Source organism: Streptomyces sp. NPDC046870 (assembly GCF_040704595.1).
Taxonomy (GTDB): Bacteria; Actinomycetota; Actinomycetes; order Streptomycetales; family Streptomycetaceae; genus Streptomyces; species Streptomyces argyrophylli.
In genome coordinates this window covers 451675-500745 of the sequence record NZ_JBEYXM010000004.1, presented here as the reverse complement: position 1 = coordinate 500745, position 49071 = coordinate 451675, and the positions used below count along the sequence as shown (strand labels likewise).

Sequence of the window (49071 nt, the reverse complement as noted above, 5' to 3'; positions counted from 1 at the left end):
TGGTACTGCAGGGGGGACCCTGTGGGAGAGTAGGACACCGCCGAACAATTCTTGGGAAAACCCCCGCACCTCCGGTGCGGGGGTTTTCTGCGTTTAGGGTGGTCGCATGAATCTTCTCGCCGGGAACAAGTACGCCGTCCGCGCCATACGCCCCGACGACTGGGAGCGCGTGAAGGAACTGCGCCTGGACGCGCTGCGGGACCCCGTCGCACACCTCGCCTTTCTCGAGACCTACGAGAACGCCGCGGCCAAGCCGGACTCCTTCTGGCAGGACCGGGCCGTCACCTCCGGGGAGGGCTCCACCACCGCCCGGCAGTTCATCGCCGAGACGGCCGACGGGAGGTGGGCCGGCTCGGTCACCGTACTCGTCGAAGAGGCCGGGACGACGGACTGGGCCGGGTTTCCGGTCGAGCGGCGGCAGGGACACGTCGTGGGAGTCTTCCTACGTCCCGAGCACCGGGGGAACGGGCTGATCGAGGCCTTGTTCAACGCCGGTGTCGCCTGGGCGTGGGAACAACAGGCCGAGCGGGTGCGGCTGTTCGTCCACGAGGACAACGCGCGAGCGCAGGCGGCGTACCGGAAGATCGGCTTCGCACCGAGCGGCCTGGTGGTGTCCTTCTCGAAGGACGAGGCGGAGAAGGAGCTGGAGTTCGTGCTGGAGCGGTCCGTCTAGACCGGAAGTTCCTCGTGGGGCCAGCGGGAGCGGGCTTGTTCCCGGGAGCGGAGCAGGGCGAGCGTCGGCAGGCCCCGGTCCGCTCCGCTGGCGAGCAGCGCCGGCAGTTCCGGGATCGGGGCCACGGCCGCGATGTCGTCCAGGACCAGGGTGAGTGGTGGGTCGAGCCGACCGGAGGATGACCGTTCGGCCATGCGCCGGCCGCGCTCGACCACGCTGGAGACGAGGGCCGTCAGGAGCGGCATCGCACCCGGATCGCTCCTCGGGTCCTCGATGGATTCACCGACCACATAAAGCGTGCCCCCTTCTTCGATGAAGGAATCCAGGGCGAGGGCATCATTTCGGTTGGGTGTGCAGGCTTCGCGGATGTTGACCGTGGAGAGGGCCGCGAGGGCCCTGCCGGTCAGTTCCTGAGCGATGTCGCGGCGATCGGGGTGAGCGGTCAGGGCCGCCTCCAGCTCGCCCGCGGCGCCCGGGGCGGCCTTCGGGTGGGTGCGGAGAGTACGGACCGCCTCTTGGACCTGTGTGCCCTGGGACCAGCGGTGGACGTGGCGGACGGTGCGGTTCTCCAGGGCGGCGGCGTGCAGGTAGCTGCGCAGGAGGGTGGTCGCCGTGTCCGCCACCGCCTGGTCGATCCTGGCGGTGGGTCGTACGGGGGCGAGCAGGGCCGTCGCCCTGTGCAGCGCCGTCTGTCTGTCTTCGCACCCGGTGGTGGGGGACCAGTGGAGGCGGGCCGGGGTGTCGCACAGGTGGGCGGGGTCGTAGAGGAGGGTGGGGCCCAGTTTGGCCTTCGCGTCCTTCGTGTCCGACCAGAGGCTGGGGTTGGAGGTGACGACGAGGGTGGGACCGAGGGCGGTTTGGACGGCCTCGGTCGCGGTGGTGTGGCGGTGTTCCCTCGGGGCGATGAGGATCTTTTCCCACCCGCTCACCCGTTCGGCGCCGGCCGAGAAGTTGCCCGGTCCCGGTAGTTCAGCCTCCCCGCGAGGTGCCGGTACCTCGTGCCCAGGGGTGACTGCGGGCGCGGGCCCGGGCGAATCGGTGTGGGCCGGGCCGGGGCCCTCCGGAACGGCGGCGGCCGGGCTGACGGCGGCTGGGCCGGGGGTCGCCGGGGCTGTGGGGACCGGGGCTGCGGCTGGGGCCGGCGGAGCCGCGGCACCTGCCACCGAGGGCGTCGGCATCGTCCCCCCGCGCTCGGCGGCGGCCCTGCGGGCCCTTCCGGCTCTCCACCGGGCCACCGTTCCCAGGGCGAACATCGTGAGGACGAAGAGGATCATCAGCTGGGCTATGAACAGGCCCCAGAACAGGCCCCAGCCGGAGAGCTGGGACGGTGGGGTGTCCGGCCAGGCGCCGGTGATGTCGTGGGGGCGGCCGATGAGGTGGCGCATGGCCAGGGGCGTGCGGGTGAACGTGACGCCGGCGGGCCAGGCGCCCTGCGCGAACCAGGCCGCCAGTCCGGTGGCCGTCCACACCAGCACCGTCATGCCGAGGAGGAACGCGAGCAGGCCGATCAGCAGGCCGTCGGGGATGCCGCCCTGGCCCTCACGGCGGCTGTCCCGGCGGTCCTCGCGGCGGTCGTCCGGTCTCACCCTGTGCTCCCCTTACATCCTTCCGAGCCCGGCCGCGTCCCCTTATGCCACCGTCGACTCGGAGTCGCCCACGTGCTGTTCCACGAAGGCCGCGGCCCGTTGCTCGGCCTCCAGTTCGGCCGCGCGCAGGGCGTCGTCGGCCGCGAGGTCGCTGGAGGACTCGGTCATCGCGCGGTCGGTGAAGACCAGCGGCCGTTCCGTCTCCGTGATCAGGTGCTTGACCACCTGGACGTTGCCGTTGACGTCCCAGACCGCGATGCCGGGCGTGAGCGTGGGGATGATCTCGACCGCCCAGCGCGGGAGGCCGAGGACCCGTCCCGTGGCCCTTGCCTCGTCGGCCTTCTGGGCGTAGATCGTCCTGGTCGACGCCATCTTCAGGATGGCCGCCGCCTCCTTCGCCGCCGCTCCGTCGACGACGTCGGACAGGTGGTGGACCACCGCCACGAAGGACAGGCCGAGCCGCCGGCCGAACTTCAGCAGTCGCTGGAACAGCTGGGCCACGAACGGGCTGTTGATGATGTGCCAGGCCTCCTCGACCAGGAAGATGCGCTTCTTCCGGTCGGGGCGGATCCAGGTGTGCTCCAGCCACACGCCGACGATCGCCATGAGGATGGGCATGGCGATGGAGTTGCGGTCGATGTGGGAGAGGTCGAAGACGATCAGCGGGGCGTCCAGGTCGATGCCGACCGTCGTCGGCCCGTCGAACATGCCCCGCAGGTCACCGTCGACCAGCCGGTCCAGGACCAGGGCGACGTCGAGGCCCCACGCCCGTACGTCGTCTATGGCGACGTTCATCGCCTCCGCCGACTCCGGCTCGGGGTGCCGTAGCTGCTCCACGATGTCGGACAGGACCGGCTGGCGGTCCACGATGGTCTCGTTGACGTACGAGTGGGCGACCTTCAGGGCGAAGCCGGAGCGCTCGTCCAGGCCGTGGCCCATCGCGACTTCGATGATCGTGCGCAGCAGCGCCAGCTGGCCGGTGGTGGTGATCGCCGGGTCCAGCGGGTTCAGGCGGATGCCGTGGTCCAGGGCGGCCGTCGGGTCCAGCCGGATCGGCGTTATCCCCAGCTCCTGGGCGATGAGGTTCCATTCGCCGACCCCGTCCTCGCCCTGGGCGTCCAGGACGACGACCTGGCGGTCCCTGAAGCGGAGCTGGCGCAGGACGTAGGTCTTCTCCAGGGCCGACTTGCCGTTGCCGGACTCGCCGAGGACGAGCCAGTGCGGGGCCGGCAGCTGCTGGCCGTAGAGCTGGAAGGGGTCGTAGATGTAGCCCTTGCCGGAGTACACCTCGCGGCCGATGATCACGCCGGAGTCACCGAGGCCGGGCGCGGCCGTGGGCAGGTAGACGGCCTGGGCCTGGCCCGTGGAGGTGCGCACCGGCAGCCGGGTCGTCTCGACCTTCCCGAAGAGGAAGGAGGTGAAGGCCTCGGTGAGGACGGACAGCGGGTCCCGCATCGGCGAATCAGCCCCTACCTTCGGATGCCGGTGGCGAACGGAAGTGTGTTCACGAAGGCGCGGTGGTGCTCTCGGTCGCACCACTCCAGCTTGAGGTACGACTTGCCGGCGGAGGCCCTTATCGTCCGCTTGTCGCGGGCGAGGGCCTCCGGGGAACGGGAGGAGACGGTGATGTAGCCGACCAGGTTGACGCCGGCGGCGCCGCTGGCGAGGTCCTCGCCGCGCTGGTCGAGGCGGTTGTGCGCGGCGATGTCGCGCGGGTCGACGGTCCGGTTCATCTTGGCGGCGCGGGACGCCTCGGCCTCGTCGTTGGTCTTCTCGGTGAGCATGCGCTCGATGGCGACCTCGGTGGGTTCGAGGTCCATGGTGACGGCGACCGTGCGGATGACGTCCGGGGTGTGGACGAGGAGCGGCGCGAGGAAGTTCACGCCGACGGGGGTCATCGGCCATTCCTTGACCCAGGCGGTGGCGTGGCACCAGGGCGCGCGGGTGCTGGACTCGCGGGTCTTGGCCTGGAGGTAGGTGGGCTCCGTGGCGTCCAGCTCGGCCGGCCAGGCGTTGCGCTGGGTCATCGCCTGGATGTGGTCGATGGGGTGGTCGGGGTCGTACATGGAGTGGACGAGGGAGGCCAGCCGCCCCTGACCGAGCGGCTGCCGTACCCGGATGTCGGCCTCCTGGAGCCGCGAGCAGATGTCGGTGAGCTCGCGGGCCATGACGACGGCGAGCCCGGCGTCGCGGTCGACCTTGCCGCCGCGGGCGCGGACGGCGCGGGCCATGGCGTGTGCCTCGGCGGCCAGTTCGCGGCTGTAGTGCATACAGGCGACGAGGTAGGCGCGGTGCTGCTCGCTGCTGGTGGAGACCATGGACTGGAGCTGGTCGTAGGACTGCTGGAGCCAGCCGGGGGCGCGCGGGTCGCCGCGTTGGGCGACGTCCTTGGCGTGCGCGTCCGGGTCGGCGGGCAGGGTCCGGGCGAGCATCTGCAGGCGCGTGACGAAGCCGTCCCCGTTGGCGACGTGCTTGAGCAGGGTGCCGAAACGGTCGACCAGGGCCTCCTGGTCCTCGGAGTCGCGCAGGCCGACGCCGGGGCCCTCGATCTCGATGGCGGCGGTGACGGTTTTGCGGTCGGCGTGCAGCAGTACGGCGATCTCGTCCGGCCCGAAGGGGGCCGCGAGCCAGGTGATGCGGCCGATGCCCGGGGGCGGGCCGATCTCGATCTCGCGCCCGTCGAGCCGGGTCCCGGCCTCCATGGCGGTGGAACGGTAGACGGCGCCCCGCTTGACGGTGCGCTTGTAGCTGCGGTTGATCTCGAACCACTTGTAGAACGTGCGGCGCTTGTACGGCACGTAGACCGCGGCGAGCGCGAGCAGCGGGAAGCCGGTCAGCAGCACGATCCGCAGGGGCAGGACCGGGACGAGGAGGCCGCACATCATGCCGAGGAACGCGCCGGCGATGATCAGGGCGATCTCGCCGGACTCGCGGTTCCGGCCGACGATCGCGTTCGGCCGGGCGCGGCCGATGAGATACGTACGGCGGGGCGTGACCGGATGGGACAGGTGGGACTCGGTCGTCAACGCCCTTCACCTCCCGAGCGGTTGTTGCGGGTGTTGCTGGCGTGCGGAGTGTTGACCGGGCTGGACGCGCGGGGCGCGGGCGTGGCGGAGGGGACGGCTCCGCTCCCGGTGGGGGTACGGCTGCTGTGGGCGGCGACGCCTCCGGTGGCGGGGTTGGCCGGGCGGGGGGTGCTGCCGGACTGGCCGCCGGAGGTGTCGGCGCGGGTGCTGTGGGTCTTGATGCCCTGGGCGACGAGGGTGGCCGGGGAGCTGATGACGGCGGCGGCCTTGCTCTCGGCGCCCTGCATGATGCGGTTGCTGCGGGAGCCGGCGAGCTCGTCGCCGAAGCCGGGGACGAAGCGGTAGATCATCGCGCTGGCGAAGATGGCCAGCAGGATGATGGCGAGGCCGGAGACGACGGCGGAGAACGCGTCGGGGCCGCTGTCGCCGGAGAGGGCGCCGGCCAGGCCGAGGACGATCACGATGACCGGCTTGACGAGGATGACGGCGATCATGATGCCGGCCCAGCGGCGGACGTGGCCCCACAGGTTCTTGTCGACCAGGCCGGCGTAGACGACGGTGCCGAGGAGGGCGCCGACGTAGAGCAGGGCGGCGCGGATGACGAGCTCCAGCCAGAGGACGCCGGCGGCGAGGATGCTGACCAGGGACACGACGATCAGCATGATGGGGCCGCCGCCGATGTCGTTGCCCTTCTTCAGGGCGCCGGAGAAGGTGCCGAAGAAGGTGTCGGCCTGGTCGCCGGTGGCTTTGGCGAGGACGTCCGTGACGCCGTCCGTCGCCGATACGACGGTGTACAGGATCAGGGGGGTGAAGGCGGAGGCCAGCACGGTGAGCCAGAGGAAGCCGACGGCTTCCGAGATGGCGGTGGTGAGGGGGACGCCGCGGACGGCCCGCTTGGCGACGGCCAGGAGCCAGAGGAGGAGCGTGAGGATCGTGGAGGCGGCGAAGACGACGGCGTACTGCTTGAGGAACGCCTGGTTGGTGAAGTCGACGGTGGCGGTCTCCTTCACGGCCTTGCTGAGCTTGTCGACCGTCCACGCGGCCGCCTCGGCGCAGCCCTTCGCCAACGACGACAGCGGGTCCAGGGTGGCGGTGTCCGGGGTGGTGACACTGTTGGAACCGCTGGAGGCGTTACCGCGCTCGCAGTACTTCTTCGCCTCGCCCGAGATGGCGTCGCAGTTGAACCTGTCCTTCGACGGCGAGGGTGACGGGCTGCCGGAGGGGGTGGGCGAGGGATCGGCGAAGGCGCGCGTGGCCAGCAGGACGACCGTGGTCTGTACGGCTGCCACTACTCCGGCGAGCTTGAGCGCAGGCTTGGGGCTACCGGGCATACGTGAACCCTCCGTACTCTTCGATGGCCTTGCTGATCTCGTCGGAGGTGGCGGCCTTGTCGTCACCGGGCACCGGAGCGGGACCGTCCTGCTGGGCCTCGGATTCGATCTTCCAGTCGCCGTCGGTCCACCGCAGGTCGAACGTCCACGTCTTCCAGGATGAGGTGACAGGGTCGGTCGAGGCGCTGCCGGCCATACCGATGAGTCCCACGTACCAGACGGCGACCTTCGCGCTGTCACCCGAGTACTCCCGCACGGTCGTGCCGACCGGGATCACTCGTGAGACGAAGGTGTTGCCCTTCGGTGGGTTGCCCGCCGCGTCAAGGCCCATCTTGGCGAGGAACTCGGCGGAGTAGGCCCGGTCCATGGGGCCCTGGAGGCGGGCTGCCGCCTCGGCGGTGTACAGCAGGTTCAGCAGTGTGTGGCGGCTGTCCTTGGTGAACATGCCCGTCGAACCCAGTGCTACGGCATAGTTCGAGGCCGCCGACTGCGCCCCCTGCTCGCTGTGTGCGAACCCCGTCGGAACGCCGGAGGACTTGCTCTCCACCGGACGCGACCCGCTCGCCGACGTGGCGGAGGTGGTCGGTTTGTCCGCCTTCCCCGACGCCCCGTCACCCGGCGAGTCCTCCCCCCGGTTTGCGAAGGCGATGGCGGCGATGAGGAGGACCACTACGCCTACCACCGTGATCAGGCTGCGGGAGGAGGAGCGGTGGGGGCGGCGGGGGGCGCCGCCGTAGGGGTCGGGGTCGGGGAGGCGGGTGCGGGTGTGGCCCGTCTCGGGGTAGTCGTAGCCCTGTTCGTCTCCGGGACTCATGCCGTGTGCGCTCCCTCACCCTCGTAGGCGTACGACGGTAGCCGTGCTGGTTCCCGCGGGGGCGCGGTGTGGTGACTCGACATCAGGGAGACGCAACCTCAGCCGGTGGGCACGACGGGTGGGTGGGGTGGAGGGGGCGGGGTCAGACCGCCATGCCGTACACGATCGTGAACAGCGTGCCGAGGGATCCGATGATGAACACCCCGGTGAGACCGGCGATGATGAGGCCCTTGCCCTGTTCGGCGCTGAAGGTGTCCCGCAGGGCCGTGGCGCCGATGCGCTGCTTCGCCGCGCCCCACACCGCGATGCCGAGGCAGAGGAGGATGGCCACGGCCATGACCACCTCGATCATCACCTTGGCCTCGTTGCCCAGGCTGCCGAAGGGGCCCCAGTCCGGAGCGATCCCGCCGATGATGGTGTTGATGTCTCCCTTGTCGGCCGCAAAGAGCATGTAAGTCACCGCCCCTGGTGGGTAGTTCCGTGAGTGCCCCTGCGGTGTGCAGAGGTCAGCCCTCATTGTCGCCGACAACGTCGCCAACGTATGTCGACTTGACGTCATTGACTGGCGGGTTTCGTACGAACAGCCCGTTCGGTCACTCTGTGTATCATGGCAGGTCACGCTGGGCAACGAGGTCGGAGTGGTCCCGGTCGGGCGACGCGTCGCGACGATGTTCTCACGGGGTGCCGGGAAACGCGCCGAGGCCGGGTGCGGCGGCCGGCCACGTTCGGGTCGCCCGCGACGGGGAATCGGGGGTTTCACAGGAAAATCTCAGCTAAGCCGGAACGGGATTCTCACCTTCGTGGAACAGAGTGGGGCCTGATGAAGCGCACCTCACGCATCTCGGTCACCTCACGGCCCGCGTTGCTCGGCGCTGTGGTGCTGCTGACCTTGACGACGTCCTCCGTGGCCGCGGCGGACGACGGGCGGGGCCCCCTCGGGGTCACCGCCGACACCGTCGCGACCCGGTACAGCGCGCGAGTGGGCGCGCTGTTCGACGCGGACCGGGCGGGCAGGCTCGCCGGCGGCCACTTCTGCACCGCCTCCGTGGTGCACAGCGCCCAGGGCGACCTGGTCGTCACCGCGGCGCACTGCGTGACCGGCGTCGACGGCGACCTGGTGTTCGTGCCGGGCTACCGGGACGGACGGGCCCCGCACGGGGTGTGGAGGGTGACGCGGCGGTTCCTGCCGGACGGGTGGGCCAAGGGGCGGGACGAGGACAGTGACGTCGCCTTCGCCGCCGTCGCCGCGCGGGACGGCGAGCGACTGGAGGACGTGGTCGGCGCCAACCGGTTCACGACCGGGGCGGCCACCGGTGCCACCGCGGTCACCGTCACCGGCTACCCCGACTCCCGCGAGGTGCCCATTAGCTGCACCAACAGGCCGGTCCCGCACAGCCGCACCCAACAGCGCATCGACTGCCCGGACTTCACGAGCGGCACCAGCGGCAGCCCCTGGGTGAACGGTGACGGCCAGGTCGTCGGCGTGCTCGGCGGCCACGAACAGGGCGGCTCCACGGCGGACACGTCGTACAGCGTGGTCCTGGGCGGCGAGGCGGCGGAGCTGTACCGGGACGCCGCGGCCGGGCGCTGAGCGGGGCCGCCGAGCCGGCTGAGAGGGCGTCATGCGGGTCCGGTCACCTGTGAAATGACGCCACTTCGCGCACAAATGGCCTTGAACCGCGCCCGCATGGGGGAAAGTTGAACCGTGCGGAAGGTATGGGTGTTGGGTGGGGCGGCCGTCGGGCTCGGCATGGGCTTCGTCATGCTGCTCGTCGTCGGGGTGTATCTCGTGGCCGGGAACCTGGTGGGCGGGGTGACGTCGGGGAGCCGGGGGCTGGCCAAGGGGGCTGTTCCGGCCGCCTACAAGACACTGGTGCAGAAGTGGGGCAACCTGTGCCCGGCGCTCAGCCCCGCGCTGCTCGCCGCGCAGCTCTACCAGGAGAGCGGCTGGAACCCGACCGTCGTCAGCCCGGCCGACGCCCGCGGGATCGCCCAGTTCATCCCGAGCACCTGGGCGACCCACGGGATCGACGGCGACGGTGACGGCAAGCGGGACATCTGGGATCCGGACGACGCGATCCCGTCGGCCGCCTCGTACGACTGCGAGCTGGCGAAGTACGTGAAGGACGTGCCGGGGAACGTCTCCGACAACATGCTCGCCGCCTACAACGCGGGCGCCTACCGCGTCATCCGGGCGGGCGGGGTTCCGGCCATCAGCGAGACGCGGAACTACGTCCAGCGGATCCGCAGCCTGGAGAAGAGCTTCGCCGCGCCGGTGACCCGCATCGACCCCACCCGGCAGGCCGCCGGCGCCATCGCCTTCGCGCAGAGCAGGCTCGGCACGCCGTACCTGTGGGGCGGCAACGGCACCCCCGACCAGGGCGGGCGCTTCGACTGCTCGGGGCTGACCAAGGCCGCGTACGAGAAGGTCGGGATCACCCTGCCGCGCGTGGCCAACGACCAGTACAACGCCGGGCCGCACCCCTCGCGGGACCAGCTGCTCCCGGGCGACCTGGTGTTCTTCTCCGACGACCTCACCGACTCCCGGGCCATCCGGCACGTCGGCATCTACGTCGGCGGCGGATACATGATCGACGCCCCGCGCACGGGTGCCGTGATCCGGTTCGACCCCATCGACACACCCGACTACTTCGGTGCCACCCGGGTCACCGAAGATGGCGCGAAAGCACTCCCCACGACAGTGTGAACCGAGCGTGAACCCATCCCCTGAGCTGGGGCGACGAGTCTCTCTTCGATAACGTCTGCGTGATCATTCAGTGGAGAGTGGAACGTATAGACGGTGGGCATGCGTTCCTGTTGACGTAGCCGAGCGGACGTCAGTGCGGCAGTGCAGCGGAAGCGGATCTACGAACCACGGGGGGCTGGTGCGACGCACACGAGGTGCGTCCGGGAAGACGACGAAGGGGCCGCAGCACGATGGCTGTACTCGCCGAATCCGGATCGAACCCCGACGTCGAGCTGCTCTACGACATCAACGGCCTGGCCAAGGACGCACCGCACTGGTTCGACCGGGTCATGGAGTTCGTCGGTGAGTACGGTCTGCTGCTCGCCATGGTGCTGCTGGTCCTGTGGTGCTGGTGGTCCGTGCGGCGCCGGGGCGGCGAGGAGGCCGCGCCCTCGGTGGCCGCGCTGGTGTGGGCACCGCTCGCGGCCGGTCTCGCGGTGCTGGTGAACGTGCCGATACGGGGTTTCGTGGAGCGCCCCCGCCCCTTCGTCGACCACCAGGGCCTGGACGTCCTCGTCTCCGGCAAGACCGACTTCTCCTTCGTCAGCGACCACGCGACGATCACGATGGCGCTCGGCGTGGGGCTCTTCGTCGCCCACCGCCGCTTCGGCCTCGCCGGCATCGGCCTCGCCCTGCTGGAGGGCTTCTGCCGGGTCTACATGGGCGTGCACTACCCGACCGACGTCGTCGGCGGCTTCGCCCTCGGTACGGCGGTCGTCCTGCTGCTGTCCCCGCTCGCCACGGCCCTGCTCACCCCGCTGATGCGGGCCGTGGAGCGCTCGCCGCGCGCCGGCTGGCTCGTGCGGCGGCGCTCCGCGGGGACGGGTGGCCGCGGCAACACCCTCCTGCCCGGCGCCCGCAAGTCCCTGGACACGGAGGAACGAGACCTCGCGGCCTAGCCGCGGGCGCGGCTCAGCGGTGCGGGCGGGGTGGTCCGGGGGTGCCTGACGTCCGGTCTGGGGGCCGGGGGCGGTAACGCGAGAGGTGCGCGACGCCTCAGCGGCGTGAGCGGGGCGGCACGGGGGTGGCTGACGCCTGGCCGTGGGGGCGGTGACCGGGGATGTGGGCGGTGCCCACCGATGCGAGCGGGCGGTACGGGGGTGGCTCACGCCTGGCCGTGGGGGCGGGTGGCCCGGGGATGTGAGTGACGGCCCAGCGGCGCGAGCGGGCGGTACGGGGGTGCCCGGCGCCCAGCCGTGGGGCGGTGACCGGGGATGTGGGCGGTGCCCACCGGTGCGAGCGGGGTGCTACAGGGTGCCCCCCTTGCCAGCCGCGGACGCCTCACCGGTGTGAGCGGGGCGCCTTCGGGGGGCCTGGCGCCCAGCCGCGGGGGCGGGCGGCCCGGGGATGTGGGCGGTGCCCCACCGGTGCGAGCGGGGCGCTACAGGGTGCCCCCCTCGCCAGCCGCGGACGGCTCACCGGTGCGAGCGGGGCGTCTTCGGGGGGCCCGGCGCCCAGCCGTGGGCGTGGGGCCGGTGGCCGGGGAGGGGCGGCGCGTCGTGTGTCCGCCGGGTCGCCGGTCGTCGCGTTCGTCACATCGCCCTCGCCGATACGCCCGTCCCGCCCCCTGCCGGCGGCGGCGGGACGCCGGTACCGGCCGTTACAGGCCCTGCGTGTAGGAGAAGAAGCGCTGGGGGTCGTACTGCTGCTTCACCTTGGCCAGCCGGGCCGCCGCGTCGCCGTAGTACGCCTTCCGCCAGTCCTTCAGCGTCGGGTCGCTGTAGTTCTGGTAGGCGGCGCCCGAGGCGTACGGCTGCATCGCCTGGTGCGCCGAGGTCAGCCAGGACTGGGCGGTGGAGCCGGAGGCCCCCGCGCCCCAGGAGGCGATGTACTGCGCCAGCATCCGCGAGCGGCGGTGGACGAAGGCCGTCGCGGTCGGGGAGACCCGGTTGACCGCGCCGCCGAGCGCGGTGAACGCGATGCTGCCCGCGCCGCCCCGCACCGCGGCGATCTGCTTCAGCACGGTCTGGATGCCGGCCGCGGACAGCGAGCGGTCGAAGAAGTCGGAGCGGGCCGCGTACGTCTCCCGGCCCAGCTTGCCCTGCGGGGAGCGGCCCGGGGTGGAGCCGGGCAGGTGGCACTGGGCGTCGGTGGAGAAGGAGGAGCAGCCGGCGTAGATCTCCATGGCCTCCTCGTAGCCCCGGCGGCGCAGGGAGACGGAGGAGGCGTCGGCGCCCGCGAGGTGGGCCAGGCGGTCCACGGCGTTCTGCAGCTCGCCGTAGGTGCCCAGGGAGAAGCAGGCCACCGAGATGGCCGGGGTGCGGCCCGGGGAGCACGCCAGGTGCAGGGAGGACCAGATCTCGTCGGGCTGGCTCGGGCCCCACTCCTGCCACGCCCGCAGCACCTTGGCGGCCTTGGCCCACGGCCAGGTCAGGTAGGCGGTCACGGCCTGCGGTGCGGCATGGGTCCGGAACTGCAGCTCGGTGACGACGCCGAAGTTGCCGTTGCCGGCGCCGCGCAGCGCCCAGAACAGGTCCTTGTTGGTGCTCGCGTTCGCCGTGAGCTGTTTGCCGTCCGCGGTGATCAGGGTGGCCTGGGTGAGGCTGTCGCAGGTCAGGCCGTAGGCGCGGGAGGCGACGCCGTGGCCGCCGCCGAGCACCAGGCCGGAGACGCCGACGGTGGGGCAGGAGCCCGCGGGTATGGTCACGCCCTTCGCGGCCAGCGCGCGGTAGACGTCGATCAGCTTGGCGCCGGCGCCGACGACGGCTTGGTCGCCGCTCGCCCGCACCCGGTTCAGCCGGGACACGTCGACGATCAGCCGGTTGTCGCCGGAGGAGTAGCCGGCGTAGGAGTGGCCGCCGTTGCGTATGGACACCTTCACGCCGTGCGCGTGGGCGTAGGCGAGGGTGGTGCGGATGTCGGCGGTGTGCGCGACGTAGGCCACCGCGGCGGGCTTCAGCCCGTCGAAGCGGGTGTTGTACAGCTGGTGGGCGGTCTTCCAGCTCGCGTCGCCGGGCCGCACCAGGGTGCCGTCCAGGTCACGGGCGAGGGCCGCCCAGTTCGCGGCGGCGGTCGCGCTGGTGGTCTTCAGGGCCGTCAGCGAGGTGGAGGGCGACGCCGTGCCGGCGCGGTCCGTCGCAGGGGCGGCCGAGCCTCCGCCCGCACCGCACGCGGTGAGTGCGGTCGTCGCCAGGGCGGCCGCGCCGCCCGAGATGAACGTACGCCGTTCCATGTCTGTCGCCTTTCCTCGGCTGTTGTGGAACGAGACGACGCGCCGCACTCGAGAGTTCCCCCGGCCGGGTGTGACGGTCGACGTCACATGCGCGCGACCCGGTCGCCGGAACCTTCGCGTGCTCTCCCCGTGAGCATTCCGTGACCTCACCAGGCCGACGGCAGGGGTTCACCCCTCGTTCACTTCCGGCCATCGGCGGCTTCACCTGATCTGCCTAATTTCGGCCTTACCGGGTGCCGAGTGCGGCCATGAACGCGCTCACGCACCTCTACTACCTCGCGCGCCGCCGACAGCGGCGGCTCCTGGAAGGAACTCCCGAAAGTGAAGCTTCAGCGCAAGAACCGGCTGCGCGCCCTTTCTCTCGGTGCTGTCGCCGTCACCGGCGCCCTGGCCCTGACGGCGTGCGGCTCCGACGACAACGGCGACGGCGGCAGTGCGTCGGGCAACCCGTCCACGTCCGCCCAGGCCAGCTCGATCAAGTGCGACGACGCCAAGGGTCAGCTCCTCGCAGACGGCTCCTCCGCGCAGAAGAACGCGATCGACGCCTGGGTGAAGAGCTTCTCCCAGGCTTGCGGTGTGCAGATCAACTACAAGGGCGGCGGCTCCGGCGCCGGCGTCACCGCGTTCACGCAGGGCCAGGTCGCCTTCGCCGGTTCCGACTCGGCGCTGAAGCCCGAAGAGGTCACCGCCTCCAAGCAGATCTGCAAGGGCGGCCAGGGCATCGACCTGCCGATGGTCGGCGGCCCCATCGCCATCGGTTACAACGTCCCGGGTGTCGACAACCTGGTCCTGGACGCCCCGACCCTCGCCAAGATCTTCGACAGCAAGATCACCAAGTGGAACGACCCGGCGATCGCCGCCCTGAACAAGGGCGTGAAGCTCCCCGACCTGAAGATCCAGGCGTTCCACCGCTCGGACGAGTCCGGCACCACGGACAACTTCACCAAGTACCTGATCGCCACCACCCCGGACAACTGGAAGTACTCCGGCGGCAAGGCCTGGCAGGCCAAGGGCGGCCAGTCCGCTCCGCAGTCCGCGGGCGTGGCCCAGCAGGTCAAGCAGACCTCCGGCGCCATCGGCTACTTCGAGCTGTCCTACGTCAAGGACGGCCTCAAGGCCGTGTCCATCAACACCGGTGCCAGCAAGCCGGTCGCGCCGAGCTCCGAGAGCGCCACCGCCGACATCGCCGCCGCGAAGGTCATCGGCACCGGCAAGGACCTCTCGCTGAAGCTGGACTACAAGACCAAGGCCGAGGGCGCCTACCCGATCACCCTGGTCACCTACGAGATCGTGTGCGACAAGGGCAACAAGGCGGACACCCTGCCCGCCACCAAGGCCTTCCTGCGCTACATCGCCAGCGAGGACGGTCAGAAGATCCTCCCGAGCATCGGCTACGCGCCCGTGCCCGCCGACATCATCTCCAAGGTCCGCACGACCATCGAGGGCCTGAGCTGACCTGATCCGAGAGTGCGGTCCGGTACCCGACGGGGCCGGGCCGCACCGTCCGGTGCACCGCCGCCATGAGCCGCGGCCCCCTCGGGGGCACGGCTCCGCAGACCGGAGAACCCGATGGACATATCGACGACAACCGACGTACCCCCTCCCGCCTCCCAGTCCACGATCGCCGAGCGGAAGCGCGCGGCCCGTGGCGCCACCCGCCCCGGTGACCGCATCTTCCTCGGGCTGTCCCGAGGCTCCGGCGTCCTGCTGCTGGTGATCATGGCCGCCATCGCGGTCTTCCTCACCTACCGCGCCGCCCTCGCGATCAGCAAGGACCACGCGAACTTCCTGACCACGTTCGAGTGGAACACCAACGTCCTCGAACCGAAGTTCGGCATCGCGGTCCTGGTCTTCGGCACGCTCGTCTCCTCGGTCATCGCCATGGTCATCGCGGTCCCGGTCGCGGTCGCCATCGCGCTGTTCATCACGCACTACGCCCCGCGCCGCATGTCCGGCCCGGTCGCCTACGTGATCGACCTGCTCGCCGCCGTGCCGTCCATCGTGTACGGCCTGTGGGGCGCCCTCGTGCTCGTCCCGCACATGAACGGCCTGTTCGGCTGGCTCGACGAGTTCTTCGGCTGGACCGGCGTCTTCTCCTGGGACGAGGGCGCGCCGCGCTCGATGCTCACCGTCGGCATCCTGCTCGCGATCATGATCCTGCCGATCATCACCAACGTGAGCCGTGAGGTCTTCCGCCAGGTCCCCCAGATGCACGAGGAGGCGGCCCTGGCCCTCGGCGCCACGCGCTGGGAGGTCGTCCGCATGTCCGTGCTGCCCTTCGGCCGCTCCGGTGTGATCTCCGCCTCCATGCTCGGCCTCGGCCGCGCGCTCGGCGAGACGATGGCCGTCGCCACCGTGCTCTCGCCGTCCTTCGACATCCAGGCCAGCCTGCTCAACCCGGGCGGCGGCACCTTCGCCCAGAACATCGCCAGCAAGTTCAGCGAGGCCAACGAGTTCGGCCGGGACGCGCTCATCGCCTCCGGTCTGGTCCTGTTCGTCATCACCCTGCTGGTCAACGGCGCCGCCCGGCTGATCATCGCCCGTCGCGCGGAGTACTCGGGGGCCAACGCATGAGCACCGCAGCCGTCACCGACAAGCGGCACAGCACGCTGCGCGCCGCGAGCCTGCCCCGGTGGACGCCGTGGGCCATCGCCGCCGGCTCCCTCGTCCTGGGCATCGGCATCAGCATGGCCGCCGGCCTGGACAGCCAGGTCCAGTGGGGTCTGATCGCCGCCGTCCTCTTCGTCCTCGGCACGTACGGCATCGCCGCGCGCGTCGAAGGCCGCCGCCAGGCCAAGGACCGCGTCGCCACCAGCCTCGTCTGGGTGGCCTTCCTGCTCGCCGTGGTGCCGCTGGTCTCCCTGATCTGGGTGACCGCCGCGCGCGGTGTGAAGGTCCTCGACCTCTACTTCCTGACCCACTCGATGGGGGTCGTCGCCGACACCGAGCCCGGCGGCGGCATCTACCACGCCATCATCGGCAGCCTGGAGCAGGTCGGCCTCGCCACCGTCATCGGCGCCCCGATCGGCGTGCTCACCGCGATCTACCTGGTCGAGTACGGCCGGGGCCGGCTCGCCAAGGCCGTCACGTTCTTCGTCGACGTCATGACGGGCATCCCGTCGATCGTCGCGGGCCTGTTCATCCTCAGCCTGATGCTCATCTTCGAGCTGCAGCCGTTCGGCTTCGCCGGTTCGCTGGCCCTCGCCATCCTGATGATGCCGGTCGTCGTCCGCTCGACGGAGGAGATGCTCAAGCTCGTCCCGAACGAGCTGCGCGAGGCGTCCCTGGCGCTCGGCGTGCCCAAGTGGCGGACCATCCTGAAGGTGGTCCTGCCGACCTCCGTCGGAGGCATCACCACCGGCATCATGCTGGCGGTCGCCCGTATCGCCGGCGAGACCGCGCCCGTGCTGCTGCTGGTGTTCGGCAACCCGTTCATCAACAACAACCCCTTCGAGGGCGCCCAGGCGTCGCTGCCGCTGTACATCTACCAGCAGTTCGCCAACAGCGCGGGCTCCGGTGCGGCGTTCGACCGCGCGTGGGCGGCGTCCCTCACGCTGATCGCCTTCGTGATGATCCTCAACCTGGTGGCCCGCGGCATCGCCCGCTGGAAGGCCCCCAAGACCGGTCGCTGAGGCGACTATCTCCGGCTCCGTCGGGCGGGGCCACACAGCGACCGAGCTTGAACTCTGGAAGTGAAGCAGACATGGCCAAGCGAATCGACGTAAGCGGCCTCACCGCCTTCTACGGCTCCCACAAGGCGATCGAGGACATCTCGATGACCGTGGAGCCGCGGTCGGTGACGGCGTTCATCGGCCCCTCCGGCTGCGGCAAGTCGACGTTCCTGCGCACGCTGAACCGCATGCACGAGGTCACCCCCGGCGGGCGCGTCGAGGGCAAGGTGCTCCTGGACGACGAGGACCTGTACGGCGCCGGGGTCGACCCGGTGTCCGTCCGCCGTGAGGTGGGCATGGTCTTCCAGCGTCCGAACCCGTTCCCCACGATGTCGATCTTCGACAACGTGGCGGCGGGGCTGCGGCTGAACGGCAACTACAAGAAGTCGGAACTGAACGACATCGTCGAGAAGTCCCTCAAGGGCGCGAACCTCTGGAACGAGGTGAAGGACCGCCTGAACAAGCCGGGCTCCGGTCTGTCCGGCGGTCAGCAGCAGCGGCTGTGCATCGCCCGGGCGATCGCCGTCGAGCCGGACGTGCTGCTGATGGACGAGCCCTGCTCCGCCCTGGACCCGATCTCCACCCTCGCCATCGAGGACCTGATCGGAGAGCTGAAGGAGCGGTTCACGATCGTCATCGTGACGCACAACATGCAGCAGGCGGCGCGTGTCTCGGACCGTACGGCGTTCTTCAACCTCGCGGCGGTCGGACAGCCCGGCCGGCTGATCGAGATCGACGACACGGAGCGGATCTTCTCCAACCCGTCGGTGCAGGCCACGGAGGACTACATCTCCGGCCGCTTCGGTTAGATCCTCCACGATCCCCTCGCGGTGCTGCATGGCGGTGCCACCGCGAGGACGCAAAGGGCCCGCCCCTGGCTCCCGGGGGCGGGCCCACTGCGTTGTCACTGCGTTCGGCTTCGGCGCCGGGGGTCTTCGGGGCTTCGCCCCTCGCCCCGGTGTTTCCCGCCCGTCCGACTCGGTCGGCCGGAGGGCCGGGGTCCGGGTCGGCCTACAGCGCCACCAGCTTGACCAGGCCGAAGGCCAGGGCGGCTACCAGGGCCGCTGCCGGCATCGTGATGAACCAGCCCAGGATGATGTTCTTGGCCACGCCCCAGCGGACGGCGTTGACGCGCTTGGTCGCGCCCACGCCCATGATGGCCGAGGTGATGACGTGGGTGGTGGAGATCGGCGCCTTGAAGAGGAACGCCGTGGTGAACATGATCGACGCGCCGGTCGTCTCGGCGGCGAAGCCCTGCGGCGGGTCCAGCTCGATGATCTTGCGGCCCAGCGTGCGCATGATCCGCCAGCCGCCCGCGTAGGTGCCGAGGGACAGCATGATCGCGCAGACGATCTTCACCCAGACCGGGATCGGGTCGCCGTACGTCTCGTGGCCGGAAATCACCAGTGCCATGACGACGACGCCCATCGTCTTCTGGGCGTCCTGGAGACCGTGACCCAGCGCCATGCCGGCCGCCGAGACGGTCTGGGCTATGCGGAAGCCGCGCTTGGCCTTGTGCGGGTTGGCCCGGCGGAAGATCCACAGGATCGCCGTCATGACCAGGTAGCCGATGATCAGGCCGACGACCGGGGACACGAACATCGGGATGATGACCTTGTCGACCACCCCGTGCCAGATCACCGTCGTACCGCCCGCCAGCGCCGCGCCCACCAGGCCGCCGAACAGGGCGTGCGAGGAGGAGGACGGCAGGCCGAAGTACCAGGTGACCAGGTTCCAGACGATCGCGCCGAGCAGGGCCGCGAAGAGGATCCCCATGCCGGTGGAGCCCTGGGGGGTCTCGATCAGGCCCTCGCTGACCGTCTTGGCGACGCCGGAGCCCAGGAAGGCACCGGCGAGGTTCATCACGGCCGCCATGGCGAGGGCCGCCCGCGGGGTCAGCGCCCGCGTCGACACCGACGTCGCGATGGCGTTCGCCGAGTCGTGGAAACCGTTGGTGTACGTGAAGAAGAGCGCGACCGCGATGGTCACGATCAGGGCGAAGGTGTCCATCGACGCCTCAGGACTCCTTGACGGCGATGGTCTCCACCGTGTTCGCCACGTGCTCGAACGCGTCCGCCGCCTCTTCCAGGACGTCCACGATCTGCTTGAGCTTCAGCACCTCGATCGCGTCGTACTTGCCGTTGAAGAGGTGGGCGAGCAGCTTGCGGTGGATCTGGTCGGCCTGGTTCTCCAGCCGGTTGACCTCGATCCAGTACTCGGTGAGGTTGTCCATGGTGCGCAGGTTCGGCATGGCCTCCGCGGTCAGCTCGGCCGCCCGGGCCAGGACCTCGATCTGCTGCTCGACGCCCTTCGGCAGTTCCTCGACGTTGTAGAGGACGACCAGGTCGACGGCCTCCTCCATGAAGTCCATGATGTCGTCCAGGGAGCCGGCGAGGGCGTAGATGTCCTCCCGGTCGAACGGCGTGATGAAGGAGGAGTTCAGCTGGTGGAAGATCGCGTGCGTGGCGTCGTCACCTGCGTGTTCCGCGGCCCGCATACGCTCTGCGATCTCGGCCCGGGCGGAGGAGTCCGCCCCGAGCAGTTCCATCAGGAGTTTCGAGCCGGTGACGATGTTGTCCGCTGACGCGGCGAACATGTCGTAGAAGCTCGTCTCCCTGGGGGTCAGACGAAAGCGCACGTGGGGTCCTCGGGGTGCTTCGGTTTCGGTCAGGCTGATGCTAGGCGCATCATCCGGCCACGGCTATCGGGCCGCATCCCAGTGTCGCCCATCGGGCACAGTGGTCGGCACGGGGGCGGACGAAGGGCCCTCTACCCCGGAAAGTTCGTTACCATATACCCACCAGGGGTATGTGTCCCTTTTGTCCCCAGCTCGTCCCGAGACGGAGGCCCGCGATGACGACGACGACCGAGGCCGGCGCCACGCACGGCTACCACAAGCAGAAGGACGAGCACCTCAAGCGACTGCGCCGGATCGAGGGCCAGATCCGCGGGTTGCAGCGGATGGTGGAGGAGGACACGTACTGCATCGACATACTCACGCAGGTCTCCGCCTCCACCAAGGCCCTGCAGTCCTTCGCGCTCCAGCTGCTGGAGGAGCACCTGCGGCACTGCGTCGCGGACGCGGCCGTCAAGGGCGGTGACGAGATCGACGCCAAGGTGGACGAGGCGACGAAGGCGATCGGCCGGCTGCTGCGCAGCTGAGCCGCTCAGGCCGCGTCGCGCTCCTCGGCCACCCGCAGCACCTCGTCGATGCTCTCCAGGCTGAGCCGGTCCTCGGCGGCCGAGGCCGCGATGATCAGCTCTCCGCACAGCTCGATCTCGGCGAGGGCCACGTGGTCCTGAACCGCCGTGCCGCCGACCGCAGCCACCCGCCTCACCTCTTCTCAGACGTCACCGCTCCCTAGAGTAGGCAGCGTCCCACTGGCCGCGCATGGCACGGACGGGCTACTTACGGGGTGGCGTCCCGGACTAGTGACTGGCCGGTTTCAGGCCCCGCCGCCGGTCCCGCCCTCCTCGGCGATCCGGCCGGCGTAGATGTCCTCCGGGGCCGGCAGCCGTACGTCGGCGGGGGTGCCGAAGCCGTACAGCAGCAGGGTGGAGGCGACCGCCACGGTGGCCTTCTGGCGGCCGTTGACGAAGCTGAAGCGCTGCCGCAGCTTACGGATGCGGCCCTGGTCGTCCAGGTACGCGTCGAACGGCACCTCGGCCGTGGCGAAGCCCTTCGCCGCCGCTGCCAGGGCCGCCCTGTTCGCGGCGGAGGCGTACCGGGCCGCGCGGCGCAGGTCGGCGGTGCCCCGGTAGTGCCGCACCGGCGTCCCGGCGACCTCGGTTTGACCCACGAGGACCGCTTCGCGTGTCCCGCGCAGCACCTCGGCCGCCGCGTACGGGTCGGTCGCGCCGCCGGTGACCAGGTTGCCGTCGGACAGCGTCGCGGTCTCCACCCGCACCCACTTGTCGGCGGGCACGCCCGCGCCCCGGTTCTTCATGAACAGCGCGCCCGGGGCGAGGAGTTCGGTGATGGGCCGGTGTTCGGAGGTGCCCGTGGGGTCCTCGGGCAGCACCACCGTGAGCCGGCCGAGGCGGTGCCGGTAGTCGTAGACCCCCTTGCCGCGGATGGTGACCCGGGTACCGCCCGTGGCCATCTCCATCGAGGTGCCGGCCTTGGAACTGCCCGCGGTCCGCAGCGCGTCGGCGGCCCGGTGCAGGGCGGTGACGGGGTCACCGGCGCCCTTGACGTCCTCGGCGGCGGCCCCGCTGCCGGAACAGCCCGTGGCGCCCGTCCCGAGGGCGAGGAGGACGCCCACCGCGACGACCGTCCCGCCCGCGCGCCTGTGCTGCCGCCGATCCATCGCCTGCCTACCCCCAGCCGGTGTGTCCGTCACGGGCCCCCTGTCGTCCGGATAACGACGGCTGAGGGACGCCGTCACGCGCCGCCGGGAGCGGTGGCGGGGCCGCGCCGGGGTGAGGGGAGCGGGGCGGGCGTGGGCGGGGGCGCGTTGGGCCGGGAGCCGGGCCGGGTGTCGGCGGGGCCGCGCCGGGCCGGGGGGAGCGGGGCGGGTACGGGTGTGGGTGGGCTGCGTGCCGGCGGGGCGCCTCGCGGCGAGGGGAGTGGGGCGGGCGTTGGTGGGGGCGGCGGCGTGATGGGACGGGTGTCGGCGAGGCCCTGCTGGGCGGAGGGATGCGGGGCGGGTTCTGGCGGGGGCGCGCTGGGCCGAGGGGAGAGGGCGGGTGTCGGCGGGACGGATGTCGGCGGGGCCCTGCTGGGCGGAGGGGTGCGGGGCGGGGGCGCGGTGGGCCGAGGGGAGAGGGCGGGTGCCGGCGAGGCGCCTTGCGGCGAGGGGAGTGGGGCCGGTGGGGGCGCGTCATGGCGGGGCCGGCGGGACGGGTGCCGGCGGAGCCGGGCGGCGGGAGTTGGACCGACGCTTTCATCACGGCTGGGTACCGTTGACGGCGTGGCAGTCATCGCGGTAGCGGAGGACGGACCGGAAAGCGCCGGGTCCGGGCAGGAGCACCTCACGACGACGACCGAGCAGGGCCCCTTCTGCGTGGCCAGATGCAGTTGCGGCTGGCGCGGCCCCGCCCGCCGGGCCCGCAGCCAGGCCCGCACGGACGCGGAGGGGCACACGGCGGGCCGCTGAGCGTCACCGGCGCTCCAGGGCCCGCAGGAGCGCGTCCACCAGGTCCCCGTCGCGGGGCTGGGTGAGCCGGTCCCGGGCGGCGGCCGGGGCCAGCCACAGGATGCGGTCCACCTCGGCGTTCGGCGTGAAGTGGCCGGAAACCGCCTCCGCGGCCCAGTACCGCACCCGTTTCGGGCGGCCGTTGGCCGAATAGCGCAGGGTCGGCAGCTCGCGGCCCGGCCCGGCGGTGTACCCGGTCTCCTCCGCGACCTCGCGCAGCGCGCCGGCGAGCGGGTCCTCGCCCCGCTTCAGCTTGCCCTTGGGGTGGGACCAGTCGTCGTACTTCGGCCGGTGCACCAGACAGATCTCCAGGTCGCCGGAGACCGGGGAGCGGCGCCACAGCACACAGCCGGCCGCCTGGACCACGGTGTCGTCCACACCGCCTCCTCGTGGGGTCAGGGCGCGGGAACGGTCTGCTTCTGCCACGCCTGCTGGAACGCGAACCGGGCCGCCTCCACCTCGTGCCGCTGGTCGGCGTGGAGCACACCGAGCGCGTACGCCGTCGCCGGGGTGATCCGCGGGGTGCGGGCCGCCTGCGCCGCCGCGGCCGCCGCCTCCGAGGCGTCCCGGTGCCGGTTCAGCGCCTGGCCCGCCGTCAGCAGCCGCCCGTCCGGCGGGGTGTCGCCGGCGTGCAGCACCTCGCGGGCGTACCGGTGCAGACGCAGCAGCAGGCGCACCTGGTGCCAGGGGCTGTCCTGGGGGTGCGGCGCCGGGTCCGGGGACAGGCCGTGCACCAGCGCCTCCGCGTTGTAGGGGTGGCCGGCGGTGACCAGGGGGAGCGCGGTGACGGCGTCCGTGAGGCGTTCCTCGGCCGCGGCGGCCAGGGGGTGCAGGGTCGTGGCGGGGGCGGCGGGGGTGAGGGGAACCTCGCTGGCGAGGACGGCGACCTTGTCGGCCACGGCGTGGAAGCGGGAGGAGCCGAGGGCCTGGAGGGCGGTGGAGTGGGCGCGCGTCCGGGCCAGGGTGAGCTGGCGTTCGAGCAGGGCGCCCGCCTTCGCCGCGCCGACCGTGAGGGTGCCGCGCTCTGTCGTCACCGTCGCGCCGGCGGGACCACCGGTGCCTCCCACCGCGGTGGTCCCCGCCCGTGCCGCCCCGGCGGCCCGGCTGCCCGCGGCCACGGGGACGTCCACCGCCTGTGCGGGCAGCACCGCCGCGCCCGACAGCCGGTGCAGGGCCAGCAACAGGCGTTCCAGACGGGCCTCGTAGGCGTGTTCCAGGCCCAGGGTGCCGGACACCCAGGCCAGTTCGGGGCGCATCGCCTCCGACCAGTCGGGGTCGAGGAGCGGGCGGAAGGTGTGCAGGCTGGCGCTGATGCGGCGGGCCGAGCGCCGCAGGGCGCGGGCCGCGTCGACGGGTTCCTCCGCGCCGGCCGCCTGGCCCCCGGTCTCCCGGTGCAGGCGCAGGGCGCGGAGGAACTCGGTGGCCTGGGCGCGCAGGTAGTCCGCGAGGGCGTCCCCCGTCACCGCCCCGGCCGTGGGGTCCGTCGGGTCAAGGTGTTGCTGTGCCACGCCGGCGCCTCCGGGCGTCTATGAGCATCTCCTGGATGTTGCGCAGGGGCTGGCCGTCCGCGTCGGTCGCGTGCCGCGTCCACTCGCCGTCCGGGCCGAGGTGCCAGGACGCGGTGGTGTCGGACATGCCGGTGTCCAACAGCCGGTTGAGTGCGGCGCGGTGGCCGGGGTCGACCACCCGGACCAGGGCCTCTATCCGGCGGTCGAGGTTGCGGTGCATCATGTCGGCGCTGCCGATCCACACCTCGGGCTCGCCGCCGTTGCCGAAGGCGAACACCCGGGAGTGTTCGAGGAACCGGCCGAGGATCGAGCGGACCCGGATGTTCTCCGACAGACCCGTGACGCCCGGGCGGACGGCGCAGATGCCCCGCACCCAGATGTCGACCGGCACGCCCGCCTGGGACGCCCGGTAGAGCGCGTCGATGACCGCCTCGTCCACCATCGAGTTGACCTTGATGCGGACGAACGCGGGACGGCCCGCGCGGTGGTGCTGGACCTCCTTGTCGATCCGGGCGACCAGGCCGTCCCGCAGGGACTTGGGGGCGACCAGCAGCCGGCGGTAGGTCTCGCGGCGCGAGTAGCCGGACAGCCGGTTGAAGAGGTCGGAGAGGTCGGCGCCGACCTGCGGGTCGGCGGTGAGCAGGCCGAGGTCCTCGTACAGGCGGGCCGTCTTCGGGTGGTAGTTGCCGGTGCCGACGTGGCTGTAGCGGCGCAGGGTCTCGCCCTCCTGACGCACCACCAGCGACAGCTTGCAGTGCGTCTTCAGGCCGACCAGGCCGTACACGACGTGGCAGCCGGCCTCCTCCAGCTTGCGGGCCCACTTGATGTTGGCGTGCTCGTCGAAGCGGGCCTTGATCTCGACCAGGACGAGGACCTGCTTGCCGGACTCGGCGGCGTCGATGAGCGCGTCGACTATCGGGGAGTCGCCGGAGGTGCGGTACAGGGTCTGCTTGATGGCGAGGACGTCCGGGTCGGCCGCGGCCTGTTCCAGGAACGCCTGCACGGAGGTGGAGAAGCTGTCGTACGGGTGGTGCAGGAGCACGTCCCGCGCGCGCAGCGCCGCGAAGATGTCGGGCGCGGACGCCGACTCGACCTCGGCGAGGTCGCGGTGGGTGCCGGCGACGAACTTCGGGTACTTCAGCTCCGGCCGGTCGAGGCTGTGGATGCGGAAGAGGCCGGTGAGGTCCAGGGGGCCGGGCAGCGGGTAGACCTCCGCCTCGGAGATCTTCAGCTCGCGCACCAGCAGGTCCAGCACCTCGCGGTCGATGGACTCCTCGACCTCCAGGCGCACCGGCGGGCCGAAGCGGCGCCGCATGAGTTCCTTCTCCAGGGCCTGGAGGAGGTTCTCGGCGTCGTCCTCCTCGACCTCCAGGTCCTCGTTGCGGGTGATCCGGAAGGCGTGGTGCTCCAGGATCTCCATGCCCGGGAACAGCTCTTCCAGGTGGTTGGGGGCCGCGATGACGTCCTCGATGGGGACGTAGCGGCCGGGGGAGGCCTCCAGGAAGCGGGTCAGCAGCGGCGGAACCTTCACGCGCGCGAAGTGCTTGTGGCCGCTGACCGGGTTGCGCACCACGACGGCCAGGTTCAGCGAGAGGCCGGAGATGTACGGGAAGGGGTGCGCGGGGTCGACGGCCAGGGGCGTGAGGACCGGGAAGATCTGGTGCCGGAACAGCGTGAAGAGCCGGGCCTGTTCCTTGTCGGTCAGCTCGGTCCAGCGGACCAGGTGGATGCCCTCGTCCGCGAGTGCGGGGGCGACGTCCTCGTGGTAGCAGGCGGCGTGCCGGGCCATCAGCTCGCGGGAGCGGGCCCAGATCATCTCCAGTACCTCGCGGGGCTGGAGGCCGGAGGCGGAGCGGGTGGCGACGCCGGTGGCGATGCGGCGCTTCAGGCCGGCCACGCGGACCATGAAGAACTCGTCCAGGTTGCTGGCGAAGATCGCGAGGAAGTTGGCGCGCTCCAGCAAGGGCGTGTTCGGGTCCTCGGCCAGCTCCAGGACGCGCTCGTTGAAGGCGAGCCAGCTGCGTTCCCGGTCGAGGAAGCGGCCCTGGGGCAGGGGTGCGCCGTCGGTCGGCGCCTCCTCGTAGGTGTCGAGACCCGCGTCCAGATCGGGTTCCAGGTCGGAGACCACGGCGGCCACGGCGTGCTGGCGGTGCGCGGCGATGGAGCCCACGGAGGGCTGGGGGTGCTGTACCTCTGCCTGGGTGTCTTGCTGACTCATGAACCCATTCTTCCGCGCAACGGGTGACACAGGCGCGTCGGAACGTGCGGGCGGGAGCGTGACGGCCCCGTTCCCCGCGGGCCCCTCGGGGGGCGGCGAAGGCTCTGGCACGGCGGGCTTCATTGGCTGAGCGTCGCAAGCCCGGCTGAATCAACGGTTACGGCGACATGACGTGCGGGATAGCGGGGGGCGGCCCGAAGGGGTTCCCGGCTGCGAAAACGCCGGAAATCCGGGTGCTTCGGCGGTGGCGGTGAGTCCCCCCGGGTGGCGACCGCGGGCGCGTTTTCGGTATCGGTGCGTGACCAGGACGGCCCGGTGCGTGCACCGGACCGCCCCGGAGGCCAGGGCGAGCACACCGGCCGGTGAACGGGGGCGGTGCGGCTGTGGTCGGCGACGCGCGCCGGCAGGCCCGGTCACGGGGAGCGACACAGAGGGCGCCCCTCAGCGGTCCACAGCCCGCGAACAGCGCGAACGCCGGTGCACGGCAGCACGGCCGGGCGGTGCTGCGGCGGCAGGGCGCGGCGGTTGACCGGGCCACCGGAGGGGCCGGCGGTCATCCACCGGCTCCGTCATGGCCGGTCCCGGCGGCTTCCCCGGGGCCGGGGCCTGTGGCGCGGGCTGCCGGGGGTGAGGGGGCTCCGTCGTGGCCGGTCCCGGCGGCTCGCCCACGGCGGCCTCGGCGGTTTCGCCATGGCCGGGGCCCGTGGCGCGGACTGCCGGGGGTGAGGGGGCATCTGCCGGTTCCGTCTCGGCCGAGTCCGGCGGTTTCGTTACGGCTGGTCCGGGCCGTTCCCTCGCGACCGGTCCGAGTGGCTTCCTCGCGGCCGGTCCCGGCGGCTTTCCCGTGGTCGGGACCCGTGGGGCGGGCCGCCGGGGGGCGGGGTGGTCAAGTGCCGTTCCGTCGTGGCCGGGCCCGGCGGCTCGCCCGCGGCCGGTCTCGGCGGCTTCGCCGTGGCCGGGGCCTGTGGCGCGGGCTGCCGGGGGCGAGGGGGGCATCTGCCGGTTCCGTCTCGGCCGAGTCCGGCGGTTTCGTTCCGGCTGGTCCCGGCCGTTCCCTCGCGGCCGGTGCGAGTGGCTTCCTCGCGGCCGGTCCCGGCGGCTTTCCCGTGGTCGGGACCCGTGGGGCGGGCCGCCGGGGGCGACGGCGGGCATCCACCGGGTCCCTCACGGCCGGCCCCGGCGGCTCAGCCGCGGGCGGCGCCCGTGGTGCGGGCCGGCTTCGGGTGGGTGGGCGTGCCGGTGGTGCGGCGGTGGAGCAGCCAGAAGGCGAGCGTGGTCAGTACGGCGGTGAGGGCGAGGAGGAGGCCCGCCGGGACGAGGTGCAGCGGCCAGTAGTGGGAGGAGGGGTGGTAGTCGACGTAGAAGCCGGCGGCGTGCCGCTGGTCGTTGAAGCGCCGGCACCAGGAACTGGCGTCGGAGACGCAGGTCGAGGCGGGCACGTGGGCACCGGTCGCGGTGACGACGCCCTCCTCGACCTTGATGCCCGAGTACGCCGGCAACCTCCCGCGGCCGGTGACGCCGGTGACGGTCGGCCACAGGTGCGGCAGGCTCATGTGGACGGCGATCCACAGCGCGGCCACGGAGAGCGCGGAGACGCACAGCGCGACCAGCGAGCGGCCGGTCAGCAGCCCGGCGAGGGCGCCGACGACCAGGCCGGTCAGTGCGAGGGCGGCGATCAGCGGGCCGCCCGAGTAGAAGGTGGGGACGTCGTACCAGTGCTTGGCGGTGTCGATCCGGCCGTCGCCCGCGGACCACGCCACGTGGTGCAGCAGCGCCAGCAGACCGGTGCCGCCGGTGACCAGGAGGGCCGGGAGCGCGAGCCGGGCGGTCAGCCAGCGGACCGGTGAGACGCCCTGGGTCCAGGCGAGCCGTACCGTGCCGGCCTCCACCTCGCGGCCGGTCAGCGCCGCGCCCGCCCAGGCGGCGGTGAGGAACGGGACCGCGAGGATGGCGGTGGTCGTGTACTGGTAGACGTCCTTGTAGCGCAGGATCGCGTCCTGGTCGTACCGGCAGGGGAGGTCGCGCGCGCAGGTGGCGTCGTAGTCGTGCCAGGCCGTCGCCGCCGCGTTGGTGAGCGGGCCCCACAGCCACAGCAGCGCGCCGGCGACGCCCACGACCAGGATCGCCCAGGTGTACACGGCGGGCCGGTGCAGGCGCAGCAGCCAGCGGATCTGGCGCGGGGTGGTGGTCACCGGGGCGGGTGCGCTCAGGGTGGCGGTCACGCGGCGTGCTCCTCGTCGGGGTTGGCGGCGGTGTCGGTGTCGTCGGCCGGGGTCAGGGCGGGGGCGCCGGGGTTGCGCAGGTGGGCGAGGACCAGTTCCTCCAGGGACGGCGTCGCGGTGCGCCAGTCGCCGGGGAGGGGGCCGGCCGGGCGGATCAGCGCGGTGAGCTGCCGGCCGGTGACCCGGGACTCGATCACGGTGTGCGCGTCCAGCGGGGTCGTCGCGGCGGCGCCGCTCACCCTCCGGTGGGCGGCGAGCAGGTCGTCGATCTCGCCGGACAGCCGGATCCGGCCGCCGCCGACGAGCAGCAGGTGGTCGCAGGAGTCCTCCAGCTCGGCGACGACGTGCGAGGACATCACGATGGTGGTGCCGCGGGCGGCCTGCGCCATCAGCGTGCCCATCAGCTCGTGCCGGGCCAGGGGGTCGAGGTCCGCCATCGGCTCGTCCAGGAGCAGCAGTTCGGGCCGCTTGCCGACGGCGAGGGCGAGTGCCACCCGGGTGCGCTGGCCGCCGGAGAGGGAGCGGACGCGGGCCGCGGGGTCGAGGTCGCCGCCCGCGACGACCCGCTCGGCGCCGTCCGCGTCCCAGTGCCCGGGGTTGAGGTCGGCGCCCATGCGCAGCGTCTCGGCGATGGTGAGCTGCGGGTACAGCGGCTTGTCCTGGGCGATGAAGCCGACCCGGGGGCGGGCGGCGGCCGGTGTGGTGCCGAGGACGGTCACGCTGCCCTCGGTGGGCGCGGTGAGCCCGGCGGCCAGGGCGAGCAGGGTCGACTTGCCGGCGCCGTTGGGGCCGACGACCGCGCACACGCGCCCTGCGGGCAGCCGGAACGAGCAGTCCCGCAGTGCCCAGCCCCCACGGAGGCCGAACCGTTTCCCCAGAGCCTCCGCCCTCAACGCGGTGTCACTGCTCATGTCGGGTCTCCCTCGAAGTACGTGTCGAGTACGGCGGTGAAGAGTGCGGCCACGTCGTCCCGCTCCAGTCCGGCGGCGCGGGCGCGGCCCGCCCACTGCTCCAGCTCGCCGCGCAGGGGCGAGTCGGCGGGGGTGGTGCCCAGGGACCGCCGGACGAAGGTGCCGAGGCCGCGCCGCGCCTCCACCAGGCCCTCGCGCTCCAGTTCGCGGTAGGCCTTCAGGACGGTGTTGGGGTTGATGGCGGTGGCCTCCACCACCTCGCGTGCGGTGGGCAGCCGGTCGCCCGGCCGCAGCAGGCCCAGCCGGAGCGCCTGTTTGGTCTGCTGGACGATCTGCACGTAGGTGGCCACGCCGCTGTGCCGGTCGATGCGGTACTCGACCATCGGTTCAACCACCCTTTCACTAATTGAGTAGTGAAAGGGTGGTACAAAAGAGGGGCGGTCGTCAAACGACCGCCCCTCACCTGCGCGGATGTCAGGTTTCCGTGCGGTACATCAGGTCCGTCTCGTGGACCGTGAAGCCCAGGCGCTCGTACACCGACACCGCCGCCTTGTTGTCGGCGTCGACGTAGAGCATCGCGGTCGGCAGTTGCTGCGCGGCCAGGTGGCGCAGTCCCACCGTGGTGAGGGCCTTGCCGAGGCCGCCGCCCTGTTCACCGGGCCGGACCCCGAGGACGTACACCTCGCCCAGACCCTCCTCGGCGTGCACCTTCGTCCAGTGGAAGCCGATCAGTTCGCCGCGCCGCTCGGCGAGGAAGAACCCGGCGGGGTCGAACCACGGCTCGGCCTTGCGGTCGTCCAGGTCCCGCTGGGTCAGCGAGCCCTGCTCCGGGTGGTGGGCGAAGGCGGCGGCGTTCACGGCGAGCCAGGCGGCATCGTCCTTGCCGGGCACGAAGGCGCGCACGGTCACGCCTTCCGGCAGTACCGGATCGGGCAGCTCCAGATCGGTCAACGAGCGCCGCATCTGGCGCAGTTCGCGGAACAGGGTCAGGCCGAGCACCTGGGCGAGGTGCCGGGCGGCGGGGTGCCCGCCGTGCGCCCACACCCGCAGCCGCTTGCCGGAGGCGGCGAGCAGGGCCGAGCCGAGCGCCCGGCCGTGGCCGTGTCCGCGGTGGGCGGGATGCACGACCAGTTCGGCGGCCGGCGCCTCCACTGGGTCGGTGTCCTCCAGCTGGGCGTAGCCGACGAGTTCGCCGTCGACGGACAGCAGCAGGTGCGAGACGCCCTCGCGGGCTCCGCCGCGCAGTTGCAGCCGGCCCTGCTCGGACACCGGTTGCTGCCCGTCGGCCCGGGCGGCCTCGCCGAGCAGGCGCAGCACGGCCTCGGCCCGGTCCGGGGTGAGCGCGGAGGAGGTCTCGATGGAGCGGGCGGGGAAGCCCCGTACGGTGTCGTCGCTGCTCATGCGTACGAGGGTACGGGGCGGCCGGGGCGAATTCCCGGCACATCGGCCACGGCGGGAGCACCGGTGAGGACACGGGCGAAGGGAAACCAGGATGTAACCATGAACCCCCTGTCGTGCTACGCGCGTTGACTCTAGGCTGCGCCGAGCCACCACAGCCGACCCACAGGGGGGTCCCATGCCAGCCGCGCCCCGGCGCACCGGACGTCGTACGTACGCCCTTCTCGCGAGCGCGGCCACGCTCGCCACGGCCGCGGCGCTGACCGCCGCGCTCCCGGCGGACGCGCACGAGAGCCACCACCGTCCGGGCCGCTACCAGGACGTCCAGCTGCTCTCCTTCAACGACCTGCACGGCAACCTCGAGCCTCCGTCCGGCTCCTCCGGCCGGGTCACCGAACTCCAGCCGGACGGCACGACGAAGACGGTCGACGCGGGCGGTGTCGAGTACCTCGCGACCCACCTCCGCCAGGCCCGGGCCGGCCACCCGTACTCGGTCACCGCGGCCGGCGGCGACCTGGTCGGCGCCTCCCCGCTGCTGTCGGGCCTCTTCCACGACGAGCCCACCGTCGAGGCGCTGAACAAGCTGGACCTGGACGTCACCTCGGTCGGCAACCACGAGTTCGACGAGGGCGCGAGGGAACTGGCCCGGCTCCAGAACGGCGGCTGCCACCCCACGGACGGCTGCTACACGGACCAGGGCTTCCAGGGTGCCGACTTCCCGTACCTGGCCGCGAACGTCCTGGACGAGAAGACCGGCAAGCCGATCCTGAAGCCGTACTGGGTCTGGAAGAAGAAGGACGTCAGGATCGGCTTCATCGGGGTCACGCTGGAGGGCACCCCCGGCATCGTCTCCGCCGACGGCGTCAAGGGCCTGTCCTTCAAGGACGAGGCCGAGACCATCAACAAGTACGCCAAGGTGCTCCAGCGCCAGGGCGTGCAGTCGATCGTGGCCCTGATCCACGAGGGCGGCTACCCGGCCTCCGGCTCCTACAACTACGACTGCGACTCCCCGGGCGCGGGCAGCGGCATCTCCGGCCCGATCGTGGACATCGCCAAGAACGTGACCCCGGCGGTGGACGCCCTGGTCACCGGTCACACCCACCAGGCGTACGTCTGCACGATCCCGGACCCGTCCGGCCGCCCCCGCATGGTCACCTCGGCGTCCTCCTTCGGCCGCCTCTACACGGACACCACGCTGACGTACGACCGCCGCACCGGTGACATCGCGCGTACGGCCGTGAAGTCCGCGAACCACGTGGTCACCCGGGACGTCCCCAAGGCGCCGGACATGACCGACCTGATCTCGCGCTGGAACACCCTGGCCGCCCCGATCGGCAACCGTCCCATCGGGTACATCTCCGCCGACGTCAACAACAGCGGCACCGAGTCCCCGATGGGCGATCTCATCGCCGACGCCCAGCTCGCCCACGGCCGGGAGCTGGACCCGAGGACCAGCCTGGCGCTGATGAACCCGGGCGGCGTCCGGGCCGGTCTCACCTACGCGGCCAAGGGCTCCGAGGGCGACGGCGTGGTCACCTACGCCGAGGGCTTCACGGTCCAGCCGTTCGCCAACACCGTGAACCTCCAGGACTTCACCGGCGCCCAGCTGGTCCAGGTCCTCAAGGAGCAGGTCAGCGGTGCCAACGCGGCGGCCCCGAAGATCCTCCAGCCGTCCGCCGGGCTCACCTACACCCTGGACCTCACCAAGTCCGGCGCGGACCGTGTGGTCACCGGCTCGATCCGTCTGAACGGCGCCCCGATCGACCCGTCGGCCACCTATCGCGTCGCCACCAACAGCTTCCTCGCGGGCGGCGGCGACGGCTTCCCGACGCTGGCCCAGGGCACGGGTGACCTGGTCGGCGCGGACGATCTGACGGCCCTGGAGAAGTACCTGACGGCGAACTCGTCGGCCACGTCCCCGATCGCACCGCCGAAGACGGACCGGATCACGGTCGTGCAGTAGGGCGGCCCCGGCTCTTGTCCACAGCTGTGGACAAGAGCCGGCGCCTCGGAAAGCCTCCCGCCGGCCGGGGCCGCCGAACGGACTGAGGGCGTCTGGTCAGCCGGTTGTCTCCGGCGGCGGGGTCGGCGCCCCCGGCAGCCGTACCGTCACCACCGTGCCGCCGCCCTGGGCGGGGGCCAGCGAGACCTCGCCGCCCGCCTGCTTGACGGTACGGGCGACGATGGACAGGCCGAGGCCCGAGCCCGGCAGGGCACGGGCGCTCGGGGAGCGCCAGAACCGGTCGAAGACGTGCGGGAGCTCGTCCTCGGCGATGCCGGGACCGTGATCGCGGACCGTCAGCACGCCCCCGCCGAGCCGCACCTCGACCGTGCCGCCCTCGGGGCTGAACTTCACCGCGTTGTCCAGGATGTTGACGATCGCCCGCTCCAGGGCGGAGGGCTCCGCCCGCACGAACCAGGGCTCCAGGTCCGCGGTGATCGACAGCTCGGGGCCGCGCAGCCGGGCCCGGCGCAGCGCCGCCTCGACGATGTCCTGGAGGGCGACCACCTGCACGCGTTCGCTGTGCTGCCCCTCCGAACGGGACAGCTCCTGGAGGTCGCCGATCAGCGCGGCCAGCTCGGTCACCTGCGCCTTGACCGAGGAGAGCAGCGCCTTGTGGTCCTCGGGCGGGAGCGGACGGCCGGTCTCCTCGCTGCGGGTGAGCAGTTCGATGTTCGTCCTGAGCGACGTCAGGGGCGTGCGCAGTTCATGGCCGGCGTCCGCGATCAGCTGCTGCTGGAGGTCGCGGGAGCTGGCCAGCGAGGCGGTCATCGAGTTGAACGACCTCGACAGCCGGGCCACCTCGTCCTCGCTGACGTCCTCCACGGGGATGCGGATGGTCAGGTCCTCCGTGCGGGCCACGTGCTCCACGGCCTCGGTGAGCTTGTCCACGGGGCGCAGCCCGGCCCGCGCGACGGCGAGGCCCGCGGCACCGGCGCCGACGACACCGACGGCGGAGACGAGGAGGAGGACCAGGGCGAGGTCGTTGAGGGTCTTCTGCGTGCTCTTGAGGGGTACGGCGATGAGCACGCCGACGTTGGGCCCGCGCCCGCCGCTCGGGGTGGAGGTGGGGCCGACCGGCTTGGTGAGCACCCGCAGCTCGTTGCCCTCGTCGTCGCTGCCGTTGCGGAAGTACAGGATGCTGGGGTCGAGGTTCCTGATCTCGGTCTTGTCGGCCTGGGTGACCCTGATCGTGCCCGAGGCGGCCCCGAACAGACAGACCTTGCCGTCCTCCGTGACCAGCTGGGAGTACCGGTCGCGCAGCAGGAAGCTGTTGGCCTGCGGAGTGTCCGTGCAGTTGTCCAGGGTGAACTGCAACTGGTCCGTCTGCGTCGTGTTCCGCAGGGACTTCTGCAGGTCCTCGTCGAGCTGGTCGTACAGCTTCCGCTCCACGAGGAACCAGCAGGTCACCGAGACCGCCGCCACCGCGAACGCCACCGCGGCCGCGACCAGCATCGCCAGTCGCGCCCGCAGCGGCAGCGCCCGGTACCGGCGCGCCAGCTGCCTCACTCGGCGCCGCCCTGCCGCAGCACGTAGCCCACCCCGCGCACGGTGTGCACCAGGCGCGGCTCGCCGCCGGCCTCGGTCTTGCGGCGCAGGTACATGACGTAGACGTCGAGCGAGTTGGAGGAGGGCTCGAAGTCGAAGCCCCACACCGCCTTCAGGATCTGCTCACGGGTGAGCACCTGACGCGGATGTGCCATGAACATCTCCAGCAGGGTGAACTCCGTGCGGGTCAGCTCGACCGGCCGGCCGCCGCGCGTGACCTCCCGGGTCGCGAGGTCCATGCGCAGGTCGCCGAAGGTGAGCGCCTCGTCCGCCTGGGCCTCGGCGGACACCGCCGCCGCGTAGGAACTGCGGCGCAGCAGGGCGCGGATGCGGGCGAAGAGTTCGTCCAGCTCGAACGGTTTGACCAGGTAGTCGTCGGCGCCCGCGTCCAGGCCGGTGACCCGGTCGCCGACGGTGTCGCGCGCGGTGAGCATGAGGATCGGGGTGGTGTCCCCCGCACCCCGGATGCGGCGGGCCGCGGTCAGCCCGTCCATGCGCGGCATCTGGATGTCCAGCACGACCAGGTCGGGCCGGCAGGCCGTGGCCTTCTCCAGGGCGTCCGCGCCGTCGACGGCGACCTCGGTTTCGTACCCCTCGAAGGCGAGGCTGCGCTGGAGGGCCTCGCGCACGGCCGGCTCGTCGTCGACGATCAGGATGCGCTGGGGGTCACGGTCGCCTTCGGCGGGACTCATCGCTCGCGTTTCCTCGGGGTGCGGTGGGTGGGCCGGCCGGTGCCGTCCGGCCGGGGGTGGGGGCCTCCCGGCCGTGGCCGGTGTCTCTCAGCGTCCCATGTCCGGGAGCCGGGGACACGCGCTCCGGTCAGACCCGGACCGTGTTCAGGCGGTGCAGCGGGACCTTGCGGCGGTGCGGACGGGCGGCGGAGGTGCGCAGGCCCATCAGCTGGGGGACCGGCGTCACGGGCGCGGCCACCTCGGGGGCCCGGGGCGCCGGGACGGGCACGTGCAGCTCGGACACGATGGACAGGGCCAGGGTGAGACCGGCCGGACCACGCTCGCTGAACCGGTGGGGGACGTGCTTGATCATGACCTGCTCCTTGCACTCGGTGTTGCTAGCTGTCGGAGCCCGCCCGCAGCTTGGCCAGGTCGGACTTCACCGTGTCGATGGGGATGGCGAAGCCGAGGCCGATGCTGCCCGCGTCCGAGGACGAGGACGCCTGCGAGGCGGAGGAGTACATCGCGGAGTTGATGCCTATGACGTGACCGCTCGCGTCGATCAGCGCACCGCCGGAGTTGCCGGGGTTGAGGGACGCGTCGGTCTGGATGGCCTTGTAGGTGGTGGTGGACGAGCCGGTGTCGCCGTTGAACTCACGGCCGCCGAACTGGAAGGGCCACTGCCCCTCGCCGTCCTGGCCCTGTCCCTGGTTCTCGTCGGTGGAGACGGTGACGTCCCGGTTCAGGGCGGAGACGATGCCGCTGGTGACCGTGCCGGTCAGGCCCTCGGGAGAGCCGATCGCGACGACCGTGTCGCCGACCTGGACACCGCCCGAGGCACCGAGCGCCGCCGCCTTGAGACCGGAGGCGCCCTTCAGCTTGATCAGGGCGAGGTCCTTGGAGCTGTCGGTGCCGACGACCTCGGCGGTGTAGCTCCTGCCGTCGCTGGTGCGCACCTTGACCGAGGTGGCGCCGGAGACGACGTGGTTGTTGGTGACGATCTCGCCGTTCGAGGTGATGATCACGCCGGAGCCGGTGGAGGAGCCGTTCTGGAGCGTCGCGTTGATCTCGACCACGCTCGGGCTGACCGCCGCGGCGATGGCGGCCACGTCGCCCTTCTTGCTCGACGGCACCACGGTGGTGGTGCTGCCGGCGGTGGCCACCGTGTCCTTGCCGGCCAGCTCCTGGAAGGCGTACGCCGTACCGCCGCCGACCGCCGCCGCGACGATCGCCACCGCCGCGAGCAGGCCCATCGGTCCGCGGGTGCGCTTCTTCCCGGGCTCGGGGGCCGCCGGCGCCGGCTGGTACGGCGGCGGGGGCGGCCACTCGGGGTCCACAGGAGCGGAGTAGGAGTGCGGCTGCTCGTAAGTGCCCTGGCTCTCGGTCATGACAAAAGAGTCCCCCGCGACCATGAGAGCTTCCTGAGTGCCGCCTGAGAAGCCCGGCAGAACCTCGTTTGCCCGATATAAAGAGGGATACGGGGCCTCTCCTACGGGGCCTCTCCGTGGAGGCCCCGGGATCAGTGACAGCCGCAGCTCGTGCGCAGCACCAGCCGCGAGGGGAACGTCTTCAGCCGCTCGCGCCGGGAACCGGCGATCCGCAGCCCGTCGTCCAGCACCAGGTCGACCGCGGCCCGTGCCATCGCCGAGCGGTCGGAGGCGACCGTGGTCAGCGGCGGGTCGGCGAGCGCGGCCTCCTTGATGTCGTCGAAGCCGGCCACCGCGAGCTGCCCGGGCACGTCGATGCGCAGCTCGCGCGCGGCCCGCAGCAGTCCGATGGCCTGGTCGTCGGTGGAGCAGAAGATCGCGGGCGGCCGGTGGGGGCCGGACAGGACGTCCAGGGCCACCCGGTAGGCGTCGTAGCGGTTGTACGGGGCCTCGAACAGCCGGCCCTCGGTGGACAGGCCCGCCTCGGCCATGGCCCGCTTCCAGCCCTCGACGTGGTCGGAGACCGGGTCGCCGACCGCCGGCGTCTGCGCCGTGCCGCCCATGCAGGCGACGTAGTCGTAGCCGTGCTCCAGCAGGTGGCGCACGGCGAGCTGGGCGCCGCCCAGGTCGTCCGTCACCACGGCCACGTCGTCGATGGCCTCCGGACGCTCGTGCAGCAGCACCACCCGGGCGTCCCAGGCGTCGATCTCGGCGGCGGCCAGGTCGTTCAGGGCGTGCGAGACGAGGATCAGGCCCGACACGCGCATCCCGAGGAAGGCGCGCAGGTAATGGACCTCGCGCTCGCCGATGTAGTCGGTGTTGCCGACCAGGACCATCTTCCCGCGCTCCGAGGCGGCCTGCTCGACCGCGTGCGCCATCTCGCCGAAGAACGGCTGGCGGGCGTCGGGGATGATGAGGCCTATGAGGTCGGTCCGCCGGGAGGCCATCGCCTGGGCGACCCGGTCGGGCCGGTACCCCAGTTCCTTGATCGCGGCGAGGACGCGCTCGCGCGTTGCCGGGGCGACCGGCCGGGGTCCGTTGTTGATGACATAACTGACGACGGCTGTGGAGGTTCCAGCCAGCCGTGCCACGTCATCCCGAGTCACCTTGGCCACGCGCGGAGTCTACGCGGATTGACCCGCCGTGGGCAGGGCGTATCACAGGGCGGCTGTGCGCGGACGGTGCCCGCCCGGGTGCCGCCCACGCGCCCGCCCTCGGCCGGCTACGCCTCCGCGTGGACCTCGGTGCCCTCCAAGACGGCGGTCGCGTCCGCATCCTCCGGCTTTGCCCGGCTCGCCTTGGCCTTGGCCTCCTCGGCGGACCGGTCGGGCTTCTCCGGCGTAACGAATCGATAACCGACGTTCCGGACGGTTCCGATCAGCGATTCGTGCTCCGGGCCGAGCTTGGCCCGCAGCCGCCGTACGTGCACGTCGACCGTGCGGGTGCCGCCGAAGTAGTCGTAGCCCCACACCTCCTGGAGCAGCTGGGCGCGGGTGAAGACGCGGCCCGGGTGCTGGGCGAGGTACTTCAGCAGCTCGAACTCCTTGAAGGTCAGGTCCAGGACCCGCCCCTTGAGCTTGGCGCTGTAGGTCGCCTCGTCCACCGAGAGGTCGCCGTTGCGGATCTCCATCGGCGAGTCGTCGTTGACGATCTGCTGGCGTCCCATGGCGAGCCGCAGCCGCGCCTCGACCTCGGCCGGACCGGCGGTGTCCAGCAGGACGTCGTCGATGCCCCAGTCGGCCGTGACGGCGGCGAGGCCGCCCTCGGTGACGACGAGGAGCAGCGGACAGCCGGGGCCGGTGGACCGCAGCAGCTGGCAGAGGCTGCGCACCTGGGGCAGATCGCGCCGGCCGTCGACGAGGATGACGTCGGCGCCCGGGGTGTCGACGAGGGCGGGGCCCTCCGCCGGGGCGACCCGCACGTTGTGCAGGAGCAGGCCGAGGGCCGGGAGCACCTCCGTCGACGGCTGGAGGGCGTTGGTCAGGAGCAGCAGAGAACTCATACGTCTGGTTCCTCCTCGGTCCCTGCGAGGACAGTGCGGACGGGTACTGCTCTGCGATCCCGAAGGCCCCGTACACCGGCGGTCACCCGAGGTTTCCCGCTTCGTATACAACGCTTCCGAAAGCACAAAAGGACCCGGGGGCTACGCTGCCCGAGTCCTCTGCCCAGCAGAATAGCCCACATGAGCAACCGTCCGGCAGGTCATGGGACACGTTCCACCGTTCGTCCGAATTGCGAGACAGGCAGACAGGGCCCTATCCGGACGTTTCTGCGCACCGCCGACGGAATTCCGATCGATTCCGTATACGATCCGCCGTCCGCCGTATACGACCCCCCTCCGGACGCCTCCCGGCCGGCCTCCCGCGACCTGGTGTTCGTGATCGCGCACGGTTTCACCGGGGACGTGGAACGCCCGCACGTGCGCCGGGTGGCGGCCGTCCTGCGCGGCTACGGCGCCGTCGTCACCTTCTCCTTCCGCGGCCACGGCCGCTCCGGCGGACGGTCCACGGTCGGCGACAAGGAGGTGCTGGATCTCGCCGCCGCCGTGGAGTGGGCCCGGGCCCTCGGGCACGCGCGCGTGGTGACCGTCGGCTTCTCCATGGGCGGCTCGGTGGTCCTGCGGCACGCGGCGCTGCACGGCGGCACGGACGCCGTCGTCTCCGTCAGCGCGCCGGCCCGCTGGTACTACCGGGGCACGGCCCCGATGCGCCGCCTGCACTGGCTGGTCACCCGCCCCGAGGGCCGCCTGGTGGGCCGCTACGGCCTGCGCACGCGCATCCACCACCGGGACTGGGACCCGGTCCCGCTCTCCCCGGTGCAGGCAGTCCCGAGGATCGCCCCGACACCGCTCCTGATCGTCCACGGCGACCGCGACGGCTACTTCCCGCTCGACCACCCCCGGATGCTCGCCGAGGCGGCCGGCGGGCACGGCGACCTCTGGGTCGAGCCGGGCATGGGCCACGCGGAGAACGCGGCGGACGACGCCCTGATGGCCCGGATCGGGGACTGGTCGGTGACGGCGGCGGGCTAGCCTGACCCACACTGTCCTTATCGTTCTCTTGTTTGTTCCTGTCCCTGCCGTCGATTGAGGATTCAGATGCCCAAGGTCACGGTGCGCTACTGGGCCGCCGCCAAGGCCGCGGCCCAGGTCGCCGAGGAGCCGTACGAGGCGGACACGCTGGCCGGCGCGCTGGCCGCCGTGCGCACGCGGCACCCCGGCGAACTCACCCGCGTGCTGCAGCGATGCTCCTTCCTCGTCGACGGCGACCCCGTCGGGACCCGCGCGCATGAGACGGTACGGCTGGCCGAGGGCGGCACGGTCGAGGTGCTCCCGCCGTTCGCAGGAGGGTGAGCGATGACCAACCAGCCGTACCAGGGCGGCCCCTACGAGGGCTACGACCCCTACCAGCAGCAGTGGCCCGCGCAGGAGCCGCACCACGGCCGGCCCGGCCACGACCCGGAGCTCACCCAGCAGTGGCAGGGCCAGACCTGGGAGACGCAGACGCACGCGCCGGTGCAGGCGGCCGAGACGGCGTACCTGCCGCGGCAGGAGCAGCAGCAGGGCGGGCACGAGCAGGCCGGGTACCAGCAGGCGGGGTATCCGCAGCAGGGGTATGCCCAGCCCGGGTACCAGCAGCCCGCTTACCAGGAGCCGCAGTACCAGCAGCCCCAGCCCCAGCAGCAGTACGGGGAGCCGTACGCCGGGCAGCCGTACCCGGGGACGTACGGCGGAGCGCACACAGGGGCGCACACGGGGGCGGGGACGTACGCGCCCGGGCCGAGCCCCGAACCGGCGCCCGCGCCCGCACCGGCCGCCGCGGCGGCGCCCGCGTCCCCGGCCGGCCCGGAGGCCGGGCCCGCCTACGGCCCCGCCACCCTCGCCGGCAACGCGCGGATCACCGACGCCCAGCGGGCCCGCCTGGAGGGCCGTTCCCCGATCATCGAGCCCGGCATGCAGCCGGCGCTGCTCACCGCCGTCCTGGGCCTGCTCCTCGCCGCGGCGGCCCCCGTCGCCTCGTACGCCCTGGCCGTGCCGCTGGTGGTGCTCCAGGCGGTGACGGCCGCGGGCTGGTTCCGGCTGAACGGCATGTGGCCCGCCCGGCAGGGCATCGCGCTGGCCTTCGCGGGCGCGCTGACGTCCGACGTGGCGGTCCTCGCGGCGGGCCGCGACCACGCCCTGGTGGCCATCCTGGGCCCGCTCGGCCTGTGGGTGCTGCTCTCCCTCGTCCTCCAGCTGCGCTCGCACGCCTCGCCGGACGAGCGGATGTACGGCCTGATGGCGACGGTCGCCTCGGCGGCGCTCGCGGTCCTGGCCACCGGGTACCTGGCCGTCGACCCGCACGCGGTCTCGGTCGGCGCCGCGGCCGTCGCGGTGGCGGTCCTGGCCCGCGCCCTGCCCCTGCCGACCCCGGTGTCGGTCGTGGTCGCGCTGCTCGCGGCGGCGGGCGCGGGGATCGCGGTGGGCGGCATGACCGGCTTCGGCACGAAGGGGGCGCTGCTGGGCGCCGCCGCCGGGGCGTGCGCCCTGATCGGCCACCGGGTGGCGAGCTACGACTACCCGTCCCGCTTCGTCCACTTCACGGCCGGCGTGGCCCTGCCCCTGTCGGCGGCGGCACCGGTGGTGTGGGCCCTGGGACGCGCCCTGGGCTGAGGTCGGGGGCGGCCCAGGGTCGCTTCGGGGGCATCCCCGATGTCCCGGCGCGCGGGTGGGAGAAAGATCGTTCCCATGACCTCCCTCTCCCGACGCGCCTTCACCGGCATGGGCGCCGGCGCCGCCCTGACGCTCGCCACCGCGGGTCTCGGCGCCCCCGCGACGGCCGCGCCCGCCCCCACGGCCCCGGACCCCGCCGCTCCCGGTCCCGCACCGCTCGACCCCGCCGCCTTACGCGCCGCGATCAGCGATCTCTCGCATCCGGAGGCGACCGCCTCCCACCTGCTGGTGGAGCGGCGGGGCAGCCGCTGGTACGGCACCGCGGGCACGGCCGACCCGGTGAGCGGCCGGCCCGTCCGGGCGGACGACCGCTTCCGCGCGGGCAGCGTGACGAAGGCCTTCGTCGCCACCGTCGTCCTGCAGCTCTGGGCGGAGGGCCGGGTGGACCTCGACGCCCCGGTCACGCACTGCCTCCCGGGCCTCACCCTGCCCGCCCGCTTCCACCGCGTCGAGGTGGCGCATCTGCTCCAGCACACCAGCGGGCTGCCCGACCACCGGGGCCTGCCGGACCTCGGCACACCGGAGGCGGTCCTGCGGCACCGCTTCGACCACTGGACACCGCGGGCCCTGGTCGCCACGGTGACGCGGGACCGCCTGAAGTTCCGTCCCGGCCAGGCGCAGGAGTACCGGGGCATCAACTACGTGCTCCTCGCCCTCCTGATCGAGGAACTGACCGGGCGCCCCTACGGGGAGGTGATCGCCTCCCGGATCCTGCGGCCCCTGGGACTGACCGGCACACGGACACCGGGCGGCGATCCCCGCCTGCACGGCCCGTCCGTCCACGGCTTCCTGCGCATGACGGACGGGGGCCTGCGCGACGTCACGGTCTACGACCAGTCCGCCGCCTGGGGCGAGGGCGAACTGGTCTCCACCGCCGACGACCTCTTCCGGTTCCAGGAGGCCCTGTTCAGCGGGATGCTCCTGCCCGAGCGGGCGCTGAGGAAGATGGTCACCCTGCCCGCGGTGCCCATGCTGGACGGCACCCCGGCCCGCTACAGCATGGGCTTGCAGGCGGCCACGGTGAACGGCACGGTCTTCTGGGGGAAGACCGGCGAGACCTACGGCTACCGCACCCGTGTGTTCGCCACGTCCGACCTGTCGACCCGCTTCGTGCTGTCCTACACGCCGACCGCGCTGAACGCGGGGGAGGACATGATCGAACGGGTGGCCGGCGTGCTCACCGCCTGAGCCCCGCGGGGGCTACGGCTCGACCACGACCTCCTGGGCCGCCGCCGTCTCCCCGGCCAGGAGCCGCGCGTCGACCGGGACGTTCCGCTTCACCAGGGCCAGCGCGACCGGCCCCAGCTCGTGGTGGCGTACCGACGTCGTCACGACACCGATCCTGCGGCCCTCCGGGCCCTCGTCCGCGACGCGGATCTCCGTGCCCGGCACCGGGAGATGGACGTCGCTGCCGTCCAGGTGCAGGAAGACCAGCCGGCGCGGCGGCTTGCCCAGGTTCTGCACCCGGGCGACGGTCTCCTGCCCCCGGTAGCAGCCCTTCTGGAGGTGCACGGCCGTGCCGATCCAGCCCAGCTCGTGCGGGATGGTGCGGTGGTCGGTCTCGAAGCCCAGCCGGGGGCGGTGCTGTTCGACGCGCAGGGCCTCGTAGGCGAGGAGCCCGGCGGCGGGCCCGTGGGAGGCGGCGAACTCCTCCAGGCCGGCCCGGGGCAGGAAGAGGTCACGGCCGTACGGCGTCTCGCGCACGACGACCCCGTCCGGGACGTCGGCGATGGAACCGGCGGGCAGGTGCACCACGGCGATGTCGCCGGTGCGGTCGGCGACCTGAACCCGGTAGAAGAACTTCATCGACTCCAGGTACGCGATCAGCGCGTCCTGGGTGCCGGGCTCCACATGGGCCCAGACGGTCGTGCCGTCGTCCACCAGGTACAGGGCGTGCTCGATGTGCCCGTGCGCGGAGAGGATCAGGGCCTCGGTGGCCTCTCCCACGGGCAGTTCGCTGACGTGCTGGGTGAGCAGCAGGTGCAGCCAGCTCAGCCGGTCCTCGCCGCTGACGGTGACGACACCGCGGTGCGAGAGGTCGACGAAACCGGTGCCGTCGGCGAGGGCGCGCTGTTCGCGGAACAGGTCGCCGTAGTGGGCGGCGACACCTTCGTCCACACCCTCGGCGGGGACGGCGCCGGGCAGGGACAGCAGGGGGCTCTTCATACCGCAAGCCTACGACGTGGTACTTGAACCCTTCAGGGAACAGTCCTGGCACCGGCCGAAGATCGCGAAGTGCTTCATGTCGGTGTCGAAGCCGAACTGCCGGCGCAGCTTGTCCGTGAACTCCCCGGCCACGTCCAGGTCCGCCTCGATGACGTTGTCGCAGTCCCGGCACACCAGGTGCAGATGGTGGTGGCGGTCGGCGAGGTGGTAGGTCGGGGCGCCGTGCCCGAGGTGGGCGTGGCTGACCAGGCCCAGTTCCTCCAGCAGCTCCAGCGTGCGGTAGACGGTGGAGATGTTGACCCCCGACGCCGTCTTCCTCACTTCCACGAGGATGTCGTCGGGGGTCGCGTGCTCGAGGGTGTCCACGGCTTCCAGGACAAGCTGCCGCTGCGGCGTCAGCCGGTAGCCGCGCTGCCTGAGGTCGCTCTTCCAGTCGGTGCTCACCACACGCCCAGTGTAGGAGGGCCGACAACCATCAAGGAGCCGAAGAGCCTGTGGGCAGGCCGCCCGACATCAAAAGGTCGGAGAGGACCTCACGCAGATCCGCGGTCGCTCGGATGATCTCCTCGTGTGCTCTGATCTTCTCGTCGATCGCATGGAGGGCGGCTCCGATGTCCCTCTGCTGGTCGAGCGTGGGCAGCGGCACCGGCAGGTCATGGAGCGTGCGCACGGTGATGGACCGCATGCCCGTGGTGCCGGCCGCGCGCCGCTCCAGCCACTCACCGGCTCCCCGACGCGAGAGGTAGGCGAGCAGGTACGCGGCCTGCGCGGGTTCGTGTGCGCGCACCCGGAACAGGTGGGTGTTGTACAGCCATCCGCTTTCCTGAGCGGTCACGAGCGCGACTCGGCCCACCGCCCCGGTGCGCGCCACCAGGATGTCGTCGGCGAGCACCCGGTATTTGGACAGGTCACGCGCCGTCCGGGGGTCGACGCACATCATGCCGGACCGGTCCGCGATCCTTCGATTGCGCAGATCGGCCGGACGGATGAGCGGCACTCCCGCCTCGATCTGCTCGGTCCTGCGCACGGCTGGACCGCCACCCTGGATCTCGCAGATGTCGCCGAGGGACACCCGCCGCCAGCCGTGTGGGAGAGCGTCGATCATTTCCTCGCTCACAGGCCGTATCTCCCCAGCAGCTCCTCCACCGCGGCGTCCGCCTCCCGCGTTCGCGCGTGCGTCTCGGCCAGGCGCCCGGCCAGAATCGCCAGATCCGCCCGGTCGGCAGGCCTGGTGTCAGACCGTTTACCGCGCGGCACATGGAAGGCGGGGCTGAGCGTGTAATCCATGTCTCTGAGTCTCTCGATGGAAACGGCTCTGCTCAGTCCGTCGGTTCCCGTGAACGCGCGTCCCTCGGCCCTGGCCGCGGTCCAGGACCGGTGTTCCTCGTGAATGAGTCGAACCTCGTCCGGGGACAGTTCCCGCCGGACCCGTGTCGTCAGAGAGCCGAAGTGGCTGGCGTCCACGAACAGGATCTCGTCGCACGAGCCGGTCGGATGCCGTAGCAGCCACACGGTGACCGAGATGCCGGTGCTCGCGAAGAGTTGCGCGGGGAGGGCGATCAACGCCTCCACCGCTCCGTCCTCCACCATCCCGGCTCTGATCCTGCCTTCCGAGGGGTTGGCCGAGAAGGCTGCGATGTCGGGCATGATGACCGCCGCCCGGCCATCCGGCCTCAGGCTGGCCACGACGTGCTGGAGCCAGGCGAAATTGGCGTTGTGCCGGGGCGGCGGGCCGTAGCGCCAGTACCTTTCGTCGACGGGACGATCGAACTTCGCGTTGAACGGAGGGTTCGTGACGACCCGGTCGAACCCTCGGGCATCGAGGTGCCAGGGACCGCCCCCGGCTGAGGGGGCGATTTCTCCGGTCCACAGCCCGGCGTCCGGGATCCCGTGCAGGGCGAGGTTCATGCCCGCCAGCGCCAGCGGGTGTTCGCCCACGCCCGCGCCGCTGACTTCGATTCGTCCGGGTGTTTGCCGCGCCGCGTCCACGGCGTCCCAGGCCGCCGACACCAGCTCACCGGCGCGGACGAACGGATCATGCACGCTGTGCACATCTCGGGCGCCCTCGGCGATGAGCCTTGCGATCACATGGACGGCGGCTCGCGGTGTGAAGAAGTCACCCGCCCTCTTTCCCAGCAGCTCGCTGTAACGCGCCAGCACCCTTTCGAAGCCCTTGGCGTGTTCGGCCCTGTCCGCGGGGCCGGTGTCGTCGAGCAGACGGACCATGTCTGCCACGCGGGCGCCTCCGAGGTTCTGTGACAGAGCGAGGACGAGCTGCTCATGTACGGCGCCCAGGCCTGCACGGACCGCGCTCGCAACGAAGCGCACCAGAAGCTCGCCGGAGTGCGGGAATTGGTACCGGCTCGCCTCGGCCACGATCCGCCGCCAATCCTCGGGGCGGCACCCCCGGAGGTAGACGAGGGTCAGCAGCACGGTGAGGTACTCGGCGTGGGACAGCTCGCCACGGAATCGTTCCGCCTGCTGACCGCTCAACAGGTCCACGGCCTTGAACAGCGCCCCGGACCGCGTTCCGCCGAGCGAGACCCGGAACCGGTCGCCGTACGTGGTCCCCGCGGGCTCGTCGGACTGTCGGGCATTCGCGGGAATCGTGCGCTGCGCCAGCCAGGCCAGCACCTCGGCGGCGGAGAAGACCTCGACGCCCGAGGGGGCATCGACGGACCTCTCGAGGGGTCGGGGAAAGTCTGCGTGCCGCCGCTCCCAGTTCGTGACGGCGGGCCGCTTCACGCCGGCGAAGCGGGCGATGTCGGCCCGCGTCACGAGGACCCCTTCGAAGTCGCTCACCGTTCCTCCCACCACTCAGAACCGGGAAGGCCTGGATCCACGCAGCGTGTCCGCCTTGCCCGCGAGCACGGCCGGGAACCGGTCCATGGCCTGGGCTTCCTTGGCCAGCTGGGGGTCGAGGTACCCGAGCATGCGGTAGATCTTGGCATGGTCGGCGGCGAGGTCGCGGTGATGGATCGGCTCATGGTGCATGATCCGGTTGCGCAACAACACCAACGACCACAGGCCGTCGTACAGGGTGTCACGGCGGCCGGAGTAGTGCGGGAACGCCTTGTGCACGGTGGGCACCCAGAACAGTCGGTCGTAGCCGGACCCCCCGCTCACCAGGGACGCCCAGAAGCCGAACGACAGCTCGGCGACCATGCTGTCGGGCGGGGCGGGCACCAGGCCACGGCGTTCGCACTTGCTCCGGGCCTTGGCCACGAGCCGCTGTCCGTTCGCGTTGAGAGGTGCTGCCGTCCACCAGTCGTCCCTCCGGTAGCCGAGGGTGAGCTGCTGGTGCAACGCGTTGCGCAGGGCCAGTTCCAGGCAGTGCAGCGAGCCGTAGAGCGCGGCCGAGGCTTCGACGTTCCACCAGTACAGTCGCCGCGCCACGAGGGCGTTGCCGCGCGCCGCACCGACGTAACGTCCCAGTCGGAGCCGCGAGAAAGCGCGCAGCATCCACTCCGGCAGGTCGTCGGTCATCGAACCCCCCTTTTCCGGGCACACCGCGGCCCGGGAACACGTTTCGGCACAGGAACGGACCCACCGTGATACGTTGGGTGATGAACGCCCTGGGCTCGCCTCTGCTCGGCACGCCACCCAGGGCACGGCATTCAGGCCCCCGGCTGCCTTTCAGGCAGCCGGGGGTTTCTGCTTCGAGACGCATCCCAACTCGGTTGAGGCGCCCCGCCGTTGTGCCCACGGTAGCCTTGCCGGCATCGCTCATGCAACCGCAGTGCACTGCGCACTGAAACTGTTAACCCCTCCTTTCGGCAAGTGCCCGAGGAACTGGAAACAACCGGAAACGACACAGGGCCCCGGCGCGGTGCGCGGGGCCCTGTGGACGAGAAGATCAGGAAGAGGCGGCGGCCTACTTGAAGAAGGCGATGCCGTCGTCCGGGAGGTCGTCGGGGAGGGTCTTCGCCCAGCGCTCGACGTCCTCGGGGGTGACGACCTTCTTGAGCTGGGCCGACATGTAGGGGCGCAGCGGGACCTCGGGGGTCTGCTTCTCGCCGACCCACATCAGGTCGCTCTTGACGTAGCCGTACAGCCGCTTGCCGCCGCTGTAGGGCCGGGAGTCGGCGGTGCGGGCGACGGCGTCCGTCACCAGGTCGATCTGCGGCTTCTTGTCGGCCATCTCGCCGTACCAGATCTCGATCACACCGTCGTCGCGGGTCATCGTGACCTCGACCTTCCGGTCCGGGCCGATCCGCCAGAAGCCGGACTCGGTCTCCAGGGGGCGGACCTTGTTGCCGTCCTGGTCGAGCACCCAGGTGTGGGAGCGGTACTCCAGGAAGTCCCGGCCGTCGTGGGTGAAGCTGACCTCCTGCCCGAAGTTGCACTTCTGAGAGCCGGGGAAGTCATGCACGCCCGCGCCGGCCCAGTTGCCGAGCAGGAAGGCGAGCGGGACGAGGTCCTTGTGCAGGTCGGACGGGATCTCGATCATGATCGGAGGCTTTCGTGGGTGTGGATCAGCGCTGGCCCTGGAACAGCTTCTTCACGGTCAGACCGGCGAAGGCGAGCACGCCGACGCAGACCAGGACCAGCAGGACTTCGAAGAATGCTTCCACGGGTGCTCCTTGAGCGAGGGTGGGCGGACGACAGAGCCGCAGCCCAGCTTACGCGGCCGGGCCGGGGCGCTCCCTGCGAGGGGCGGCGCCGCCGAGGGCTACGCTTCCCGCATGGCGAAGAAGCTCGTGATCAAGGTGACGGCCGGGGCGGACGCCCCCGAGCGGTGTTCGCAGGCGTTCACGGTGGCCGCCGTGGCGGTGGCCAGCGGGGTCGAGGTCTCGCTGTGGCTGACCGGGGAGTCGTCCTGGTTCGCACTGCCGGGCCGGGCCGCCGAGTTCGAGCTGCCGCACGCCGCGCCGCTGCCCGATCTGCTGGAGTCGGTCCTCGCCGCCGGACGCGTCACGCTGTGCACGCAGTGCGCCGCCCGCCGGGAGATCACGGAGAAGGACGTCGTCGAGGGCGTACGGATCGCGGGCGCGCAGGTCTTCGTCCAGGAGGCACTGGCGGAGGACACGCAGGCGCTCGTCTACTGAACCTTCCCCGCAGGGCCGGCCGGGGCGGGGCACCGCCGGCGTTCCGAGAGACCCTAGGGCCGCGGGCGTTTCCTGCCGTCCAGTTCGTCCCACCACTCGTCGGACTGCGGGTCGCCGGAGGGGTCGTCCCACCAGCGGTCCTCCGGACCCCGGCGGTTGGCGATCATCGCGGCGACCGGCGGGATGACCATGGCCACCACGCACATGCCGACGGCCGCCGGCACCGACCAGATGCGGACGAGCCCCCAGGCCAGGACGAAGAGACCGATGCAGGTCCCCATCATGGCGAAGTAGACGTGCCGGCGCCGGGCGTACATACGTCCACTGTAGGTCCGGCGCGGCCTGTCACAACTGATCCACAAATTCCCTGCGACCGGGCCCGGCGGGGTTACCGTGGCGTGTCCGTACCGGATTCACGAAACCGCCGCCGACCCGGGGGAACCACCACATGCGCGCCCTGCGAATACTCCTGATCCTCGTCGTGGTCCTGGGCGGACTCTTCGTGATCGTGGACCGGGTCGCCGTGCACTTCGCCGAGGGCGAGGCCGCGGACAAGCTGAAGGCGACCGAGAACCTGGCCTCGACCCCGAGCGTGGACATCAAGGGCTTCCCGTTCCTCACGCAGCTCGCGGGCGGCTCGCTCGACGACGTCGAGGTCGGCATCAAGGACTACGAGGCCGCCACCGGCAAGCCCGGACAGACCATCCGGATCGACGACCTGAAGGCCGACATGAAGGGCGTCGAGTTCTCCGGCGACTACAGCTCGGCCACCGCGTCCGCCGCGACCGGCACGGCGTCGATCTCGTACGCCGAGCTGCTGAAGACGGCCAAGTCCGAGCCGACCGAGGTGGCCCCCGGCGTCATGGCGCGGGTCGTCGGCCTCTCCGACGGAGGCAACGGGAAGATCAAGGTCGCGGTGGAGGGGACCGTCTCGGCGCTCGGGGTCAAGCAGACGGTGTCCGTGCTCAGCTCGGTGGCCGTGGTGAACAACAAGGTCGAGGTGCACGCGGACTCGCTGCCGCAGCTGGGCGCCGCCGCGGTCGCCGAGGACCGCATCCGCCGGATCACCGACTTCCAGCAGGCC

General features: G+C 71.7%; 48 protein-coding genes (1 of these 48 only partly in view). 17 read left to right on the top strand and 31 right to left on the bottom strand.

What is annotated here, in order from left to right:
• The first annotated feature begins 106 nt into the window (after nt 1-106).
• The gene (locus AB0946_RS13445) at nt 107-673 is read left to right on the top strand and encodes a GNAT family N-acetyltransferase (protein ID WP_366760686.1); all 567 of its coding nucleotides are present in this window, start codon (nt 107-109) and stop codon (nt 671-673) included.
• Here the strand turns inward: AB0946_RS13445 and AB0946_RS13440 are convergent.
• From AB0946_RS13440 to AB0946_RS13415, 6 genes are all read right to left on the bottom strand, one after another.
• The gene (locus AB0946_RS13440; RefSeq protein WP_366760685.1) at nt 670-2259 is read right to left on the bottom strand and encodes a type IV secretory system conjugative DNA transfer family protein; all 1590 of its coding nucleotides are present in this window, start codon (nt 2257-2259) and stop codon (nt 670-672) included. The genes AB0946_RS13445 and AB0946_RS13440 overlap by 4 nt on opposite strands.
• A gap of 42 nt (nt 2260-2301) precedes the next feature.
• On the bottom strand, nt 2302-3714 hold the full coding sequence (locus AB0946_RS13435; RefSeq protein ID WP_366760684.1) for an ATP-binding protein: 1413 nt from the start codon (nt 3712-3714) through the stop codon (nt 2302-2304).
• 14 nt (nt 3715-3728) lie between these two features.
• Nucleotides 3729-5285 (bottom strand): SCO6880 family protein, encoded by a 1557-nt coding sequence (locus tag AB0946_RS13430; RefSeq protein ID WP_366760683.1) that lies wholly within the window; start codon nt 5283-5285, stop codon nt 3729-3731.
• Nucleotides 5282-6616, bottom strand: a complete 1335-nt coding sequence (locus tag AB0946_RS13425) for a hypothetical protein (protein WP_366760682.1) — start codon at nt 6614-6616, stop codon at nt 5282-5284. The genes AB0946_RS13430 and AB0946_RS13425 overlap by 4 nt, the downstream gene beginning before the upstream one ends.
• Nucleotides 6606-7430 carry a hypothetical protein gene (locus AB0946_RS13420; protein ID WP_366760681.1) on the bottom strand — a complete coding sequence of 275 codons (825 nt, stop codon included), beginning with the start codon at nt 7428-7430 and terminating at the stop codon, nt 6606-6608. Before AB0946_RS13420 ends, AB0946_RS13425 begins: the two co-directional genes overlap by 11 nt.
• A 142-nt stretch (nt 7431-7572) precedes the next feature.
• Nucleotides 7573-7881, bottom strand: coding sequence for a hypothetical protein (locus AB0946_RS13415; RefSeq protein ID WP_014673544.1), 309 nt, complete (start codon nt 7879-7881; stop codon nt 7573-7575).
• A 369-nt stretch (nt 7882-8250) separates the two neighbouring features.
• Here AB0946_RS13415 and AB0946_RS13410 point away from each other — a divergent pair, with 369 nt between their 5' ends.
• From AB0946_RS13410 to AB0946_RS13400, 3 genes are all read left to right on the top strand, one after another.
• Entirely contained in the window at nt 8251-9021 is a 771-nt protein-coding gene (locus tag AB0946_RS13410; RefSeq protein ID WP_366760680.1) for a trypsin-like peptidase domain-containing protein, read from the top strand.
• Between the two features lie 114 nt (nt 9022-9135).
• A complete protein-coding gene (locus AB0946_RS13405; RefSeq protein ID WP_366760679.1) occupies nt 9136-10137 on the top strand; it encodes a bifunctional lytic transglycosylase/C40 family peptidase in 1002 nt (333 codons plus the stop codon).
• A gap of 230 nt (nt 10138-10367) precedes the next feature.
• Nucleotides 10368-11075, top strand: coding sequence for a phosphatase PAP2 family protein (locus tag AB0946_RS13400; protein WP_366760678.1), 708 nt, complete (start codon nt 10368-10370; stop codon nt 11073-11075).
• Nucleotides 11076-11776: 701 nt separating this feature from the next.
• Here the strand turns inward: AB0946_RS13400 and AB0946_RS13395 are convergent.
• Entirely contained in the window at nt 11777-13348 is a 1572-nt protein-coding gene (locus tag AB0946_RS13395) for an FAD-binding oxidoreductase (protein ID WP_366760677.1), read from the bottom strand.
• 321 nt (nt 13349-13669) lie between these two features.
• On the opposite strand from AB0946_RS13395, the gene pstS reads away from it, so the two are divergent.
• The 4 genes from pstS to pstB all read left to right on the top strand — a co-directional run bounded on the left by pstS (nt 13670) and on the right by pstB (nt 17828).
• Nucleotides 13670-14803: a phosphate ABC transporter substrate-binding protein PstS gene (gene pstS / locus AB0946_RS13390; RefSeq protein ID WP_366760676.1), complete on the top strand. Its 1134-nt coding sequence runs from the start codon at nt 13670-13672 to the stop codon at nt 14801-14803.
• Nucleotides 14804-14917: 114 nt separating this feature from the next.
• Nucleotides 14918-15922: a phosphate ABC transporter permease subunit PstC gene (gene pstC, locus AB0946_RS13385; RefSeq protein WP_366760675.1), complete on the top strand. Its 1005-nt coding sequence runs from the start codon at nt 14918-14920 to the stop codon at nt 15920-15922.
• Nucleotides 15919-16980 carry a phosphate ABC transporter permease PstA gene (gene pstA / locus AB0946_RS13380; RefSeq protein WP_366760674.1) on the top strand — a complete coding sequence of 354 codons (1062 nt, stop codon included), beginning with the start codon at nt 15919-15921 and terminating at the stop codon, nt 16978-16980. The genes pstC and pstA overlap by 4 nt, the downstream gene beginning before the upstream one ends.
• A 71-nt stretch (nt 16981-17051) precedes the next feature.
• Nucleotides 17052-17828 carry a phosphate ABC transporter ATP-binding protein PstB gene (pstB, locus tag AB0946_RS13375; RefSeq protein ID WP_366760673.1) on the top strand — a complete coding sequence of 259 codons (777 nt, stop codon included), beginning with the start codon at nt 17052-17054 and terminating at the stop codon, nt 17826-17828.
• 202 nt (nt 17829-18030) lie between these two features.
• Here the strand turns inward: pstB and AB0946_RS13370 are convergent, their stop codons facing one another.
• Together AB0946_RS13370 and AB0946_RS13365 are read right to left on the bottom strand one after the other, a co-directional pair.
• On the bottom strand, nt 18031-19029 hold the full coding sequence (locus AB0946_RS13370) for an inorganic phosphate transporter (protein ID WP_366760672.1): 999 nt from the start codon (nt 19027-19029) through the stop codon (nt 18031-18033).
• A 7-nt stretch (nt 19030-19036) separates the two neighbouring features.
• The gene (locus AB0946_RS13365) at nt 19037-19657 is read right to left on the bottom strand and encodes a DUF47 family protein (RefSeq protein WP_015493282.1); all 621 of its coding nucleotides are present in this window, start codon (nt 19655-19657) and stop codon (nt 19037-19039) included.
• A gap of 215 nt (nt 19658-19872) precedes the next feature.
• Between AB0946_RS13365 and AB0946_RS13360 the strand changes: the two genes are divergently transcribed.
• Nucleotides 19873-20181, top strand: a complete 309-nt coding sequence (locus tag AB0946_RS13360; RefSeq protein ID WP_014673531.1) for a metal-sensitive transcriptional regulator — start codon at nt 19873-19875, stop codon at nt 20179-20181.
• A 5-nt stretch (nt 20182-20186) separates the two neighbouring features.
• Here AB0946_RS13360 and AB0946_RS13355 read toward each other — a convergent pair whose 3' ends face one another.
• Together AB0946_RS13355 and AB0946_RS13350 are read right to left on the bottom strand one after the other, a co-directional pair.
• Complete coding sequence (locus AB0946_RS13355; RefSeq protein WP_366760713.1) at nt 20187-20348, bottom strand: hypothetical protein; 162 nt, start codon at nt 20346-20348, stop codon at nt 20187-20189.
• A gap of 117 nt (nt 20349-20465) precedes the next feature.
• Nucleotides 20466-21329 (bottom strand): hypothetical protein, encoded by an 864-nt coding sequence (locus AB0946_RS13350; RefSeq protein WP_366760671.1) that lies wholly within the window; start codon nt 21327-21329, stop codon nt 20466-20468.
• Between the two features lie 603 nt (nt 21330-21932).
• Here AB0946_RS13350 and AB0946_RS13345 point away from each other — a divergent pair.
• Nucleotides 21933-22118, top strand: coding sequence for a hypothetical protein (locus AB0946_RS13345; protein WP_366760712.1), 186 nt, complete (start codon nt 21933-21935; stop codon nt 22116-22118).
• A 3-nt stretch (nt 22119-22121) separates the two neighbouring features.
• On the opposite strand, the gene AB0946_RS13340 is transcribed toward AB0946_RS13345, so the two are convergent.
• The 7 genes from AB0946_RS13340 to mshD form a co-directional block, all read right to left on the bottom strand.
• Nucleotides 22122-22535, bottom strand: coding sequence for an NUDIX hydrolase (locus AB0946_RS13340; protein WP_366760670.1), 414 nt, complete (start codon nt 22533-22535; stop codon nt 22122-22124).
• Between the two features lie 17 nt (nt 22536-22552).
• Nucleotides 22553-23665: a CHAD domain-containing protein gene (locus AB0946_RS13335; protein ID WP_366760669.1), complete on the bottom strand. Its 1113-nt coding sequence runs from the start codon at nt 23663-23665 to the stop codon at nt 22553-22555.
• Nucleotides 23646-25883: an RNA degradosome polyphosphate kinase gene (locus AB0946_RS13330; RefSeq protein ID WP_366760668.1), complete on the bottom strand. Its 2238-nt coding sequence runs from the start codon at nt 25881-25883 to the stop codon at nt 23646-23648. Before AB0946_RS13330 ends, AB0946_RS13335 begins: the two co-directional genes overlap by 20 nt.
• Before the next feature lie 1184 nt (nt 25884-27067).
• Nucleotides 27068-28105 (bottom strand): ABC transporter permease, encoded by a 1038-nt coding sequence (locus AB0946_RS13325; protein WP_366760667.1) that lies wholly within the window; start codon nt 28103-28105, stop codon nt 27068-27070.
• The gene (locus AB0946_RS13320) at nt 28102-29016 is read right to left on the bottom strand and encodes an ABC transporter ATP-binding protein (RefSeq protein ID WP_366760666.1); all 915 of its coding nucleotides are present in this window, start codon (nt 29014-29016) and stop codon (nt 28102-28104) included. The genes AB0946_RS13325 and AB0946_RS13320 overlap by 4 nt, the downstream gene beginning before the upstream one ends.
• Entirely contained in the window at nt 29013-29399 is a 387-nt protein-coding gene (locus tag AB0946_RS13315; protein ID WP_366760665.1) for a GntR family transcriptional regulator, read from the bottom strand. Before AB0946_RS13315 ends, AB0946_RS13320 begins: the two co-directional genes overlap by 4 nt.
• 91 nt (nt 29400-29490) lie before the next feature.
• Complete coding sequence (mshD, locus tag AB0946_RS13310) at nt 29491-30417, bottom strand: mycothiol synthase (protein ID WP_366760664.1); 927 nt, start codon at nt 30415-30417, stop codon at nt 29491-29493.
• Nucleotides 30418-30592: 175 nt separating this feature from the next.
• Between mshD and AB0946_RS13305 the strand changes: the two genes are divergently transcribed.
• Nucleotides 30593-32377, top strand: coding sequence for a bifunctional metallophosphatase/5'-nucleotidase (locus AB0946_RS13305; RefSeq protein ID WP_366760663.1), 1785 nt, complete (start codon nt 30593-30595; stop codon nt 32375-32377).
• A 96-nt stretch (nt 32378-32473) separates the two neighbouring features.
• On the opposite strand, the gene AB0946_RS13300 is transcribed toward AB0946_RS13305, so the two are convergent.
• The 6 genes from AB0946_RS13300 to AB0946_RS13275 form a co-directional block, all read right to left on the bottom strand.
• Entirely contained in the window at nt 32474-33925 is a 1452-nt protein-coding gene (locus AB0946_RS13300) for a HAMP domain-containing sensor histidine kinase (protein WP_366760662.1), read from the bottom strand.
• Complete coding sequence (locus AB0946_RS13295; protein ID WP_366760661.1) at nt 33922-34656, bottom strand: response regulator transcription factor; 735 nt, start codon at nt 34654-34656, stop codon at nt 33922-33924. Before AB0946_RS13295 ends, AB0946_RS13300 begins: the two co-directional genes overlap by 4 nt.
• Before the next feature lie 127 nt (nt 34657-34783).
• Nucleotides 34784-35008, bottom strand: coding sequence for a hypothetical protein (locus AB0946_RS13290; RefSeq protein ID WP_030653636.1), 225 nt, complete (start codon nt 35006-35008; stop codon nt 34784-34786).
• A 25-nt stretch (nt 35009-35033) separates the two neighbouring features.
• On the bottom strand, nt 35034-36023 hold the full coding sequence (locus tag AB0946_RS13285) for a trypsin-like peptidase domain-containing protein (protein WP_366760660.1): 990 nt from the start codon (nt 36021-36023) through the stop codon (nt 35034-35036).
• A gap of 131 nt (nt 36024-36154) precedes the next feature.
• The gene (locus AB0946_RS13280; RefSeq protein ID WP_171155015.1) at nt 36155-37177 is read right to left on the bottom strand and encodes a LacI family DNA-binding transcriptional regulator; all 1023 of its coding nucleotides are present in this window, start codon (nt 37175-37177) and stop codon (nt 36155-36157) included.
• 107 nt (nt 37178-37284) lie between these two features.
• Complete coding sequence (locus AB0946_RS13275; protein WP_366760659.1) at nt 37285-38064, bottom strand: response regulator transcription factor; 780 nt, start codon at nt 38062-38064, stop codon at nt 37285-37287.
• 180 nt (nt 38065-38244) lie between these two features.
• Here AB0946_RS13275 and AB0946_RS13270 point away from each other — a divergent pair, with 180 nt between their 5' ends.
• The 4 genes from AB0946_RS13270 (at nt 38245) to AB0946_RS13255 (ending at nt 41961) form a co-directional block, all read left to right on the top strand.
• On the top strand, nt 38245-39093 hold the full coding sequence (locus AB0946_RS13270; RefSeq protein WP_366760658.1) for an alpha/beta fold hydrolase: 849 nt from the start codon (nt 38245-38247) through the stop codon (nt 39091-39093).
• 66 nt (nt 39094-39159) lie between these two features.
• Complete coding sequence (locus AB0946_RS13265; protein WP_171155021.1) at nt 39160-39414, top strand: MoaD/ThiS family protein; 255 nt, start codon at nt 39160-39162, stop codon at nt 39412-39414.
• Between the two features lie 3 nt (nt 39415-39417).
• Nucleotides 39418-40713 (top strand): hypothetical protein, encoded by a 1296-nt coding sequence (locus AB0946_RS13260; RefSeq protein ID WP_366760657.1) that lies wholly within the window; start codon nt 39418-39420, stop codon nt 40711-40713.
• Between the two features lie 75 nt (nt 40714-40788).
• Nucleotides 40789-41961 carry a serine hydrolase domain-containing protein gene (locus AB0946_RS13255; protein WP_366760656.1) on the top strand — a complete coding sequence of 391 codons (1173 nt, stop codon included), beginning with the start codon at nt 40789-40791 and terminating at the stop codon, nt 41959-41961.
• Nucleotides 41962-41973: 12 nt separating this feature from the next.
• Here the strand turns inward: AB0946_RS13255 and AB0946_RS13250 are convergent, their stop codons facing one another.
• The 6 genes from AB0946_RS13250 to AB0946_RS13225 all read right to left on the bottom strand — a co-directional run bounded on the left by AB0946_RS13250 (nt 41974) and on the right by AB0946_RS13225 (nt 47389).
• On the bottom strand, nt 41974-42939 hold the full coding sequence (locus AB0946_RS13250) for a folate-binding protein (RefSeq protein ID WP_366760655.1): 966 nt from the start codon (nt 42937-42939) through the stop codon (nt 41974-41976).
• Between the two features lie 9 nt (nt 42940-42948).
• A complete protein-coding gene (locus AB0946_RS13245) occupies nt 42949-43386 on the bottom strand; it encodes a Fur family transcriptional regulator (RefSeq protein ID WP_171155028.1) in 438 nt (145 codons plus the stop codon).
• Nucleotides 43387-43414: 28 nt separating this feature from the next.
• Nucleotides 43415-44044: a restriction endonuclease subunit S gene (locus tag AB0946_RS13240; protein ID WP_366760710.1), complete on the bottom strand. Its 630-nt coding sequence runs from the start codon at nt 44042-44044 to the stop codon at nt 43415-43417.
• An 8-nt stretch (nt 44045-44052) separates the two neighbouring features.
• Nucleotides 44053-45741, bottom strand: coding sequence for an N-6 DNA methylase (locus AB0946_RS13235; RefSeq protein WP_366760654.1), 1689 nt, complete (start codon nt 45739-45741; stop codon nt 44053-44055).
• A 15-nt stretch (nt 45742-45756) separates the two neighbouring features.
• Nucleotides 45757-46425, bottom strand: coding sequence for a hypothetical protein (locus tag AB0946_RS13230; protein WP_366760653.1), 669 nt, complete (start codon nt 46423-46425; stop codon nt 45757-45759).
• A gap of 388 nt (nt 46426-46813) precedes the next feature.
• Complete coding sequence (locus tag AB0946_RS13225) at nt 46814-47389, bottom strand: FABP family protein (protein WP_366760652.1); 576 nt, start codon at nt 47387-47389, stop codon at nt 46814-46816.
• A 235-nt stretch (nt 47390-47624) separates the two neighbouring features.
• On the opposite strand from AB0946_RS13225, the gene AB0946_RS13220 reads away from it, so the two are divergent.
• A complete protein-coding gene (locus tag AB0946_RS13220; RefSeq protein ID WP_171155039.1) occupies nt 47625-47987 on the top strand; it encodes a DsrE family protein in 363 nt (120 codons plus the stop codon).
• Nucleotides 47988-48040: 53 nt separating this feature from the next.
• Here AB0946_RS13220 and AB0946_RS13215 read toward each other — a convergent pair whose 3' ends face one another.
• Nucleotides 48041-48304 carry a DUF3099 domain-containing protein gene (locus AB0946_RS13215; RefSeq protein WP_366760651.1) on the bottom strand — a complete coding sequence of 88 codons (264 nt, stop codon included), beginning with the start codon at nt 48302-48304 and terminating at the stop codon, nt 48041-48043.
• 131 nt (nt 48305-48435) lie between these two features.
• On the opposite strand from AB0946_RS13215, the gene AB0946_RS13210 reads away from it, so the two are divergent.
• Nucleotides 48436-49071, top strand: partial view of a DUF2993 domain-containing protein gene (locus AB0946_RS13210; RefSeq protein ID WP_366760650.1) — the 5' portion only. Its footprint extends 102 nt past the window's final position; 636 of the gene's 738 nt are visible here — the first part of the coding sequence; it begins with the start codon at nt 48436-48438; its stop codon lies off the right edge, out of view.

Bases quoted from the DNA above. Each gene is read 5' to 3' on its own strand.
- AB0946_RS13400 (WP_366760678.1), top strand. From the start codon at position 10,368: ATGGCTGTACTCGCCGAATCCGGATCGAACCCCGACGTCGAGCTGCTC.
- pstB (WP_366760673.1), top strand. From the start codon at position 17,052: ATGGCCAAGCGAATCGACGTAAGCGGCCTCACCGCCTTCTACGGCTCC.
- AB0946_RS13265 (WP_171155021.1), top strand. From the start codon at position 39,160: ATGCCCAAGGTCACGGTGCGCTACTGGGCCGCCGCCAAGGCCGCGGCC.
- AB0946_RS13275 (WP_366760659.1), bottom strand. From the start codon at position 38,064: ATGAGTTCTCTGCTGCTCCTGACCAACGCCCTCCAGCCGTCGACGGAG.
- AB0946_RS13420 (WP_366760681.1), bottom strand. From the start codon at position 7,430: ATGAGTCCCGGAGACGAACAGGGCTACGACTACCCCGAGACGGGCCAC.
- AB0946_RS13220 (WP_171155039.1), top strand. From the start codon at position 47,625: ATGGCGAAGAAGCTCGTGATCAAGGTGACGGCCGGGGCGGACGCCCCC.
- AB0946_RS13250 (WP_366760655.1), bottom strand. From the start codon at position 42,939: ATGAAGAGCCCCCTGCTGTCCCTGCCCGGCGCCGTCCCCGCCGAGGGT.
- AB0946_RS13240 (WP_366760710.1), bottom strand. From the start codon at position 44,044: ATGATCGACGCTCTCCCACACGGCTGGCGGCGGGTGTCCCTCGGCGAC.
- AB0946_RS13290 (WP_030653636.1), bottom strand. From the start codon at position 35,008: ATGATCAAGCACGTCCCCCACCGGTTCAGCGAGCGTGGTCCGGCCGGT.
- AB0946_RS13320 (WP_366760666.1), bottom strand. From the start codon at position 29,016: ATGAGCAGTGACACCGCGTTGAGGGCGGAGGCTCTGGGGAAACGGTTC.
- AB0946_RS13260 (WP_366760657.1), top strand. From the start codon at position 39,418: ATGACCAACCAGCCGTACCAGGGCGGCCCCTACGAGGGCTACGACCCC.
- AB0946_RS13360 (WP_014673531.1), top strand. From the start codon at position 19,873: ATGACGACGACGACCGAGGCCGGCGCCACGCACGGCTACCACAAGCAG.
- AB0946_RS13350 (WP_366760671.1), bottom strand. From the start codon at position 21,329: ATGGATCGGCGGCAGCACAGGCGCGCGGGCGGGACGGTCGTCGCGGTG.
- AB0946_RS13215 (WP_366760651.1), bottom strand. From the start codon at position 48,304: ATGTACGCCCGGCGCCGGCACGTCTACTTCGCCATGATGGGGACCTGC.
- pstA (WP_366760674.1), top strand. From the start codon at position 15,919: ATGAGCACCGCAGCCGTCACCGACAAGCGGCACAGCACGCTGCGCGCC.
- mshD (WP_366760664.1), bottom strand. From the start codon at position 30,417: ATGAGCAGCGACGACACCGTACGGGGCTTCCCCGCCCGCTCCATCGAG.
- AB0946_RS13395 (WP_366760677.1), bottom strand. From the start codon at position 13,348: ATGGAACGGCGTACGTTCATCTCGGGCGGCGCGGCCGCCCTGGCGACG.
- AB0946_RS13445 (WP_366760686.1), top strand. From the start codon at position 107: ATGAATCTTCTCGCCGGGAACAAGTACGCCGTCCGCGCCATACGCCCC.
- AB0946_RS13285 (WP_366760660.1), bottom strand. From the start codon at position 36,023: ATGACCGAGAGCCAGGGCACTTACGAGCAGCCGCACTCCTACTCCGCT.
- pstC (WP_366760675.1), top strand. From the start codon at position 14,918: ATGGACATATCGACGACAACCGACGTACCCCCTCCCGCCTCCCAGTCC.
- AB0946_RS13435 (WP_366760684.1), bottom strand. From the start codon at position 3,714: ATGCGGGACCCGCTGTCCGTCCTCACCGAGGCCTTCACCTCCTTCCTC.
- AB0946_RS13230 (WP_366760653.1), bottom strand. From the start codon at position 46,425: ATGACCGACGACCTGCCGGAGTGGATGCTGCGCGCTTTCTCGCGGCTC.
- AB0946_RS13415 (WP_014673544.1), bottom strand. From the start codon at position 7,881: ATGCTCTTTGCGGCCGACAAGGGAGACATCAACACCATCATCGGCGGG.
- AB0946_RS13225 (WP_366760652.1), bottom strand. From the start codon at position 47,389: ATGATCGAGATCCCGTCCGACCTGCACAAGGACCTCGTCCCGCTCGCC.
- AB0946_RS13425 (WP_366760682.1), bottom strand. From the start codon at position 6,616: ATGCCCGGTAGCCCCAAGCCTGCGCTCAAGCTCGCCGGAGTAGTGGCA.
- AB0946_RS13255 (WP_366760656.1), top strand. From the start codon at position 40,789: ATGACCTCCCTCTCCCGACGCGCCTTCACCGGCATGGGCGCCGGCGCC.
- AB0946_RS13410 (WP_366760680.1), top strand. From the start codon at position 8,251: ATGAAGCGCACCTCACGCATCTCGGTCACCTCACGGCCCGCGTTGCTC.
- AB0946_RS13305 (WP_366760663.1), top strand. From the start codon at position 30,593: ATGCCAGCCGCGCCCCGGCGCACCGGACGTCGTACGTACGCCCTTCTC.
- AB0946_RS13270 (WP_366760658.1), top strand. From the start codon at position 38,245: ATGAGCAACCGTCCGGCAGGTCATGGGACACGTTCCACCGTTCGTCCG.
- AB0946_RS13330 (WP_366760668.1), bottom strand. From the start codon at position 25,883: ATGAGTCAGCAAGACACCCAGGCAGAGGTACAGCACCCCCAGCCCTCC.
- AB0946_RS13295 (WP_366760661.1), bottom strand. From the start codon at position 34,656: ATGAGTCCCGCCGAAGGCGACCGTGACCCCCAGCGCATCCTGATCGTC.
- AB0946_RS13370 (WP_366760672.1), bottom strand. From the start codon at position 19,029: ATGGACACCTTCGCCCTGATCGTGACCATCGCGGTCGCGCTCTTCTTC.
- AB0946_RS13315 (WP_366760665.1), bottom strand. From the start codon at position 29,399: ATGGTCGAGTACCGCATCGACCGGCACAGCGGCGTGGCCACCTACGTG.